General features: G+C 59.6%; 40 protein-coding genes and 1 tRNA gene. 33 read left to right on the forward strand and 8 right to left on the reverse strand.

Annotation, left to right across the window (positions count from 1 at the left end; all coding sequences use genetic code 11):
• Window positions 1–697: 697 nt before the first annotated feature.
• Entirely contained in the window at window positions 698–2059 is a 1362-nt protein-coding gene (locus ACX80D_RS15470) for an ammonium transporter (RefSeq protein ID WP_459323767.1), read from the forward strand.
• Window positions 2056–2394, forward strand: a complete 339-nt coding sequence (locus tag ACX80D_RS15475) for a P-II family nitrogen regulator (protein WP_459323768.1) — start codon at window positions 2056–2058, stop codon at window positions 2392–2394. Before ACX80D_RS15470 ends, ACX80D_RS15475 begins: the two co-directional genes overlap by 4 nt.
• Before the next feature lie 108 nt (window positions 2395–2502).
• Here ACX80D_RS15475 and ACX80D_RS15480 read toward each other — a convergent pair whose 3' ends face one another.
• Window positions 2503–3978, reverse strand: coding sequence for a glucose-6-phosphate dehydrogenase (locus ACX80D_RS15480; RefSeq protein WP_459323769.1), 1476 nt, complete (start codon window positions 3976–3978; stop codon window positions 2503–2505).
• 294 nt (window positions 3979–4272) lie between these two features.
• Here ACX80D_RS15480 and ffh point away from each other — a divergent pair, with 294 nt between their 5' ends.
• From ffh to ACX80D_RS15580, 20 genes are all read left to right on the forward strand, one after another.
• Window positions 4273–5847 (forward strand): signal recognition particle protein, encoded by a 1575-nt coding sequence (gene ffh, locus ACX80D_RS15485; RefSeq protein ID WP_459323770.1) that lies wholly within the window; start codon window positions 4273–4275, stop codon window positions 5845–5847.
• Between the two features lie 282 nt (window positions 5848–6129).
• A complete protein-coding gene (locus ACX80D_RS15490; RefSeq protein WP_459323771.1) occupies window positions 6130–6825 on the forward strand; it encodes an alpha/beta fold hydrolase in 696 nt (231 codons plus the stop codon).
• Between the two features lie 248 nt (window positions 6826–7073).
• Window positions 7074–7580, forward strand: coding sequence for a GNAT family N-acetyltransferase (locus ACX80D_RS15495; protein ID WP_459323772.1), 507 nt, complete (start codon window positions 7074–7076; stop codon window positions 7578–7580).
• 80 nt (window positions 7581–7660) lie between these two features.
• Window positions 7661–8542, forward strand: a complete 882-nt coding sequence (locus tag ACX80D_RS15500; RefSeq protein ID WP_459323773.1) for a VOC family protein — start codon at window positions 7661–7663, stop codon at window positions 8540–8542.
• 68 nt (window positions 8543–8610) lie between these two features.
• Entirely contained in the window at window positions 8611–9063 is a 453-nt protein-coding gene (locus tag ACX80D_RS15505; protein WP_459323774.1) for a hypothetical protein, read from the forward strand.
• 456 nt (window positions 9064–9519) lie between these two features.
• Window positions 9520–9927 carry a 30S ribosomal protein S16 gene (gene rpsP, locus ACX80D_RS15510; RefSeq protein WP_459323775.1) on the forward strand — a complete coding sequence of 136 codons (408 nt, stop codon included), beginning with the start codon at window positions 9520–9522 and terminating at the stop codon, window positions 9925–9927.
• A gap of 1 nt (window position 9928) precedes the next feature.
• Window positions 9929–10171 carry an RNA-binding protein gene (locus ACX80D_RS15515; RefSeq protein ID WP_363883396.1) on the forward strand — a complete coding sequence of 81 codons (243 nt, stop codon included), beginning with the start codon at window positions 9929–9931 and terminating at the stop codon, window positions 10169–10171.
• A gap of 132 nt (window positions 10172–10303) precedes the next feature.
• A complete protein-coding gene (gene rimM, locus ACX80D_RS15520) occupies window positions 10304–10891 on the forward strand; it encodes a ribosome maturation factor RimM (RefSeq protein ID WP_459323776.1) in 588 nt (195 codons plus the stop codon).
• Window positions 10891–11688, forward strand: a complete 798-nt coding sequence (gene trmD / locus ACX80D_RS15525) for a tRNA (guanosine(37)-N1)-methyltransferase TrmD (RefSeq protein ID WP_459323777.1) — start codon at window positions 10891–10893, stop codon at window positions 11686–11688. The genes rimM and trmD overlap by 1 nt, the downstream gene beginning before the upstream one ends.
• A 250-nt stretch (window positions 11689–11938) precedes the next feature.
• On the forward strand, window positions 11939–12298 hold the full coding sequence (gene rplS, locus ACX80D_RS15530; protein WP_459323778.1) for a 50S ribosomal protein L19: 360 nt from the start codon (window positions 11939–11941) through the stop codon (window positions 12296–12298).
• Between the two features lie 17 nt (window positions 12299–12315).
• A complete protein-coding gene (lepB, locus tag ACX80D_RS15535; protein ID WP_459323779.1) occupies window positions 12316–12993 on the forward strand; it encodes a signal peptidase I in 678 nt (225 codons plus the stop codon).
• A gap of 85 nt (window positions 12994–13078) precedes the next feature.
• Entirely contained in the window at window positions 13079–13969 is an 891-nt protein-coding gene (lepB, locus tag ACX80D_RS15540; RefSeq protein WP_459323780.1) for a signal peptidase I, read from the forward strand.
• Window positions 13969–14661, forward strand: a complete 693-nt coding sequence (locus ACX80D_RS15545) for a ribonuclease HII (protein WP_459323781.1) — start codon at window positions 13969–13971, stop codon at window positions 14659–14661. Before lepB (ACX80D_RS15540) ends, ACX80D_RS15545 begins: the two co-directional genes overlap by 1 nt.
• A gap of 60 nt (window positions 14662–14721) precedes the next feature.
• Entirely contained in the window at window positions 14722–15054 is a 333-nt protein-coding gene (locus ACX80D_RS15550) for a DUF2469 domain-containing protein (RefSeq protein WP_363839276.1), read from the forward strand.
• A 524-nt stretch (window positions 15055–15578) separates the two neighbouring features.
• Window positions 15579–15935: a YraN family protein gene (locus ACX80D_RS15555; RefSeq protein WP_459323782.1), complete on the forward strand. Its 357-nt coding sequence runs from the start codon at window positions 15579–15581 to the stop codon at window positions 15933–15935.
• Window positions 15935–17488, forward strand: a complete 1554-nt coding sequence (locus tag ACX80D_RS15560; protein WP_459323783.1) for a YifB family Mg chelatase-like AAA ATPase — start codon at window positions 15935–15937, stop codon at window positions 17486–17488. Before ACX80D_RS15555 ends, ACX80D_RS15560 begins: the two co-directional genes overlap by 1 nt.
• A complete protein-coding gene (locus tag ACX80D_RS15565) occupies window positions 17485–18786 on the forward strand; it encodes a DNA-processing protein DprA (protein ID WP_459323784.1) in 1302 nt (433 codons plus the stop codon). The genes ACX80D_RS15560 and ACX80D_RS15565 overlap by 4 nt, the downstream gene beginning before the upstream one ends.
• 184 nt (window positions 18787–18970) lie before the next feature.
• Complete coding sequence (locus tag ACX80D_RS15570; protein ID WP_459323785.1) at window positions 18971–20005, forward strand: LCP family protein; 1035 nt, start codon at window positions 18971–18973, stop codon at window positions 20003–20005.
• Window positions 20006–20077: 72 nt separating this feature from the next.
• Window positions 20078–21013, forward strand: coding sequence for a tyrosine recombinase XerC (locus ACX80D_RS15575; protein WP_459323786.1), 936 nt, complete (start codon window positions 20078–20080; stop codon window positions 21011–21013).
• 215 nt (window positions 21014–21228) lie between these two features.
• Complete coding sequence (locus ACX80D_RS15580) at window positions 21229–21732, forward strand: DUF3145 domain-containing protein (RefSeq protein WP_459323787.1); 504 nt, start codon at window positions 21229–21231, stop codon at window positions 21730–21732.
• 1112 nt (window positions 21733–22844) lie between these two features.
• On the opposite strand, the gene fabF is transcribed toward ACX80D_RS15580, so the two are convergent.
• From fabF to aceE, 6 genes are all read right to left on the reverse strand, one after another.
• Window positions 22845–24104, reverse strand: coding sequence for a beta-ketoacyl-ACP synthase II (fabF, locus tag ACX80D_RS15585; RefSeq protein WP_459323788.1), 1260 nt, complete (start codon window positions 24102–24104; stop codon window positions 22845–22847).
• Between the two features lie 128 nt (window positions 24105–24232).
• On the reverse strand, window positions 24233–24478 hold the full coding sequence (locus ACX80D_RS15590) for an acyl carrier protein (RefSeq protein WP_038462997.1): 246 nt from the start codon (window positions 24476–24478) through the stop codon (window positions 24233–24235).
• 84 nt (window positions 24479–24562) lie between these two features.
• Window positions 24563–25624: a beta-ketoacyl-ACP synthase III gene (locus ACX80D_RS15595; protein ID WP_459323789.1), complete on the reverse strand. Its 1062-nt coding sequence runs from the start codon at window positions 25622–25624 to the stop codon at window positions 24563–24565.
• Window positions 25621–26574 (reverse strand): ACP S-malonyltransferase, encoded by a 954-nt coding sequence (locus tag ACX80D_RS15600; RefSeq protein ID WP_459323790.1) that lies wholly within the window; start codon window positions 26572–26574, stop codon window positions 25621–25623. The genes ACX80D_RS15595 and ACX80D_RS15600 overlap by 4 nt, the downstream gene beginning before the upstream one ends.
• A 111-nt stretch (window positions 26575–26685) precedes the next feature.
• On the reverse strand, window positions 26686–28080 hold the full coding sequence (locus ACX80D_RS15605; RefSeq protein WP_459323791.1) for a PucR family transcriptional regulator: 1395 nt from the start codon (window positions 28078–28080) through the stop codon (window positions 26686–26688).
• A 220-nt stretch (window positions 28081–28300) separates the two neighbouring features.
• A complete protein-coding gene (gene aceE, locus ACX80D_RS15610; protein ID WP_459323792.1) occupies window positions 28301–31042 on the reverse strand; it encodes a pyruvate dehydrogenase (acetyl-transferring), homodimeric type in 2742 nt (913 codons plus the stop codon).
• A 334-nt stretch (window positions 31043–31376) separates the two neighbouring features.
• On the opposite strand from aceE, the gene ACX80D_RS15615 reads away from it, so the two are divergent.
• From ACX80D_RS15615 to ACX80D_RS15645, 7 genes are all read left to right on the forward strand, one after another.
• Window positions 31377–31796, forward strand: coding sequence for a DUF3052 domain-containing protein (locus tag ACX80D_RS15615; protein ID WP_459323793.1), 420 nt, complete (start codon window positions 31377–31379; stop codon window positions 31794–31796).
• Window positions 31797–31835: 39 nt separating this feature from the next.
• Window positions 31836–32312 (forward strand): peroxiredoxin, encoded by a 477-nt coding sequence (locus ACX80D_RS15620; RefSeq protein WP_459323802.1) that lies wholly within the window; start codon window positions 31836–31838, stop codon window positions 32310–32312.
• A gap of 2 nt (window positions 32313–32314) precedes the next feature.
• The gene (locus tag ACX80D_RS15625; RefSeq protein WP_459323794.1) at window positions 32315–33259 is read left to right on the forward strand and encodes an NAD-dependent protein deacetylase; all 945 of its coding nucleotides are present in this window, start codon (window positions 32315–32317) and stop codon (window positions 33257–33259) included.
• Between the two features lie 77 nt (window positions 33260–33336).
• A tRNA-Val gene (locus tag ACX80D_RS15630) sits at window positions 33337–33412 on the forward strand.
• A 149-nt stretch (window positions 33413–33561) separates the two neighbouring features.
• Complete coding sequence (locus ACX80D_RS15635) at window positions 33562–34464, forward strand: hypothetical protein (protein ID WP_459323795.1); 903 nt, start codon at window positions 33562–33564, stop codon at window positions 34462–34464.
• A gap of 409 nt (window positions 34465–34873) precedes the next feature.
• The gene (locus ACX80D_RS15640) at window positions 34874–35689 is read left to right on the forward strand and encodes an IclR family transcriptional regulator (protein ID WP_459323803.1); all 816 of its coding nucleotides are present in this window, start codon (window positions 34874–34876) and stop codon (window positions 35687–35689) included.
• A 129-nt stretch (window positions 35690–35818) separates the two neighbouring features.
• The gene (locus ACX80D_RS15645) at window positions 35819–37177 is read left to right on the forward strand and encodes an MFS transporter (protein ID WP_459323796.1); all 1359 of its coding nucleotides are present in this window, start codon (window positions 35819–35821) and stop codon (window positions 37175–37177) included.
• A gap of 438 nt (window positions 37178–37615) precedes the next feature.
• On the opposite strand, the gene ACX80D_RS15650 is transcribed toward ACX80D_RS15645, so the two are convergent.
• Complete coding sequence (locus tag ACX80D_RS15650; RefSeq protein WP_459323797.1) at window positions 37616–38680, reverse strand: D-2-hydroxyacid dehydrogenase; 1065 nt, start codon at window positions 38678–38680, stop codon at window positions 37616–37618.
• Window positions 38681–38765: 85 nt separating this feature from the next.
• Between ACX80D_RS15650 and ACX80D_RS15655 the strand changes: the two genes are divergently transcribed.
• The 4 genes from ACX80D_RS15655 to gndA all read left to right on the forward strand — a co-directional run bounded on the left by ACX80D_RS15655 (window position 38766) and on the right by gndA (window position 43167).
• Window positions 38766–39701 (forward strand): NAD(P)-dependent oxidoreductase, encoded by a 936-nt coding sequence (locus ACX80D_RS15655; RefSeq protein ID WP_459323798.1) that lies wholly within the window; start codon window positions 38766–38768, stop codon window positions 39699–39701.
• 36 nt (window positions 39702–39737) lie between these two features.
• A complete protein-coding gene (locus ACX80D_RS15660) occupies window positions 39738–40508 on the forward strand; it encodes an SDR family oxidoreductase (protein WP_459323799.1) in 771 nt (256 codons plus the stop codon).
• Window positions 40509–40512: 4 nt separating this feature from the next.
• Window positions 40513–41577: an L-idonate 5-dehydrogenase gene (locus tag ACX80D_RS15665; RefSeq protein WP_459323800.1), complete on the forward strand. Its 1065-nt coding sequence runs from the start codon at window positions 40513–40515 to the stop codon at window positions 41575–41577.
• Between the two features lie 138 nt (window positions 41578–41715).
• Entirely contained in the window at window positions 41716–43167 is a 1452-nt protein-coding gene (gene gndA, locus ACX80D_RS15670; RefSeq protein WP_459323801.1) for an NADP-dependent phosphogluconate dehydrogenase, read from the forward strand.
• The last annotated feature ends 122 nt before the right edge of the window (window positions 43168–43289 follow it).

Below are 43289 nucleotides of genomic sequence, written 5' to 3' on the forward strand. Positions count from 1 at the left end.
GCGATGCATGGGATCGCTTTCAACGACCTAGCGAACCGCCGTATGCGAGGCCCGCACGTACGGTGGTGTGAGAGGAGGGGCGGGAAACCCGCCCCTCCTACTCGATTGCCCTTAGCGCAGGCTGGAAGTCAGTCCATGGACACAAAACAACCGAAGTAGATGGTCCGCATGGCTAGCTTGCAACTTTCCTTGGATCGCCAGGCAAATTCCATGAGCCAGTAGCTGTCTGGTCACGAAAGACTAGCTCTCCAGATCGTCAATTTGTCCAGCCATTCAAGCCAGTCATTCAAGCCAAATCGGATCCCGTAAAAGGTCCCTTCTCAAAGGGTTCTAGTGCATTCATAGGTCTCAGGTCCGAGCTTTTGAGCAAGCTGTGGCGGGGTCACGGGCAGGATCATCTTGGTGGGTTGTGACTACATCACCTGCTGAGGGCTGCGCCAGCTGCTGCGAAACACAGAGTTCCCCGTTGTAGTGGGCGCTGACGATTCCTGCACTTAAGTTCACGGTATGACGGCTGCCGGAAACATGCCCGAAACCTATCCGACGCAACAAGTTAACCCACCAGTCTCAAATGTAATGCAGTGGAAACTTAGCCCGCGCCAGCACGAAACACGCAAGTACTTTCATTGTAAGAGTCCACCCTGCACAGCCTCGAAGAAGCGGCCGGCAACAACTCTTGCAATGAAAGGCCAGCCCAATGAACACTGGCGATACAGCATGGGTCCTCATCTCAGCAGCACTAGTTCTGCTGATGACACCGGGCCTGGCATTCTTCTACGGCGGCATGACCCGCGCCAAGGCCGTCCTGAACATGATGATGATGAGCTTCGGTGCCATTGGCATCGTTGCGGTTCTTTGGGTGATGTTCGGCTACTCTGCCGCCTTTGGCACCGACCTTGGCGGCGGACTGCTCGGAAACCCATTGCAGAAGCTAGGGCTGCAGGGCGTCCTTGACACAGGCGAAGGGGCGCCTATGGTGGGCACCATTCCTGAAATTGTCTTCGTAGGTTTCCAAGCAGTCTTTGCCATCATTACCGTGGCACTGATCACCGGCGCCATCGCTGATCGCGCCAAGTTCGGTGCATGGATGACCTTCGCGGCCATCTGGGTCACAGTGGTGTACTTCCCCGTGGCGCACTGGGTGTTCTCCTTTACCGAAGATGCCAATGGCAACCCCACCGGAGGCTGGATTGGCCAGGGCATGGGCGCCATTGACTTTGCTGGTGGAACGGCCGTGCATATCAATGCAGGTGCCGCGGCGCTTGCACTCGCGCTGATTCTGGGCCGCCGCAAGGGCTTTGGTAAAGATCCCAGCCACCGACCGCACAACCTTCCCTTCGTCATGCTTGGTGCCGGTCTGCTCTGGTTCGGGTGGTTTGGTTTCAATGCAGGCTCTGCTCTCGGTGCCAACGCTGTAGCCGGTTACGCCTGGATCAACACCCTCGCAGCACCTGCTGCAGCGATCCTTGGCTGGCTCGTTGTTGAAAAGCTCCGTGACGGACACGCAACCTCACTCGGTGCCGCCTCAGGTGCCGTTGCCGGCCTGGTGGCCATTACCCCGGCCTGCTCGGCGCTGACTCCCATGTGGTCTATCGTTCTAGGTCTGCTGGCCGGCGCCGTGTGCGCCTTGGCTGTCGGCCTGAAGTACCGTCTCGGCATCGATGACTCACTCGACGTGGTTGGCGTGCACTTGGTGGGTGGCCTTGTAGGTACCTTGTTCATTGGCTTCGCCGCCGATCCCAACTCACCTGCCGGCGGACAGGGCCTGTTCTACGGAGGCGGCATAGAGCTCCTCGGCAAGCAGGCAATCGCCGCCGTGGCCGTCATGATCTACTCGTTCGTCATTGCCTACGCCATCGGCTGGGTCATCAACAAGACCATGGGCTTCCGGATTTCAAGCGCCGCAGAAGCCGCGGGAGTCGACGTTGCTGTCCACGCTGAATCAGCCTACGACTTTGGCGGACGCACTACAGGTAGCTTCGTTCCCATGGCCGAGAAGCGCACAGCAGTAGCTGAGCCGGCAACGCCCGCCTCCACAGAAGCAAAGGTAGACGCATGAAACTCATCACCGCCATCATTCGGCCCGAACAACTCGAAGACGTCCGCAGCGCACTGGAAAGCTACGGAGTTCAAGGGCTGACCATCAGTAGCGCACACGGCTACGGGCGACAGCGCGGGCACACGGAAGTGTATCGGGGAGCCGAATACGCAGTGGACCTCCATGCGAAAATCCGGATTGAAGTCTTAGCATCTGACGAGGTTGCTTGGGATCTGATGGACATCATCGTCGGCAGCTCCAACACCGGAAACCCCGGTGATGGAAAAGTTTGGATGGTAGCCGTGCAAGAAGTTATGCGCGTGCGCACCGGGGAACGGGGCGTAGCCGCGATCTGATCCCGCCCTCCAGTTTCTCAAAAAAACTCAAAGAAAGAACGCAGCAGCTGCACCCAACCAACGGGTACAGCTGCTGCGTTCTTTTCGCCCGATATTTCCAGAAGTGGGTCAGTCTCTGCTGGTAGTCCAGGACTCTGGTCCCGTGGAACCGGCCGCGTATTCCGCCATCGGAACGGTCGCCGACTTCCAAGCGGTGAAAGCCGGTTCCACAATCCGCCAGCATTCTTCGGCTGTGTCTCCGCGAACGGACAACAGCGGGTCCGCGCTGAGTACGCCGTCGAGCACTTCACCATAAGGCAGCAGAGGATCGCTACCCAGCGCAGATTCCAGGTGCACCCTATCGAGCGTGAAGAGATCGCCGGGGCCAATGATATCCAGATCCAAGGTGAGAGTTTCTGGGCCGAAACCAATGTGCAAACGCGTGGGCGAGTCGGTGCCCTTGAAGCCGAGGGGCAAATGGGGGACCGGCTTGAAGGTGACCACAGCTTCCTTGCGGGTGCGGCCCAATGCCTTTCCGGAACGCAAGATGAACGGCACTCCGGCCCAGCGCCAGTTGTTTACATACACCTCAACTTCGGCCAGGGTCTCGGTACCGTTGACCGGGTCAACGCCGTCCTCGGATAGATAATCGGGGACCTGCCGCTCACCAATGCTGCCGGCCGTGTAGCGGGCCCGGCGGGTGTGGGTGGCGAAGTCGGTGCTGCCCTGCGGGCCGATGGTGCTGGCACGCATCACCGCGGCAATGTTGGAGCGGACATCGTTTTCTTCCAGGGTGGCGGGCGGTTCCATGGCCATGAGCGCCATAATTTGCAGCAGATGGCTCTGGATCATGTCACGGCCGGCGCCTGCGTGATCGTAGTAGCGGGCACGGTTCTCCAAGGTGAGTGACTCATCGAAAATGATCTCCACCTTTTCAATGTGCTCACTATTCCAGGAGTGCTCCAAGAGACGGTTGGCAAAGCGCAACCCCAGTATGTTCAGAACCGTGGACTTACCCAAGAAATGATCAACCCGGTGGATGTGGTCCTCGGGAACCAGTTTGGCCAAGGTGGCATTCAGTGCGCGGGCAGATTCGGCACTTGAACCGAACGGCTTTTCCATAACCAGCCGGGTGCCGGCCGGTAGCTCCTGGGCTGACAACGTTTCACAAGCCTTCTGGCTTACTGCCGGGGGCAAGGCAAAGTACAACGCAACAGGGCCCTCAACAGTTTTTAGGAATTCGCCCAAGGCACCCTTCGCTGTGACATCGAGCTGGTGATAGGTACTGCCCTCTTGGACCTGATGCAGTTCCATCCGGCCTTCGGAGCTGGAATCAGACTCGGAGGAGAAGGCATCAGCGAAACTACTGCTGAGCCGCTCTTGCCATTGTTGCGGCGCCCAAGCGTCATTTCCGGCGCCCACCAAGGCCAGCCCCGGGGCGCGGCCCGAGGCAATCAGCCGGGCCACGCCAGGCAACAACAGCCGGCCGGTGAGATCACCCGAGGCCCCCAAAATCACTAACGTCTTGATCCGCTCACCCGGGCTGGCCGGGGACCCGGCGTCGTGCGTGGAATTGGGATGGGCAGAGGCTTCAGCGTTTTTCATCACCCCATCAGCATGCCACCAAACGTGATGGATTTTCATGGTGTGGCGCAGGTGCGGGGTGGAAATTTTCCCCTTGGCGCAATTGCCAAAGTTGAAAACGAATGTGCAGCGAAGAACCCCGCAAGTTGGTACCCTTGATAGTTGAGTCCCTCAGGAAAGGGAGTGGGGCGGTGTTAGCGCCGTCCCGCCGTTCTCATCCTGACTAACGTAAATTGCCGCGTTCATGCGCGGGCTGGCCGCAGGGCTGTCCCGCGCGGGCGTTGGTTAATCCCTGACGAAAGAAGTACCCGGCGCGTGTTCAACTCCCTATCTGACCGGCTGACAGCAACTTTTAAGAACTTGCGTGGCAAGGGACGGCTGACCGAGGCCGACGTCGACGCCACCGTGCGCGAGATCCGCCGCGCCCTCCTTGACGCCGATGTCGCCGTACCCGTGGTCCGGGCCTTCACAGCCAAGGTCCGCGAACGTGCCCTGGGCTCGGAGGTCAACGAGGCACTGAACCCGGCGCAGCAGATCGTCAAGATCGTCAACGAGGAGCTCGTTGCCATTCTCGGCGGGGAAACCCGCCGCATCAACCTGGCCAAGAACCCTCCCACCGTGATCATGCTGGCCGGTCTGCAGGGTGCGGGTAAAACCACCCTCGCCGGAAAGCTGTCCAAGTGGCTCAAGGGCCAAGGCCACAGCCCGCTCTTGGTCGCCGCGGATTTGCAGCGCCCCAACGCCGTCAAGCAGCTCCAGGTCAACGGTGAGCGCGCAGGCGTTCCCGTGTTCGCACCGCACCCAGGGGTGTCTAGCGAATTCGAATCAGCAACCGGCGATCCCGTCGCCGTCGCCCAAGCCGGTATTGCCGAGGCCAAGTCCAAGCTGTATGACGTGGTCATTGTTGACACCGCCGGCCGTCTGGGTATCGACGCCGAGCTGATGAAGCAGGCTGCGGACATCCGCGCCGCCATCAACCCCGACGAGGTCCTATTCGTCATTGACGCCATGATCGGCCAGGACGCCGTCAACACGGCCCAGGCGTTCAACGAGGGTGTTAATTTTACTGGCGTTGTGCTGACCAAGCTCGACGGCGACGCCCGAGGTGGTGCTGCACTCTCGGTTGCCTCGGTGACCGGCAAGCCCGTCATGTTCGCCTCCACGGGTGAGGGCTTGGACGATTTCGAGCTGTTCCACCCGGACCGTATGGCCAGCCGCATCCTGGACATGGGCGACGTTCTTACGCTCATCGAGCAGGCTGAAAAGAATTGGGACAAGGGCGAAGCCGAGCGGATGGCGCGTAAGTTCGCCGACCAGGAAGACTTCACCCTGGATGACTTCCTGTCCCAGATGCAGCAGATCCGCAAAATGGGCTCCATGAAGAAGATGCTCATGATGATGCCCGGTGCCGCCGGCATGCGTCAGCAGCTGGAGAACTTCGACGAGCGCGAGATCGACCGCGTCGAAGCCATTGTCCGCTCGATGACCCAGCACGAACGTGTTGCGCCCAAGATCATCAACGGGTCACGCCGTGCACGTATCGCCAAGGGTTCCGGCGTTCACGTCTCCGAAGTCAACGGCCTGCTGGAGCGCTTCGGCCAGGCGCAGAAGATGATGAAGAAGATGGCTCAGGGCGGTGGCATTCCGGGTATGCCCGGCGTTGCTGGCCCGGGCGGTTTCAATAGCGCCCGCAAGGGTAAGCAGGGCGCCAAGAAGAAGGCCCGCTCCGGTAACCCGGCCAAGGCTGCTGCCGAATTGAAGGCCGCACAGGAGAAGGCGAACGCGCCCAAGGCTTTGCCCACGGGTGCCGCCTTTGGCGCCGGTGCCGAAGACTTCGATCCGAGCACTCTGAATCTGCCCAAGGGATTTGAGAAGTTCCTGGGCAAGTAGTTTTTTCTTGAGGCCCCGTTCGCGTTGTTAGTTCTTAACTTTTTAACTTTCGACGCCGGACGGGGCCTTTTGCTTGTCTCGGCACGTTTCCATCTCCTTGGCTTCTAGAACGAGGCGCCCTAGCAACTGGGACATTTTCGTGTACGCTCCCACTTCCCCCGGGTTCCCTCGATGGGGATCAGCACGGGTAGAGAGTTCCGACCGGGTGTGTCAGCGGGGCTGGCGCGGCCCGTGTCTGCGGGGCGGGCGCGCTTTGTCAGAGCCATCCGGTAACCTGCATCAATGAGTAAAACCCGGATTGTGTTTGTCCACGGCATGGATAGCTACGGAGCCGCCGCGTGGCCAGCCCAACACCTCCTGGCCGGGAACTACGATTGTCTCTTCCTTAAACGGACGGGATTCGACGCTCTCGCCGTTCCTGTCGCGAGTGACTTTGCTGCCGACGCCAACATCGTCATCGATGCTCTGGGCCAGGGTGGGCACGTAGTGGCTCACGCTCAAGGAGCGGTGGCCGCAGTGATGGCGGCTGTGCAACGACCCGATTTAGTGCGATCGCTCATCCTGATTGAGCCTTTGTTGCCATCGTTGACTGCCGAGCTACCCGCAACCGCTGCCTATTCACGGCGTGTGGCGGAATTGTTTGCCCGTTCTGTAGAACTGGGCGATGCGGAATTCCTCATGGAGTTCAATACCTTGCTGGCAATCACCGCGGCGGGGGCTGCAGAGCCTGTGGCGCGACGAGCTGCCCGTGCCCGGTTGCAACTGCCTTCTGCGCAGGCTCCGCTGCACATCATCCCGGGGGTGCCCACCTTGGTCCTCACCGGAGGTTGGGAACCGTTGTATGAAGAGGTAGCAAACTACCTTGAAAGTACCGGTGCCACACACGTTGTTTTGCGCAGTGGTCACCGGCCGCACGATACAGCCAAGGGCGCGGCGCGGATCGAAGAGTTCATCGAGGCAACACAGAGCGGCGCCTAGCGGCGCCGCTCAAGGAGTGCAGCGAATCACAGCACGTTTGTCGACTCCCGCCTGCCCAGGTGCCGCCAGCCCGGCTCCCGCCAGCCCGCCTGCCCGGCTCTCGCCAGCCCGCCTGCCCGGCTCTCGCCAGCCCGCCTGCCCGGCTCTCGCCAGCCCGCCTGCCCGGCTCTCGCCAGCCCGCCTGCCCGGCTCTCGTTAACTTGGAGCGAGCCATTCTGATTGTCACAGCCAGCGGATAGTCTTTTGAGATGTTGGAAATCCGCCCGGCCGCCCTGAGTGAATTTGCCCTGCTGCCTGCCATTGAGGCCGATGCCGATGCGGCCTTTGAGATGCTGGAGCCGCCCATGTCTATCGCGGACTTTCCCGCGCCGGACACTGCAGAGGATTATGCCGACGCCTTTCACATCATGGTTGCCGGGCGTCCGCCAGCAGGTTTTATCAGGCTGGAGATCGTCGACGGCCAAGCACATATGGCGCAATTATCGGTGAGTCCGCAGTATGCGCGGCAGGGAATAGGGCGCCAGCTGGTCAACGCGGCCCTTGCATGGGCCAGCGAAGCCGGTTTTCATTCCATGACCTTGACTACCTTTGCCTCTATTCCGTTCAATGGTCCCTTCTATGCAAGCTGTGGTTTTAGTGAACTTCCCCACGGAGAGTGGACGCCAGCGTTGGCACAACTGCGTAGCCACGAGGCGTTTTTGGATGCCAAGGGAGAGCGCATCGTCATGAAAATAAAATTGACCCCTCGGGAATAGGTTGAAGCTTCAAGTAGTTTGCTACTATATAAGTAATAGCAACCGAGTAAGCCAACAAACCAACAAGCCTTGGAGCCATCATGACCGTACAAAACGATCTGCTTTCCGCCGACCTCACTTTGGGCACCGTGATGCTCAAGGTTGGGGACATGACAAAGATGAGCAACTACTACCAGAAGGCCCTTGGTCTTGACGTGGTTGCTGAGGCTGACGGTGGTCAGTATTTGGGCCGCGGCGCTAACCCGCTGGTGCATTTGCAGCCCGCTGGTGGCCTGCAAATTCCTGGCCGCGGCGAAGCTGGGCTGTTCCACACTGCCTTGCTGTTCGATACCCAGGCGTCCCTCGCTGCCACGGTGGCAAGTGCGGCCCAGTACAGCCCGCAGGCCTTTGCTGGTAGTGCCGATCACCTGGTGTCCGAAGCCTTCTACTTCACTGATCCTGAAGGTAACGGCATCGAGCTTTACTGGGACCGTCCCCGCGATACCTGGAACTGGGTCAATGGTGAGCTTGAAATGGCCTCCTTGGCTCTTTCTCCCCAGCACTACCTGCAGCAGCACCTGAGCGAGGAAGCTGTTGTTGGACAGCGTAACGCCGCCGCCGACGTCGGCCACGTCCACCTTCAAGTAGGCGACATCACGACGGCAGAGCAGTTCTACGTTGACACCCTCGGTTTCGAAAAGACCACGGGCTTTCACGGTCAGGCACTGTTTGTCTCGGCAGGCGGCTACCACCACCACATGGCTATGAACGTCTGGAATAGCCGCGGCGCCGGCCCCCGCAAGGACACCTTGGGTCTCGGTGAGGTGCTGATTCAGCTCCCCGGCACGGACGACGTCGGCGCCCTAGGTGAGCGTTTGACTCACCATGGCATCGCCGTCGCCAATACCGGCGCCGAGCTCCGCTTCGAGGATCCGTGGAAGAACCAAATCCGCGTTAGTGTTGATTCAGCACAGTCCGCTTAGATAATTGGCGGACGCCCCGGCGCTCACATCCTTATGGGTGCCGGGCCAACTACCTGAAAGGCTTCTGCGTGGCCAATTACTCTGAGTTCTTCATCGCCGACCACCACCAGGCAGTCGCCCGGGCCAAGGCGCGGCAGTCCGGAAAATCGCCCAAGATCGATGTCCCGGTTCTGCCGACCCCCGGTCTGAGTGACTTTGAGATTGAAGTACTTGGTGAATTAGCTGTCAAGAAGGTCCACGCCACCGGTGTTGCCGCCGAACTGAGTCTGGTCGACATCGAGCTGGACACCCTTTTCGCGATTCCCGATGCACTGTTGGAGGTCTTCGCGGAGCTCAATGCGCCCGAAGATCCCGAGGATGTGACGGAACTGGCTGCCCAGTGGGCTGCCGCCGAAGAGATGGAATCCACTCCCGAGGTTACCGAGCCGCTACTGCGTGCGCTGACTGCTATGGCCGCAGCTGCGCTGGCAGCCTCTGAAGACAACGCCAAAATGAGCCTGTTCTTCTACTCCGCGGAGTAATCACCGGCCGAGCCTGCGCGCATGCGCACAACTGAGTGTTACTGGTGCGTATAGCTGCCGGAGCTGTGAACTTAGACGCGTGGCCCAATGTTACTGGCGCGTCTAGGTGTTCATACGCACCACTCACAACGAGTGGTGCGTATGCGTGCAGGGTTCCGAGCCGCGCACGTCAACGAGTAGATCAGCCAGCCATCCGCCGTCGCACTGAACGTCGCGCTACACGCCGCAGTCCAGCTCATATTGCACGCCGCAGTGGGCGTGTTGGACAACACGCGGCGGAGATTGCGTCAGGCGTCGCGCGCCCCACCTTTAATCTGGCATAATGAACAGGTACTCGATCCACGTGGCCCCTCTCTCCGCGTGCTGATCCTGTCCTTAGAAGTCCGCAGCACGGCCCGCCCCACGGGAGCGTAAAACGGATTTCGCCCCTTTTTCGAAACAGGAGTAACCACAAAAGTGGCTGTAAAGATTCGCCTTAAGCGCTTTGGTAAAATGCGCGCCCCGTACTACCGCATCGTCGTCATGGACTCACACTCAAAGCGTGACGGCCGTGCCATCGAGGAAATCGGTAAGTACCACCCGACCGAAAACCCGTCCTTCATCGAGGTCACCAGCGACCGCGCTCAGTACTGGCTTTCCGTCGGTGCTCAGCCGTCTGAGCCTGTTGCCAAGATCCTGAAGATCACCGGTGACTGGCAGAAGTTCAAGGGACTCAAGGGCGCCGAAGGCACCTTGAAGACCAAGGCTCCCAAGGCAGCATTCGTTGCTCCGGAAGCTAAGAACGTTGTTGTCAAGGAAGCCATCACCAAGAAGGCCAAGAAGGCTGACGAGGCAGAGGCTGCTGAGAGCACCGAGGCTGAGTAGCTTGTTGGCTGAAGCGCTGGAGCACCTTGTTCGCGGGATCGTTGATTCTCCCGAGGATGTTAAGGTGAGCGTCAAGAACAACCGTCGCGGGGAATCCCTCGAGGTGCGAGTTCATCAAGACGATCTAGGTCGGGTTATTGGCCGCCAAGGACGCACCGCTCGCGCATTGCGCACAGTGGTTTCCGCTCTGGCCCACGGCGAGCCGGTACGTGTTGACGTTGTTGACACGGATCGCCGCCACTAACCAGCCCAGAGCTTGCGCAGCCTAAGGCTGCAACAAGTTTTCAGCAGTAAAGCCAAACGTTTGGCCCCGGCACCATAATGGTGACGGGGCCAAATTTTTCCCCAAATTTCAGTAACTTTCTTAGGAGTTCCCATGCAGGTCCAGGTCGCCCGGATTGGCAAGCCCCACGGCATCAAGGGTGAGGTCACCGTATTGGTCCTCACCGACGCCCCCGATTCCCGCTTTGCCGTCGGCGCCGAGTTCGTGGTTGAACCTGCCAAGATCGGCAGCCTGACCGTTAAGAGCTCACGGTGGAATAAGGACATTCTTCTGCTGGGCTTTGAAGGTACTAACACCCGCAATGACGCCGAATTGCTCCGCGGGGCCAGCATGTTCTTCGAGTCCGACGATGACGAGGATGATGACGCGTGGTACGAGCACGAGCTGCTCGGTCTTGAAGTACGGGTTGGCGCCAACAAGGTGGGCAAGGTGACCGGGTTGCGGACCCAGGCCGTGCAGGATCTGCTCCTTGTTGAAGATAACGATGGCGATGAAGTTCTGGTGCCCTTCGTTGATGAGATCGTCCCCGAAGTCAACATCGAGGAGGGTTACGTGCTGCTTACACCGCCCGCCGGCCTGTTCACCGTCAACAAGGATGTGTCGGAGAATGATGAGAGCGGCGAAGCTGCCGATCTCAGTGACACGCACGGTGCTGATGGTTCGGAAGGAACGCCCGAATAATGCGGTTTGACGTTGTCAGCATCTTCCCTGAATACCTGGCCCCTCTTGACCTGAGCCTCATTGGCAAAGCTCGCACCGAGGGACTTTTGGAGCTGGTGGTCCATGACCTGCGCAGCTACACCGCAGATCGTCACCGCACCGTCGATGACACCCCTTACGGTGGCGGCGCTGGCATGGTCATGAAGCCGGAGCCGTGGGCGCAGGCGCTTACTGACATTGCTGCTGCGTCTCCCACGTCCGACGGCGCACGGCCAACCTTGATCGTGCCCTCACCGGCTGGTGAAGTTTTCACTCAAGCGCTGGCTTATGAGCTGGCCGAGACCGAACACCTCGTCTTTGCCTGCGGCCGCTATGAGGGAATCGACGAACGAGTTCTGGAATGGGCGGCCGATGATTACATTGTCCGTCCTGTCAGCTTGGGTGACTACGTGCTCAACGGTGGCGAAGTTGCCGTCTTGGCAATGGTTGAGGCCATTGGCCGGCTGATCCCCGGAGTGGTGGGAAATCCCGAATCCCTCATTGAAGAATCCCACTCCGACGGGCTGCTGGAATACCCTGTCTACACCAAGCCGTCATCATGGCGTGAGCGCGACGTTCCCGAAGAATTGCTTAGCGGTAACCACGGCAAGATCGCCAAGTTCCGCAAGGAACTCCAGCTACGCCGGACCGCCGAACGCCGCCCTGACCTGATCGACGTCCTCGACGTCTCGAAGTTCAGCAAAGCGGACCGGAACGTGCTCTGGGAACTGGGGTACGCCGTCGTCGATGGTAAAGCAGTGCGGCGCGAGGACGCATAATTTGTGACATATTAAGCACCCGGAGAAGCGCTCTGGATTAGCGTGATGGCCACGGGTGTGGCAAAATGACTACATGTGCCTACTGGGCGCGCTCCTGCCACAGGGGGAGCGTTCGTCAACAGGACGGCACGCTGGTATTCCATCCATGGAATCCGGTCCAATTCTTTCGTTTCTCATGACTGGCTTAGTGCCGTCCATGACAAGCGTGACGCAAAGTAAATGACCTGTGGCGTTTGCCTGGAGTGAAAAAATGCAGATTCTCGATTCTGTTGACGCAGCTAGCCTGCGTAGCGACATCCCCGCCTTCCGTGCCGGCGACACCGTCAATGTTCATGTGAACATTATTGAAGGTTCCCGCGCACGTGTTCAGGTATTCAAGGGCTTCGTCCTTGGCCGCCAGGGCGACGGCGTCCGCGAGACCTTCACGGTCCGCAAGGTCTCCTTCGGTGTCGGTGTAGAGCGTACCTTCCCGGTACACTCCCCGGTCCTGGATAAGATCGAAGTTGTCACCAAGGGTGACGTTCGCCGCGCCAAGCTGTACTACATGCGCAACCTGCGCGGCAAGGCTGCCAAGATCAAGGAAAAGCGCGACAACATTCCCGCCAAGTAAAAAAAGGGAATCGCACTTTGACTCAAGCGAAACGCCAGTCCAGGAAACTGGGCTGGCGTTTTGTTGTTCTGGCGGTAGTGGTAATTTTCTTCTTCCTGGCTTTGCTGCGCAATGTCTGGATGGATGTCTATTACATCCCGTCGGAATCAATGGAACCGCTACTACTCACCGGCGACCGCGTGCTGGTCTCCCGCCTGGCTTTCACCAACAAGCCCATTGAACGCGGCGACGTGGTGGTTATTGACGGCAGAGGATCTTTCCTGCCGTTGAAATCTGGTGCAGGCGATGTGGCGGACGGCATCGTGGCAACTGGCCAATGGCTGGGGATGGTTCCCAACGACAACATGTATGTTAAGCGGGTGCTCGGCGTGGCTGGTGACACCGTGAAGTGTTGCTCAGCGGACGGATCCTTGGAAATCAATGGAGTCCCCGTCACTGAGAATTACCTGTATCCCGGCGATGAGCCTAGCGCGTTGCGGTTCGAGGTGAGCGTTCCGCAGGGTAAGTTGTGGCTTATGGGTGATCACCGCAATGTGTCGCTGGATTCGCGATCACTTTTGGGTGCTCCTGGTGGTGGACTAATTTCTAGTGATCGGGTGATTGGCACGCCCATCGCCACTGTATGGCCGCTGGGTAGATTGCACATGATTGACAACGATTCCAGTGGTGGATATATCAGTGGCAACTTGCCGTAGTTCGTTTCTGGCCACTTTGAATTTTCAATACCTCCCCAGGGTGTCTCTGCACATTTTTGACCTGACTTTGTTAAGGAAATAAACGTTGACGCAACACAGTGTGCCGGAAGAAACCGGTGAGCCGGATCCCAGCGTGGGAACCGAGCCGGACTCTGCCGATGCGCGAGTGCGGCAGAATCTACGGGCACGTCATGTGAACACGGGCCAGCCGGCCATGGACGAGGATCACCTAGGCGCAGAGCCAGCGACTTCCGGTCAGCGTGTAGTGCGTCAGGCGTTGGCGTGGGGCAAAGAGATTCTCACCATCGTTGTCATTGCCTTGGTCCTGTCTTTTCTGATCAAGACCTTCTTGTTTAGGGCATTTTTCATTCCGTCAGGATCAATGGAAAACACCCTGCAAATCAACGACAGAATTTTTGTCAATCTACTGGTGCCCGAGCCCATGGGCCTCAAACGCGGCGACATTGTGGTCTTCAAAGACACCCAGGGCTGGCTGAAAGAAGAACCTGCTGCTAACAAACCTTCGGGTTGGCTCAATGATGTGGCTACCTTCATCGGGCTGGCGCCCGACAGCTCAGAACAGCATCTGGTCAAGCGGGTCATCGGTATGCCGGGGGATAAGGTGAGCTGCTGCAACAGTGACGGCAAGTTGACCATCAATGGTGAAGCCATCACTGAGCCGTACCTCTTCCCGGGCGCTGCGCCGTCGGATTTCACCTTTGACGTCACCGTTCCTGAAGGACATTTGTGGGTTCTGGGTGACCATCGCAATAATTCGCAGGATTCGCGCTATCACCAGAGCTACAACAGCACTGGTTTCGTACCCATCGCCGATGTTGAGGGCAGGGCAATTGTGATTGCCTGGCCTCTGAACAGGGTGGGAATCTTGGGCAATCAACCGGACGTTTATGCCGACGTTCCGGATCCCAAGACTGAAATTCCACAGCCTCAGCCAACCGTCTCGGAAGGTCCATAATGGCGGCCGCAGCTCCCACCCTTGAGTGGGAAAAAGAGCTTGCAGCCCAAGGGTTTCAAACCGTGGCTGGCTGCGATGAAGTAGGCCGAGGCTCCCTCGCCGGGCCCGTCAGCGTTGGTGTGGTCATCATCCGTCCAGAAACTGCGGTTGAGCTGCCCGGTGTCAAAGACAGCAAGCTACTGCGGATTCCCGTCCGTGAAGCCCTGGTGCCCTCAATCATTGACTGGGCCGCAGCCAGTGCCGTTGGCCATGCATCGGCACTGGAAATAGATGCCTTGGGTCTGGTTGCTGCCCTGCGCCTCGCGGGCACACGTGCCATGGCTCAGGCGGCGGCGTCGGTGATCCCTGACTTTGTCATTCTGGATGGCAATCAGGATTGGCTCTCTGTCCCGCAGCAGGGCGATCTGGACTTGTTTTCACCTCCCGCGCCGGAGCCCGCCCTCGCCCCCGAGCCCATCGCAGCTCCGTGGCGGATTCAAACGCGCATAAAGGCGGATATGACGTGCATGTCCGTTGCCGCTGCCAGTGTCCTGGCGAAGGTGGAGCGTGACGCCATCATGGCTGGGCTCGCGAAGGAGTTTCCGGTGTTCGCCTGGGACTCCAACATGGGTTACGGGACACCGGTACACAAGGCCGCTATTGCAAAATTTGGCCCCACCGACCACCACCGCAAGACCTGGCGACTCGTCTAGTTTGCGCCCCCGACTCTACCCCGTTGGGAAAGTGGGGCCCGGGTGATGGATGATGGAAGCATGAGTGCTGAGGATCTGGAAAACTACGAAACCGAGATGGAACTGCAGCTTTACCGCGAATACCGCGACGTGGTGAATCTTTTTAGCTATGTGGTGGAGACTGAACGCCGCTTCTACCTGGCCAATCATGTGGACCTGCAAGCCCGCTCGGCCGACGGCGAAGTGTATTTTGATCTGACCCTGCAGGACGCCTGGGTGTGGGACGTCTACCGCACGGCCCGCTTCGTGAAGAACGTCCGAGTCATCACCTTCAAAGATGTCAACGTTGAAGAACTGATGAAGTCCGATGACCTGCAGATCCCCAAGGATGGCCAGCTCGGCTCCTTTGGATAGGGTTCCGCCGGCCACACGAACAAGGCCCAGCCCCACCTAAAAGACAAGGACGACGCCGGAACTTAGCTTCCGTCGTCGTTGTCTTTTGTTGTGGGCTGGCTTGGGCAATTATTTGTGGGTCCTGTTCGGTCTCGTAGCGCCCAGGGCCCCGATGATGGACAGCCTGTTTTCCTCGACCGCGCTTCCAAGGTTCACAGGGGTTTACACGGGTTTTGACCGGTTCTGCCAGCCCGCCACACCGAACACTGACTACGCGCAATGGGAGCTCGCCAATTGCGTCATCCACTCCCTGCAAATCACGCCAGAGCTGGGGGCAGTTCGCTAGCCGATGAAGAAGTCGCGTCAAAAGGCTCCTTCGGATACCAATTCCGCGCTCATTTCACGGTGGAGCTTAGACTGAAAACTAAGCCTCGATTCAGACGTTAAGTCCCTCACAGGCAGTGCCGCAAGGTACCTATCCACAATTGCAGCCTCCGGTCTTTCCCCGCGCTGCCCAGCCCGCCAAGCTGGCAGTGGAGGCGGTCATGAGAACAAAGGACATACTCGGCCAGACCGGTGAACGGATGGCTGCAGATTATTTGGAAGAACACGGAATCCGGGTTATCGACAGCAACTGGCGGTGTGCCAGCGGTGAGATAGATCTGGTGGCGTTAGATGGTGCCGAGCTCGTGATCGTCGAGGTCAAGACGCGCCGCACTCGCCGCTACGGCGACCCTTTGGAAGCGCTGACTCGGGCCAAACTATTGCGACTGCGGACCCTTGCGGTGTTGTGGGCGAGGGATCATCACTACGTCGTTGGATCTCTGCGGATCGACGCTGTAGGGATCGTGATGGATCCCTCTGGCCCACCCTCCATAGATCACCTCAAGGGGGTGGCCTGATGGGTATGGGGAGAACCCTAGCCGTGGCTCTGGTGGGGCTCAACGGACACGTTATTGAGGTCGAGGCGGACATTGGGCAGACGCTGCCGAATTTCATACTTTTGGGGCTTCCCGACGCATCGCTCAACGAAGCCCGCGAACGAATCCGATCGGCTGCACAAAACTCCGGAATCCCCTTGAGTAGACGCAAGATCACCGTCAATCTGGTTCCGGCGTCCCTGCCAAAAAAGGGCTCGGCTTTTGACTTGGCCATCGTGATGGCCGCCCTGGATGCGGCCGGGGACGTGCGCGCTACCGGGGGCACGGTGTTCATTGCCGAACTTGGCTTGGATGGCCGGCTTCGCCCCGTGCGCGGAGTTCTGCCGGCTGTCCTAGCGGCGCTGTCGGCAGGCTGTAAAGAGTTCGTTGTTGCTTCGGCAAACCTTGCTGAGGCGCAACTGGTCAAGGGGGCCAAGGTTCGCGGTTATGACCATCTGGCTCAGGTTGCCTTTGCCTTCGGCGCCGATCCCAAAGATCTCCTCGGTGTTGGAGGTGGCCGCTCCGGCAGCAGTATTAAGGATCAGGCTAGAGGTACGGCTGTTACGCCGCAACAGCCGGTTGACATGTCCGAGGTTGCGGGCCAGCCCGTGGCCCGTCTCGCACTAGAGATCGCTGCAGCTGGTGGTCATCACCTCATGATGGTAGGACCGCCAGGTTCCGGCAAGACGATGCTCGCCGAACGCCTGCCCGGGCTCCTTCCTGATCTCAGTGATGCCGAGGCTATGGAAGTCACTGCCATTCATTCGCTGGACTATCGCGGGGAAACGCTCAGGGAATTGGTGCGGCGTCCGCCCTATGAACGACCACACCATTCTGCTAGCATTGCGGCCATCATTGGCGGCGGTAGCGGGATTCCACGTCCGGGTGCGGCCACACGAGCGCATCGTGGTGTGCTCTTTTTGGATGAGGCTCCCGAATTTGATAAGAGGGTGCTGGACGCCCTGCGCCAACCGTTGGAGAGCGGGGAGCTGGTCCTGCATCGCTCAGCTGGAACAGCATCTTATCCTGCCCGGTTCCAACTTGTCATGGCGGCCAACCCCTGTCCGTGCGGTAAGGCGACAGGGAAGGGCATCAATTGCCAATGCACGCCTATGGCCCGGCGCCGCTATTTTGGCCGACTCTCAGGACCGTTGCTGGACCGGGTGGACATCCAACTCCAAGTCACCAAAGTGCAGTTGTCGCAACTAGCTGATATCGAGCCGCGTGAGTCCAGCCAGCAGGTTGCTCATCGTGTGCGGTTGGCCCGTGACATTGCCGGGGAGCGATTGAAACCATGGGGCTTGGTGCACAACGCTGACGTTACCGGGCGAGTGCTGCGTGGGCCATTGCGGTTGGGTGGCCACGATACCGCGCTCTTGGACAAAGCCATGGGAACCGGGGTCCTGAGTGCGCGCGGGTACGACCGTGTGCTGCGCCTTGCGTGGACGGTAGCAGATCTTCAAGGACGAGAACGGCCAGGCAGCGATGACGTTGGCTTGGCGCTGACATTGCGGCAACGAGGAGAAATACCATGACTGACATCGAGGCAATGGACGAGCCAGCTGGACAGGACAGTTCATCTCGGGCACTGCGGATTGCCCGGGCGGCATTGACCCGGCTGATGGAGCCATCGGATTTGCCGGGCCTGGCACTGGTTCAGGTGCTCGGCCCCGAAGAGGCGGTGTCCTTGATTCGCAGTCATGACTCCTCACATGCCCGGGTTGAACAACTCGTCACAGAGGTTCTCAGCGCGGCGGGGACCGAACGCTGGTCCGGTCTGGCCGACGTGCTGGCACGGTGGCGTCCACGGATAAAGGACGTGGCGCCCGAACGCGATCTGGCCAGTCTGGCCAGAATGAACGGCCGGCTACTCATCCCAGAAGACCCGTCCTGGCCGGTCGCCCTTCAAGACCTGGAATTGTCCGCGCCCCTCGCTCTGTGGTGCAGGGGAAATTTTTCGGTGATACCTCCTCAGGAGAAATGTATCGCCGTGGTTGGTTCACGAGACAACACCAGCTACGGCGCAAATATCAGTGTAGAAATTGCCAGTTCCTTAGTACAGCGAGAGTTCACCGTGATCAGCGGCGGAGCCTACGGCATTGACGCCCATGCCCACCGGGGTGCGCTGAGTTCATCGCTAGGAATCACAGGACAGCTGAACCCACCACGGCACCGTTTGAGCGACGGTGTGGGAGGCGGCCCCGACGTCGTCGATCGAATACCTCCAACTATTGCGGTCATGGCAGGGGGACTGGATAGGTTCTATCCCTCGGGGAATGAGGATCTACTAAGGACCATTGCCGATCAGGGGCTGGTTATCGCTGAAGTCCCGCCAGGAACTAACCCCACGCGGTATAGATTTTTGCAACGGAACCGCCTCATTGCGGCCCTCTGTTCGGTAACGGTAGTGGTGGAGGCCCGTTGGAGATCCGGTGCTTTGAATACCGCACATCATGCAGAGTCTCTGAGCCGGCTGGTGGGGGCAGTGCCTGGATCGGTCTACTCGGCCAACTCTGCAGGTTGCCACCGGTTACTCAAGGAAGGCTCCGCCGTGTGTGTCACTGATGCTGGGGATATCGCAGAATTGGCCGGTGGCATGGGGGAGCACCTCAAAACTGAACCTCACGTTGAACCTGCACTACACGACGGGCTGGGAACCTCAGATCTGCTGCTCATGGATGCCTTGCCGCTGCGGACAACCACCACTGTTGAAAAATTATGCGTGGTAGCTGGGCTAAGCGCAGCAACGGTTCTGGCGGGTTTGGGACGGTTGGAAGCCCTCGGTGTGGCAGAGCGGCTTGCTAGCGGCTGGAAGCGCAGCAGCCGGAAATAGCAGAACCATAAGATACAGGGCCACAAGCTACAGAACCGGAAGAAACGCCACGGGAACTGCTCGCCGATGAAGACCCTCAAGCGCCGTTTGGGGCTCACTGTAGGGTGGTTGCACTCCGCACAGCCGAAGTAGCCATGCCAACATGGCACAGACAAAACCACCCTCGCGGTGGCATTATGAGCCTATGAGGATCACAGCGGCGCAACCTGTCCCCTCCCACCGCCGGCGTCGTACTCGGAGGACCATTCTGCTTGCTATTGTGGCGCTCTTTCTAGTTGCAGCTTTGGGCGGTGCGGCGTTCGTGGCCAACCTCGCTCGCACCTACGATCAGCAAACTCGAACGATCCCCGACGCTTTTCCAGACGAGTCGGTGCGCCCGGTCAAAGCCACTCAAGGGCCGGCAGCTCAGACCATGAATATCTTGCTGTTGGGCAGTGACAGCCGTGGCGATTCCGTGGATGTGGCAGAAGGCGGCGATCCTTCCAATCAGCGCTCGGACACCATGATGTGGTTGCACGTCCCGGCTGATCGCAAGCATCTTTACTTAATGTCGATCATGCGGGACACCTGGGTGGATATCCCGGGTGTGGGGCAGGCAAAAATCAATGCCGCCATGGCTTACGGCGGTGTCCCGCTAGTGGTGCAAACAGTTGAGGGCCTCTTCAACAATAGAATTGACCACGTTGTGATTGTTGATTTCGAGGGCCTTAAAGCAATCACTGATTCACTCGGTGGCGTGCAAATCAACGTACCGCTGGACTTCACCACGCTGCATGAAAATTACACCTTCATAGCTGGCCACCAAAAACTCAACGGCGACCAGGCCTTGGCGTTTATCCGCGAACGCTATGCCTTCAGTGATGGAGACTACCAACGGGTCAAGAATCAGCAGATATTCCTCAGCGCCATGTTGGACAGTGTCCTATCGGCTTCAACGTTGACAAATCCACTGAAGGTGACGAATCTGGTGAGCGAAATTACACCCCACGTCAGCGTGGATGCCGGTCTGGATTCTGCCACGATAGGGGCCTTGGTGCTAAGTTTGAATGGTATTCTCGGCTCTGACGTTTACAACTTCACCTTGCCTACCTTGGGCACAGGGACCAGTGCGGACGGCCAATCCATCGTCAACAGGGATGACTCCGCGATAGCCGCCATTGGCCAAGCCTTGGGAAACGACACGCTCGGCGCCTACCTCAAATCTGCGGGACTAGGCTGATAATATACCGGACCTAGCTGAGCTGCGGCGGGGCAACTTGCCACGGGCGCGCAGCTGGCTCACAGTGAGTATGTGGATACAGAAGAACGCGCAGCGCTACCGTCAGGCCTTGCCGACGCGGCTGCCGCCTTTGAACGATACTTACGGCTGGAACGTGGGCGTTCAGAACACACCATCCGGGCGTACTTAGGCGATCTAGACGCCTTGTTGATACATGCTGTCGCCGAAGGCAGTGCCTCGGTGGCAGACCTGGAGCTGGGATCGCTACGGCGTTGGCTCGGGGACCAAAGTAGCGCAGGGTTGGCCCGCTCAACCTTGGCACGGCGTGCGGCCACAGCCCGCAGCTTCACTGCCTGGGCCTTGCGCGAAGAAATCATCACAGTGGATCCGGCCCTGCGCCTGAAGGCTCCCCAACGTGAGAAGAAGTTGCCCGCCGTACTGCAACAACAACAAGTCCAAAGGCTGCTCGATGAGCTCATAGCCGCGGCACAATCCCGCGATCCCGTAGCCATCAGGGATCTGGCCATGGTTGAGCTGCTCTACGCCACAGGTATTCGTGTCGGAGAGCTTGCCGGCCTGGATGTGGACGATATCAACCGTGAACGCCGCACCTTGAAAGTACTCGGCAAGGGCAATAAGGAGCGGATGGTTCCCTTTGGGGTTCCGGCTGATCGCGCCTTGGACGACTGGCTGGACTTCGGGCGAGCAACCCTGCTCAAGCCCGGGGCCGGAGCAGCACTTTTCCTGGGCAAACGAGGAGCCCGAATCGATCAACGTGCAGTGCGAACGGTCATCGATAAACTCCTGCAGGCTATGGGAGACACCTCCGCGACAGGACCCCACACGCTGCGCCATTCAGCGGCCACTCATCTCCTCGACGGCGGTGCCGATTTGCGCGCGGTGCAGGAAATTCTGGGTCACACTTCCTTGGCCACCACGCAGTTGTACACCCACGTTTCGGTAGAACGGCTGCGTGATAGCTACCGCACAGCACACCCACGGGCCTAAGCGCCGAGACGCCCAATTCATTACGGTGGCGTAATCCGCCCCGCTACGGCACAATGAGAAGAAGCAAAAACCATACAATTGACATAGAAGCATGAACCGGATCAAAAATCCGGACACCATGGGCCAGCTCAAACAGGTTCCGCGCACGATAAGTTCCACGTTCATAAGGCAAGAAGGTCGTTGGGGAAGACGTACCTACTGCTATGGAGGATGGAATGAAGGTCGTATCTACGCGCGGTGTTTTGTTCGTGCACTCAGCCCCGGCTGTCATGTGCCCGCATATTGAATCATCCATCGCATCAGTGATGGAACAGCGCTCGGACTTGCAGTGGACTGCACAGCCCGCAGCGCCAAATGTGTTGCGCACAGAAATTAGCTGGCAGGGCCCTGCCGGTACCGGTGCACGGCTGGCTTCAGCTTTGCGCGGATGGGCTAACGTTCGCTACGAAGTCACCGAGGATCCCAGCCCCGGTGTTGACGGATCACGCTGGTCCCACACCCCTGAACTGGGCATCTTTCATGCCGTCACGGACGTCCACGGCAACATCATGGTCTCCGAAGATCGTATCCGCTACGCCTACGAGGCAGGCAAGGGTGATCCCTCGATCGTCTACCAAGAGCTCTCATTGGCCCTTGGTGAGGCTTGGGACGAGGAACTGGAACCGTTCCGTCACGCCGCCGCAGGAGCCCCTGTCCGCTGGCTCCACCACGTAGGCTAAACCGCCACTGCGCCGCTGAGTAGGCTTGCCAGGACATCCTCCCCATGGCAGAACATTCATTTACGCCGCCCGTAGCAACGTCTTCAAAGCACATTAATAACGACGCCGTCGCTCACCTGGAAAGGTGAGCGTCGGCGTCGTTTTTGGCAGTCCAATTAGCGGCGCCGACCTGGTACTGACACAGACACAGACAGGGGCTGAGCGAGCGTTGTTGCCCTGCCCTTGCCGCAGTACTTAGCACTTTATGCGCTGAACTAGACCGCGGTCTGGCGTGGGGGATACTATGCGCCCAATAGTCAACGGGTTTGGCGCAGAAGGGAATGAGAGTTTCAGTATGCACTGAGCTTGGGGCGGGTTGTGCGCACAAACGTTTGTCGGCTGCGCGCCACGCTTGCCCACGCTTGCCCATGCTTGCCCGCGCATGGCCCTTGCAAGAACGACGCCGGCGTCGTTTTTGGCAGTCCAATTAGCGGCGCCGACCTGACACAGGCACAGACACGGACAGGGAATGAGCGAGCGTTGTGGCCCTTCCCTTGCCGCAGTACTTAGCTCTTTATGCGCTGAACTGAACCGCGGTCTGGCGTGGGGGATCCTATGCGCCCAATAGTCAACGAGTTTGGCGCAGAAGGGAATGCGAGTTTCAGTATGCATTGAGCTTGGGGCGGGTTGTGCGCATAATCGTTTGTTGGCTGCGCGCCACGCTTGCCCACGCTTGCCCATGCTTGCCCGCGCATGGCCCTTGCAAGAACGACGCCGGCGTCGTTTTTGGCAGTCCAATTAGCGGCGCCGACCTGGCACTGATACTGACACAGACACAGGCAGGGGCTGAGCGAGCGTTGTGGCCCTTCCCTTGCCGCAGTACTTAGCTCTTTATGCGCTGAACTGGACCGCGGTCTGGCGTGGGGGATCCTATGCGCCCAATAGTCAACGAGTTTGGCGCAGAAGGGAATGCGATTTTCAGTATGCACTGAACTTGGGGCGGGTTGTGCGCATAAACGTTTATTGGCTGCTCGCTTCGCTTGCCAGCGCATGGCCCTTGCAAGAACGACGCCGGCGTTCGCCTGGAAAGGTGGGCCCCGGCGTCGTACGTGAGTAGTTTGGGACAGAACGGCTTAGGCCATCTCTACCTTGGGGCCGGTGCTGCGGATGGCCACAACGGCGTTGTGCCCACCGAAGCCAAAGGAGTTGTTCAGTGCCATGATCTCGCCCTCGGGCAAGGCGCGTGGGGTGCCAGTGACCACGTCCAAGGGAATTTCCGGATCCTGGTTTTCCAGGTTGATGGTCACCGGGGCAACGCGGTGGTAGACGGCCAATACAGTCAGTACCGATTCGACAGCACCGGAGGCGCCCAGAAGGTGACCCATCTGCGACTTCGTGGCAGAAACGCAGACGTTGTTCACGTGATCCCCCAGGGCGGCCTTCAGCGCGGTGTACTCCGGCTTATCGCCCACCGGGGTGGAGGTTGCGTGGGCATTGACGTGCACAACGTCCTCGGGCAGGGCCCGAGCGTCATGCAAGGCGGCCTTCAACGCACGCGTTGCACCAAGACCTTGAGGGTCCGGAGCAGTGATGTGGTAAGCGTCGGCGGTCACCGCGGTGCCAGCCAACTCACCGTAGATGCGGGCACCGCGGGCGATGGCGTGCTCTTCAGCTTCTAGAACCAAAGCGCCAGCGCCCTCACCCATGACAAAGCCGTCCCGGCTGATGTCGTAGGGTCGTGAGGCCGTCTCGGGGGAGTCATTGCGCTTGGAGAGCGCCTGCATGGCCGCGAAGGAAGCCAACGGCATGGGGTGGATGGCGGCTTCGGCGCCACCAGCCATAACAACGTCTGCCTTGCCCGAGCGGATCAGCTCAAGGGCAATGTGCAGTGCCTCGGTGCCTGATGCGCAGGCGGAGACGGGAGTGTGTGCGCCTGCGCGGGCGCCGAGGTCCAAGCTGACAGCGGCGGCGGGGCCGTTGGGCATGAGCATGGGAACGGTCATGGGCAGAACCCGGCGGGGTCCCTTTTCACGCAAGGTGTCCCAAGCGTCCAGAAGGGTCCATACGCCGCCGATGCCGGTGGCGAAGGCGACGGCGAGACGGTCGTGATCGACTTCCTCAATGCCGGAGTCCTTCCAGGCTTCACGGGCAGCCACAACAGCGAACTGTGTTGAGGGGTCCATGCGCTTGGCCTCGACGCGGCTGAGTACCTCGGTGGCAGGAGTTGAGGCCTTGGCGGCGAAGTGGACGGGGAGATCGTACTTCTCCACCCAATCATCGGTCAGGGTGTGGGCGCCGGAGACACCCGCAAGGGCGTTCTTCCACATGGTCGGGACGTCGCCGCCAATGGGTGTGGTGGCACCCAAGCCGGTGATGACTACTTTGCGGGCCATGGTTCAACTCTCTACAAAAGATTCAGGGGAGTGCGGTGATGGGTGGTGTGGTTGGCCGGGCCGTCTAAAAGGATCCGGCCAACCACAAGGACCTGGCCGCTTGCGCGGACTGGTCTGCAGGGGCGCTATTAAGCCTGTGCGCCTGCGATGAAGCTGACAGCGTCGCCAACGGTCTTGAGGTTCTTGACTTCCTCATCCGGGATCTTCACATCGAACTTCTCTTCAGCGTTGACAACAATGGTCATCATGGAGATGGAGTCGATGTCCAAGTCATCCGTGAAGGACTTGTCCAGCTCGACAGCCTCGGGGGCCAGGCCAGTCTCTTCGTTGACGATTTCGGCCAATCCGGCCAGGATTTCTTCGTTGCTAGCCATTGATGGCTCCTTTTCTAGTTTTGCTGTGATCAAGGACTTGACCTTCAGGCATGTTGATCACCCCTCAAATGAGGGGGACGTGTTTTAGGGTAAGCGCACCACTTGGGCGCCAAACACCAGTCCGGCACCAAAACCGATCTGCAGCGAAAGTTTACCGGAGAGCTCCGGGTTCTCTGCCAGCAGACGGTGTGTTGCCAAAGGAATCGACGCGGCGGAGGTGTTACCGGCGTCGGCAATGTCGCGGCCAATGATGACATGCTCGGGCAGTTTCAGCTGCTTGGCCAGTTCATCAATGATGCGCATATTCGCCTGGTGGGGGACAAAGGCACCCAGATCATCGGCGGTGATACCGGCTTCAACGAGGGCCTTCTTGGCCATCTTAGCCATTTCCCAGACGGCCCAGCGGAACACTGTCTGGCCGTCTTGACGCAGGGTGGGCCACAGCGTGGAGTGGGCCTCGTCCGCAGCGGCGAGGGCAACGCCGTCGCCCTTCATGGCTTGTTCGCTGAAGTCACGAATACCCAGCTGCGAGTGGGTCATCCCGATGGTGTCCCACTTGCTGCCGTCCGAGCCCCAGACTGAGGGGCTGATACCGGGCTCATCCGAGGGGCCAATCACGACGGCGCCGGCGCCGTCGCCGAGCAGGAAGGAGATGGTGCGCTCGTGGTTGTCGATCACATCGGAGAGCTTTTCAACACCTATGACCAAGACATAGTCAGCGGCACCGGAGCGAACCAACGCATCTGCCTGCGCAACGGCATAGCAGTAGCCGGCGCAGGCGGCGGAGATGTCATAGGCCGGCGCGGGGGATGCTCCGAGCTTGTCTGCGATCAACGCAGCGGCCGACGGCGTGGCGTACGGGTGCGTCACCGTCGAGACCAGCACGGCGCCAATCTGGGACGGCTCAATCCCGGCCTTTTCGATGGCTTCGGTTCCGGCAGAAACAGCCATATCCACCACGGAGACATCCTTGGGGGCGCGGTGGCGGGTGATGATGCCCGTGCGCTGCTGGATCCACTCATCCGAGGAATCGATCCACTGGCACACGTCCTCATTCGTCACGATCACGGAAGGGCGGTACGCACCAATGCCCAGAATCTGAGCTCCGGGATGTGTGGGGTTCTGCTTCAGAGTCGGGGTACTCACAGTGTTCCTGCTTCCGGTGAAAGGTGTGCTGCCAGCAGTTCCCGGGCAGCTTGGAGATCATCTGGCGTTTTGACGGCCACGGCGGTGATGCCGGGGATGCCGCGCTTGGCCAGCCCGGTCAGGGTGCCGGCCGGGGCCAATTCGATCAGCCCGGTCACGCCCATGGCGGCCATGGTTTCCATGCATAGGTCCCAGCGAACTGGGCGCGATACTTGGGCGATCAACGAGGCTAGTGCAGCTTCACCGGTTGGTACCGCGGCGCCGTCGTAGTTGGAGAGCAGTGTGACCTGCGGTGTGTGCGGAGCCAGCGATGGAGCAAGAGCTTCAAGTGCGGAGACCGCCGGGGCCATGTGGTGAGTGTGGAACGCACCGGCAACCTGGAGGGGGATCACCCGGGCCTTGGCGGGAGGGGCTGCCACCAAGGCGGCGATCTGCTCCAGCGTTCCTGCGGCTACGGTCTGGCCCTTGGAATTCATGTTGGCCGGCGTCAGCCCAGCGGCCTCGATCGCGGCAATAACTTCATCAGCGTCTCCGCCAACAACGGCTGCCATGCCGGTGGGGGTGGCAGCTGCGGCGTCGGCCATGCGGTTGGCACGTTCGCGCACAAAGGCCATGGCATCCGCGTTGGACAATGTCCCCGTCAGCGCAGCCGCGGTAATCTCGCCCACGGAGTGGCCAGCGACCAGCATCTTTCCGGGTACCAAAGCCGCGGTGGCGTTATCGCCCAAAAGAGCCTGCGCGGTGATGAGGCCAGCAGCCACAATCAGGGGCTGCGCGACGGCGGTGTCCTTGATGGTTTCCGCATCTGAGGTGGTGCCATGAGCCAGCAAATCAATGCCGGCAGCCGCACTTAAAGAGGCGAGTTGCTCATGGACGCCGGGCAGTTCAAGCCACGGCGAAAGGAATCCTGGGGATTGGGAGCCCTGACCCGGGCAGACTATTGCAAGCACATTAACCAGCTTTCCAAACTTCTACGTATTTACAGGGTGTTTTCCTACACCAAGCTCCTCGGCACAATTTGTAGGAAGTCTACAACGCTCGCCGCTGACAAGGGGTATTCGTTACGCCTCTTGGTGGGGTGTGGACAGGACGCTGGTGGCCTGCGAGGCGCCGTTTTTAGTAGCTGACAGCTTCTGCGTTTCCTTCGTGGCGGGCTTCGCGGAGGCGTGTTTGGGGGGTAGCTGTTTGGCTGTGACGTGTTTGGCAGCAACGTGTTGAGGGGCTTTGCTAGGCGTGGCCAGCCTGCCCACAATCAGTGCCGTTTGCAGAACAAAGGCCTCGCGGGGAATCAGCGGGTCCCAGCCTGTCACATCACAGACGCGGCGGAGCCGGTACCGGACGGTGTTGGAATGGACAAAAAGCTCACGAGCAGCCGCTTCCAGTGAATGGCCGCCTTGTAGGTAGCTGCTGAGTGTTTCTACGAGCCCGTTGGAGGCTGCCACCAGGGGGCGGTAAATGTTGCTCATGAGAGCCCGGCGGGCCGATTCGTCCCCGCCGATCACACGTTCTGGTAAGAGGTCATCTGCTGAAACCGGGCGTGGAGCAGAGGACCAGCCCTTAGCCACGGAGATGCCGGCAAAGGCCGCCTTGGCGCAGGCTGTTGCCTCGGCCAGCGTTGTCGCCAGCGGACCGTACACCACCGGACCCGGAGCAAAAAGCTCACTCAGACGCACATAGGCTGATTCTGGGTCCGCCACATTGCCCAGTACCAAGATCAATTTATCGCCCTGGATGCCCACCATGACGTCTTGGGCAAAACGCCCTGCAGCCCGCCGCAGGGTGGAGAGGAACATTGCATCGGTCTCTGAGGGGGCTGGCCCAACCATGATGGTGAAACGGCCGTGGGAGGTCCAGCCCAGCGCGGAGATGCGTGACTGCAGAGCGTCGGTGTTTTCCCCTCGGAGAATCCCGTCAACGGCTAGGGCTTCCAAGCGGGTATCCCAGGCGCCCCGATTTTCCGCTGCTCGTGCGTAGACATCGGCGGCAGCAAAAGCCACCTCCCGGGAGTACCGCAGCACAGCTTCGCGCAGGGCAACCTGCTCTTCGGGTGCAGCCAGTTCAGGAACTTTGTCCTCCACTACCTGGACCACTGTGCGGATCAACTGCAGAGCGCGCTGGAGACTGATGGAGCGGGTTAGCTCGGTGGGGGCCGTGCCGAAAACATCTGACAGCACCCAACTGGGGGAAGAGGGGTGTTCGTACCAGGAGACAAAAGCGGTGATGCCATTTTGGGCCACGAGTCCTAGCGAAGAGCGTTCATCAGCACTGAGGCGCCGGTACCAGGGCAGCGTATTTTCAAGCTCTCGACGCATCATGTTGGACAAGGTGCCAATGTTGGCCCGCAGCCGTTCTAGCGTCCCAGAGGAGTTCGCGGTATTGGCCTGAACGGGAGGAGTGGGTTCACTACCCGGATCCTGCTCGGAAGGGTGTGTGCCCGCGGAATCGTTAGCTGCCATATCTCGAGGATATGTCTTTCTGGCGGTGAGGGGAATTTGTGTGAACCCAACAAGAGGGCAACACAAAGCAAAAACTAACAAAGCGGTGGAGTCGCGGGATAAACGTCAATGGGCGGCTGCTGGTGCTGTAGAACTTCTACAGCACCAGCAGCCGCCCATGACGACCTAGCGCAAAGTAGCGTGGCTGTTAGGCCCCGCCTAGCCTTCGCTTAGCGTTTGACTAGCCTTCGCCGCCAGCGTTGCCGGTGGTGCCAGCGTTGACGTTGAGCAGATCGTACTTGGCGATCGCCTGAGCTGGTGCGCCGGCGTCGACCAAGCCGTCCTTGGCCAGCATCTGCAAGGTGCGGACAACCACCGAGTGGGAGTCGATCTTGAAGAAGCGGCGGGCCGCGGAGCGGGTATCGGAGAAGCCGAAGCCGTCCGCGCCCAGGGTGGCGAAGTCGTTGGGCAGGAACTGACGAACCTGATCCGGCACGGCCTTCATGTAATCGGTCACGGCAATGATGGGACCATGTGCATCTGCCATCTTGGCCGTGATGTACGGAACGCGAGGCTCATTTTCCGGGTGCAAGAACGCGTCCTCCTCGGCGGCAAGTGCGTCGCGGCGCAACTCGTTCCATGAGGTGACGGACCAAACATCGGCGGCAACGCCCCATTCGTCAGCGAGAATCTGTGCAGCTTCCAAAGCCCACGGCACAGAGACACCAGAAGCCAGCAACTGTGTGCGCGGTCCCTCGTGCTCGCTCTTCTTGAGCAGGTAAATGCCCTTGACGATGCCTTCGACGTCCATGTTTTCCGGGGCCTTGGGCTGAATAATCGGCTCGTTGTAGACCGTGAGGTAGTACATGACGTTGGGATCCGTAGAATCCGGCCCGTACATGCGCTCCAGACCGGACTTGATGATCGCGCCAATTTCGTAACCGTACGCGGGGTCATAGGAGACCACGGCAGGGTTAGTGGCAGCCAAGATCGGTGAGTGGCCGTCAGCGTGCTGCAGGCCCTCACCGGTCAGGGTTGTACGTCCGGCGGTGGCGCCAATGATGAATCCACGGGTCATCTGGTCACCGGCAGCCCAGAAGCTGTCGCCGGTGCGCTGGAAGCCGAACATGGAGTAGAACACGTAGATCGGGATTAACGGTTCGCCATGGGTTGCGTAGGCAGTTCCGGCTGCGGTGAACGCAGCTACAGAGCCGGCCTCGTTGATGCCTGCGTGCACAATTTGTCCTGAGATGGACTCCTTGTAGGCCAGCACCAGATCGCGGTCCACGGACAAGTAGTTCTGACCGTTGGGGTTGTAGATCTTCGCGGTCGGGAAGAAAGCGTCAATACCGAAGGTACGTGCCTCATCCGGGATGATCGGGACAATACGCTGCCCGATTCCCTTGTCACGCATCAAATCCTTGAGCAAACGCACAAACGCCATGGTGGTGGCTGCTTGCTGCTTGCCCGAACCGCGGTTAGCGACCTCGTAGGTCTTCTCGCCCGGCAGTTCCAGCTCGGTGTGCTTGGTGCGACGCTGCGGAACGGAACCGCCCAATTCCCGGCGGCGATCCATCATGTACTGGATCTCCGGTGTGTCCATCCCGGGGTGGTAGTACGGGGGACGGTACGGATCTGCTTCGAGAACCTCATCGGTGATGGGCAGACGCAGGTGCGTACGGAAGTCCTTCAGGTCCTGCAAGGTGAGCTTCTTCATCTGGTGCGTTGAGTTACGCGCCTCGAAGTGTGTGCCCAGACCGTAGCCCTTCACCGTGTGGGCCAAGATCACTGTGGGCTTGCCCTTGAAGTCCATGGCTGCCTTGTAGGCTGCGTAAACCTTGTGGTAATCGTGGCCACCGCGCTTGAGGTTCCAGACCTCGTCGTCGCTCAGGTGGGCTGCGAGTTCCTTGGTCTGAGGTGTCTGACCAAAGAAGTGCTCGCGCACAAATCCGCCTGACTCAGCCTTGTACGTCTGGTAATCGCCGTCGCGTGTGGTGTTCATGACATCAACCAGCGAACCGTCTGTGTCACGCTCGAGCAGGTCATCCCACTCGCGGCCCCAAAGGACCTTGATGACGTTCCAGCCGGCACCGCGGAAGAACGCTTCAAGTTCCTGAACGATCTTGCCGTTACCGCGCACCGGACCGTCGAGGCGCTGCAGGTTGCAGTTGACCACAAAGGTTAGGTTGTCCAACTTGTCATTAGCCGCAAGCTGGAGCAGGCCGCGTGATTCGGGCTCGTCCATTTCGCCGTCGCCCAGGAAGGCCCAGACGTGCTGGTCGCTGGTGTCCTTGATACCGCGGTTGTGCAGGTACCGGTTGGATTGCGCCTGGTAAATGGCGTTCATGGGGCCAATGCCCATGGAAACCGTGGGGAACTCCCAGAACTCCGGCATGAGGCGCGGGTGAGGGTAGGAGGACAGCGCGTGCCCTTCCTTGGACTTTTCCTGACGGAATCCATCCAAGTCCTCTTCGCTGAGGCGGCCTTCAAGGAAAGCTCGGGCATACATGCCGGGGGAGGCGTGGCCCTGGAAGAAGATCTGGTCACCTCCGCCAGCATGGTCCTTGCCGCGGAAGAAGTGGTTAAAGCCCACCTCGTACAGGGTTGCCGCACCGGCATAGGTGGAGATATGTCCACCCACACCAATATCGGGGTGCTGCGCGCGGTGTACCAAGACGGCGGCATTCCAGCGCAGCCATGCGCGGTATTTACGCTCGATCTCTTCGTTGCCGGGGAACTCGGGTTCCTGATCGACAGGGATGGTGTTCACGTAGTCGGTGGTCGTGACCATAGGCACGCCGACGCTCTGCGCGCCGGCCCGCTGCAGCAGGCTACGCATGATGAACTGGGCACGTTCAGTGCCCCGTTCCTGAATCAACGTGTCCAGGGACTCAAGCCATTCGGCTGTCTCTTCCGGATCGCGATCAGGCAGCTGGTTTGTCAACCCGCTGAGGATATGGGAGCTTTCGTCTCCTGCAGCCACGTCCAACCTCTCTTAAAAGCAGTGTGGGGCGCCCAAGGCTGTGGCCATGAGCGTGTCCTAACACTGTAGACCGCAGGAAGCGCTTGTGCGTAGCTGTGCCCATTGCATGAAGTCCCTCCATTGCCCTGCTACGTGCCGCTTTGGGTTCTCTTGTGCGTTCATTCTGGGGAAGCGCGAACAAAGTGGGTAATGTAAATCACAGCAATCCTCAGGAGTTGTGAGTCCGGTAGCCGCCAGCAACACGTTAAGTGGAGGCGAAGTGGACTCACCCCCTAGACTGGGGTTCATTGACCAACAACCCAGCGCGCAAGCGTTGATCGCAGGAGGAAATACCGTGAGTGAGGCCGACGCCGGCACTATTGCCCAGGTGGCAGGCAGTTTAGGGTTCAAGGATGGCGATCTCATCCAGGAGCTCGGATACGATGACGACGTTGATTTTGACTTACGTGACAGCATTGAAACCCTCATTGGGTCAGAAATGTTTGATGAGCAGGATCATGACGTAGTGGATTCGGTCATCTTCTGGTGGCGAGATGGTGATGGCGACCTTGTGGACGCCCTTGTCGATTCGCTGACCACCTTGGATGAGGGCGGGGTGGTATGGATTCTGACACCTAAGCAAGGCCGCGATAGTTACGTCCCGCCGTCGGACATCCAGGAAGCTGCCCCCACTGCTGGCCTCCATGTCACCACCACCGCTGGCGTGTCCACGGACTGGGCTGCTACGCGGCTTGCTCCGCGCAAACGCCAGTAGGCCCGTGTCACTAGGGAAGTTCAGACAGGACAGCCCGTGATGGACGACGGCGTCACGCACCCAGGCGTGAAACTAGGGGACATTGCCCCTGAGTTTTGCTTACCCAACCAGTTTGGGGAGCCAGTTTCGCTGGCTGGGTTGCGCGGCGCCGCTGTCATGCTGGTGTTCTATCCCTTCGCTTTCTCCGGTATTTGCACGGGGGAGCTGGCCGAGTTGCAGCGCAACCTCGGCGAGTTTGACGCTGCCGGGGTGCATTTGCTGGCTGTCTCAATCGACACGAAATACACGCTGCGGGCCTACGCGGGCGCCGAGGGCTACACCTTTGACTTGCTGGCCGATTTTTGGCCGCATGGCAAGGTGGCCCAAGAGTATGGCGTTTTTGATGGCGCTCGTGGCATGGCAGGTAGAAGCAGTTTTCTCATCACTGCCGAGGGCGTCATCGCCGACATGTTCAGCACACCCAGGGGACAAGCTCGCCCTTTGGCTCGGTATAAAGCGTCACTGGAACGGCTATAACGATGGACACTATTCGCCCAGGCATTGGTCAGACTGGTTTTGTGCAAAAGCCGGCGGACACGCCGGAGCGTCTGCGTGAAGCCACGCCTTTGAGTAGCGCTGATAGGGGCGCCCTTGACAGTGTTGCAGCCCTGCTGGGTGATAAATCCTTTGCTCTGCTTACCGGCGCCGGCATCAGCACTGATTCCGGTATTCCGGACTATCGCGGGCCGGGCGCGCCGCCCCGTAATCCACTGACATACCAAGAATTTATGGGCGACCCGAAGCTTCGGCGCCGTTATTGGGCTAGAAACCACGTGGGCTGGGCAAAAATGCACTCGGCCGCCCCGAATACTGGACACCTTGCTGCGGCAGCGTTGGAGCGTGCCGGGCTGCTAAGCGGCATTGTGACCCAAAATGTGGACCGGCTGCATGAAGCCGCCGGTGCCCAGAACGTGGTGGATCTTCATGGTCGCTTCGATCAAGTAGTGTGCACCAATTGCGGCACCAGCTATTCACGAGCTTTTTTGGCCATCATTCTCAACGAGCTCAATCCCGGTTTTTTGGAAGCTGTCGAAGCTGCGGGCGGGGTTTCTGCTGCTCCCGATGCAGATGCCGATGTGGCTAGTGAGCATCTGATTGCGGAGTTCAACATCGCCAAGTGCCCACTCTGTGGCGGGCTGCTTAAGCCGGACTTTGTCTTCTTTGGTGAAAATGTTCCCAAAGACAGAGTGCTCCAGGCCTTTGAGATGGTGGATACCGCAGAAGCGCTGGTGGTTGCCGGTTCCTCCCTGATGGTTCTCTCGGGACGGCGCTTCGCCAAGAAGGCTGCCAAGGACGGCAAACCCGTCATCATCATTAACCGAGGGAAAACTCGCGGGGATTCGCTGGCAACAGTGAAGATGGAGATGGGCGTCGGCGAGGCTATGAGCCATCTCACAGAGCTACTGGGAGCTCGATTGGCGTAAACAGTAAAACATCGTGTACAGTAGTTTCTCGTTGGTCAGGCCAACAAGCGCACAGCTTGTAGGACTGATTGGTGAATGGGTCTTTAGCTCAGCTGGTAGAGCGCCACGTTTACACCGTGGATGTCATCGGTTCGATCCCGGTAGGACCCACCACAGAGGAACCCCTCGCATTCAAGGCTTAGGCCAAGAACGCGAGGGGTTCTTTGCTTTGTCCGGGGAGTTTGTCCGGCGAGTTTGTCCGGCGAAGTGCCCGGACTGGAAACGAACGTCGTAACTGCCGCAGTTTGGCAATAGGGGAGAGCATGCAAGGAATATCGTTCACCGCGATCGACTTTGAAACCGCCAACAGCTTTCGCGCCTCCGTCTGTGCTGTTGGTCTGACGAAGGTCAGAGCTGGTCAGGTCGTTGCACAGCGTATCTGGCTCATGAAGCCACTGCCCGGATACACGCAATTCGAATCCGCCCATTCGCGTAATCACGGCATTACGGCGGCCCATGTGCACCACATGCCTGACTGGCGGAGCATACACGGCCCCATAATGACCTTTATTGGCGGGGACGCACTGGTTGGCCATCATGTCAGCTTTGAGCAAACGGTCATCGCCAAAGTCAACGAGGCCAGCGGCTTGCCGATCCCAGCGCTGGAATTCCACTGCACCTTGGAATTGGCCAGAAGGCATCTGCAGCTGCCGCACTACTCGCCCTCGGATGTTGTGGCCGCACTGGATATACCCGCTTATAATCACTGTGAATTCGGCGACGATGCGCGGGCCAGTGCCCTTATAGCGATTGAGCTTGCCCGACGCAGTGGGTCATCTACCATGGCTGAGCTATGGCCCTCCAGCGAGAAGCCGGCCGCTAAGATGCCCGGCTATTACTCTGCAGGATATACGCGAAAATTGGCGGATCTGCCCCACGCCAACGCCCTGGCTAATCCTGAGGGGCCGCTCTTTGGCCAAACCGTCGTTTTCAGTGGGGACCTGGCCGCCATGGCGCGTGTGGAAGCTCAGGATGCTGCGGCTGCCAAGGGGGCGAGGATTCTCAACAGTGTCACGAAGAAGGTCACCTTGGTCGTGGGGGCCGAGATTGACCAAGGAACTCGCGTCAGTGCGAAGGTCAAGCGTGCTCACGAGTTGGCTGCCGCGGGACAAGATATCCGTGTCATCGGTGAACTAGACTTCGTGCGCCTGCTCGCCTGCCAATAGTCCACAGCCGGCTACCCCCCCTATCCTCGGCGCAGGCATGAACGTTAAAAGTGAAAGGTTCCCCGCCACAGCTATTGGGGGACGCTGTGGTGGGGAACCAGTAATAAAAATATAGCGCCTGATTCGGCAAGATGCAAACTGACACGCCAGATTTCCAGATTGCTTTTCGAGGCGGCTTTTTAAAGTGGAGGACCTCCCACTGTGGCTATTGGGGGACGCCACAGTGGAAGGTCTGGAAACGAATATACAGCCCCGAAAGTCAAAACACAATACCGGACGTTCTACCTCTAATGGTGATCAGTATGATGGAAGTGGTCCACTGTAATGAACTAGGATTGCAGCGGAATAATCGGCCTGCGAGACCCCTGGGCCACCCCCTTCAGCGTCGAGGAAATCCATGAGTGAAGCAATGAGTGAAGTTACGACCGCACCGCCCCAGAAGGCCGTCAAGGGTCACGAGCCCAAGGCCAATGCCACTCCGGCTCCAGCTGTGACGCGAGCAGCGGCTGTTCTAGACGCTTTGGCGGAATCCGCTACGGGGCGCCTGACCCTCAGTGACCTGGCGCGTGAACTGGCAATTCCGAAGTCCTCTACCTCCAATCTGCTTCAAGCTCTAGAGGATGCCGAACTCATCATTAGGGTGGGAAGCGACTATGCGCTGGGCGTGAAGCTTGTGGAGCTCGGTGCTGCTTACCTGAGTCGTCGCGATGAGGTGAAAGAGTTTTATCGCTTCTGTGAACAGGCGCCGCTGTTGAAGCTGGCTACAGTTCGCATCGCCATGCTCGATGGCGACAATGTCATCTACCTTGCCCGCTATGAGGGGCACCCAGCCGTTCGCCTGACATCTAATATCGGCGACAAGATGCCCGTCTCCCTCTGTTCTGTCGGCAAGGCTCTCGTGGCCAAGCTGCATGACCATGATCTTGAAGAGCAGTTTCCTGATGATCTGGCGCTGCCCATTATGACGGCCCACTCCTTGAAAACCGGCAAGGAGCTCAAGGCACAGCTGGGGACGATTCGCGAGCAGGGCTATGCCTTTGAGGATGAGGAATCCACCTTGGGCGTGGTGAGCCTTGGCGTGGCCGTTCCCACACGCGGCTCGCACGGGCCAAGTCTGGGCGTATCCGTGACCGCCTTGAAGGCGACCTTCTCCGAGGCTGAGCGCGAGGCCATGGTTGCCGAGCTGCGGGATCTCACCAAAATGCTGGGCAATCCCATGGGTTAGTGACGTAAGCGACATTTTTCCTTGGTGAAGTGTTCATTGTGTTGTACGCTGTTCAACATAGTGATCGACCTTCTGGTCGTTGTCGCCTGCTGAACCAATGGTGGTTCGGTACGTTTCAAGGGAGATTCAGTGACTACACAACCGCTTCGCACAGACTCAGCAGCCACTTCGCAAGTAGAAGACAAGGTCGACCCTGAGCAGCTTCGCCGGGCCACATTGGCCAGTTCCGTCGGCTCAGCACTTGAGTACTACGACTTCTACATCTACGGGTTGGCGTCAGCCCTTATCTTTGGCCCGTTGTTTTTCGCCCCGCTCGGTACCTCCGGCGCCTTGATTGCCTCCTTTGCTACCTACGGCGTTGGCTTCGCGGCTCGTCCCTTCGGTGGGCTGATCTTTGGTTACATCGGTGACCGCTTTGGTCGCAAGCACGTGCTGTTGATTACCATTGCACTCATGGGAACGGCATCGTTCGCGATTGGTCTCCTACCCACGTATTCACAGGCCGGCATGGTTGGTGCAGTACTCCTAGTGATCCTGCGAATTCTCCAGGGCCTCGGCGCCGGAGCCGAGCAAGCGGGCGCAACGACCTTGATTTCCGAAGTTGCACCCCGTAAGCGCCGTGGCTTCTTCGCCGCGTTGCCCTTCGTTGGTATTCAAATCGGTACACTCCTAGGCGCCGGAACCTTCGCCCTGCTGGGAATGGCTAATCCCGAGGTCCTCGAGGGCGGGCTGTGGCGTGTGCCCTTCCTGGCAAGCATCCTGCTGATCGGTGTTGCGGTCTACATTCGCCTCAGGCTCAAGGAAACCCCCGTTTTCCAGGAGCTCGCCAAACACGAAAATGTCACAAAGAACCCTTTGGGCATCCTCTGGCGCAACTCCAAGAAGAACGTGTTTATCGGCATCGGTCTACGCATGGGTGAAAATGGCAACTCCAGCATTTACTCATCCCTGCTCGTGAGCTTCATGGCCATGAAGGGGGGCGTCTTTGAGGGTGATAAGTTCATCGGCCCGGCAGGTCTACTGATCGCCGCCGGCTTCTCTGCAGTTCTAGTTCTCTTCTTCGGCGCCCTGTCCGACCGGGTAGGCCGCGTCCAGGTCTACCGCTACGGGGCCTTGTTCCAGCTGCTCTTTGCCTTCCCTGCGTTCTACATGATCACGCTCGGTCACGTCTGGCTCGTATGGGCCGTCATGGTTGTGGGTATCTCCATCGGTGTGCAGTCGATGCTTGGCCCGCAGTGCGCCATGCTTCCTGAACTCTTCGGTTCGACCCACCGCTTCACGGGAGTTGCGATGAGCCGCGAAATCTCCGCTGTCTTTGCCGGTGGCTTCGCCCCCATGATCGGCGCAGGGCTCCTGGCTGTCACGAATCAGTCCTGGATGGTCCTGGCGATCTATTCGCTGGTGCTGTCCTCGATTTCCTTTGCCACGACCTTCGTCACCCCCGAAACGGTAGGCCGCGACCTCAACCTCGTCGAAGACGCTTCCTAAGCTCGCACTACTCCACATGGCGTCTGCCCCTGGCAGGTGCCATGTGGTGTTTAAGGGTGAGCGGCGTGGCTCCAAGGATCGTTTTCGCCGTGGCATGTACCTGACTCAGCAGTCAGTCGTCACATAATGCCCGAAAGTGTTGGGCAAAGCGGCACTATCTGACGGGTCGATGGGCGGAAGCGGAGTGACTCCGTGGGTTCCGCCCCCGGCAATTGAGCCACTGAGTCTGGGTGTGGATGGAAGTTCCCTGGTCTTGATGAGAGCCGGGAAACCCGTCCCGCCTCCTGGAACTAGCTGGATCAAGGCAAGTCTTAGCCAAGATGTTCGACGCCGGATGCCGCCCCTGCGGCGCGAGGTGAGGCGTGCGCCGTCGTACTTGGGGAGACAAACACAAAAGGAGAGCCTGCCGCGTGGCAGACTCCCCTCGAGGGTGGTGGCTTAGTAGAAGTGGACGGGGTCGACCGTGTGGAGGAGCGGCTCGCCGGCCTGGAAGCTGGCGAGGTTCTCGATGAAGCGTTCGGCGATGAGGCGGTTCTCGGCCAGACTCAGTGCAGAGGTGTGTGGGGAGACCATGACACGCGGGTGCTCCCAAAGCGGGCTCGCGGCTGGCAACGGCTCAACGGCGAAGACGTCCAGGCAGGCGTAGGAGATCTGGCCATTGTTCAATGCCGTCAGGAGCGCATCTTCGTCGATGACCGTGCCGCGGCCAACGTTGACCAGCACGGTGCCGGGCTTCATGGCGTTGAAGATGTTGGCGTTGATCATCTTCTCCGTATACGGGGTGCCGGGCAGGGTGTTGATCACGATGTCGGCCGTGGCGACCAGGCCGGGGAGGCCGTTAGTGTCGGTGACCGTCTCGATGCCCTCGATGGGGGCCACGTTGCGCTTGGTGCCGCTGACCTTCATCCCGAGGGCACGAGCCAGGCGAGCAGTCTCGAGGCCGATCTCGCCTAGACCCGTGATGACGACGTTGGATCCGCTGGCCAAACGTGTGGGGGTGCGCAGTTCGGGCCAGTGCTTGGCGGTCTGATCGGCGGCGAGCTCGGCCGTGCGCTTGAGGCCGTTGAGGGCGCCCATTATGGCGAACTCGGCGAGCGGAAGGGCGTGCACGCCCGCGGAGCTCGTGACGGTGATGCGTTCCAGATCGGCGGGGGCGAGGTTGGCCGCCTTGACGGCTCCGCCGGCTCCTGCAGCCATGGCCTGAATCCACTTCAACTTCTGACTCGAGGCGATGGTGGCCAGGCCAGCCGGGTTTTCATTGGGGAAGCCGTACAGCACATCGGCGCTGTTGAGGATTTCCCAGTAGCGGGCTTCTTGTGCCGGCGTGCGGACAAAGGCGGGATCGCCGGCGTGATCGGCGGGGAATCTTTCCTGGGGGAGTAGTTCGGGCTCATAGAGGACGGTGACGGCCGGGTGAGCGGCCACAATGGCCTCTACTAGCTCGGCTTCCAGGGGGACAGCAATCGCAACGATGAGATTATTTGTGGTCATGATGTTCATCATACTGAATTGTGGATAGAATACTGAACAAATGTGACGACGAGTCGCTAAGAAAAACCACCAACAAGGTTGTGAGGACAGGTAAGCAATGACGCACACCCCTTCATTAGGTTCATCAGGATACGACACCCCCGGCGCGCTCGGATTTGTTGGCCTGGGGCATATGGGTGCGCCCATGGCCGCCAATTTGTTGAAAGCGGGCTGGCCCGTGACGCTCTGGAACCGTTCCGCGGGAGCCGTGAGCGAATTGCACGGGCAGGGCGCCCACGTGGCCGAGACGGTCGCCGAGCTGCGAGATCACGCAATTTTGATCTTCATGTTGCCTGACCTGAGTCACATTCTCGAGGCCGCGGAGCAGCTCCTGGACGCCTGGCGAGCAGTGCCCCCGAAGCCAGGAACCGTCGTCGTGGTCATGAGCAGTGTTTCGCCTCAGGCCGTCAAGGCATTCGGCGCCGACGTGGCACTGGCGAGTTCTGGCAACGCATCTGTCATCGACGCCCCCGTGAGTGGTGGAACTATTGGCGCCCAGCAGGGGACGCTGGCGATCATGGCAGGGGGAGATGCGGCCAGCTTCGCCTCCGTCCTACCCGTTCTGGAAAGCCTGGGATCCACGGTGCGCCTCCTAGGTGAACTGGGGTCGGGTTCGTTGGCGAAGGCCTGCAACCAGCTCTTGGTGGGAAGCACGACGGCGGCCCTCGCCGAAGTAGCCGAACTCGCCGAGCGCTCGGGCATGGATGTTGCGGCGCTCTTCGAAGTCCTCAGTGGTGGCCTAGCCAGCAGCGCGGTGCTGAATATTGTGGGCCCGCGCATTGCCGCAAAGGACTATGCGCCTACGGGGCCGGCCAAATTTATGCACAAAGATCTTGGCTTTGTGCTCGAGAGTGCCCAGGCCGCCGGTTCGGCCGTACCCCTGGCCACGGCCTCCCATGCACTGTATGGAACTTTGAAAGAGCAGGGCTTAGGCGATATGGATCTGGCCGTGGTGCGTGAAAATATCGCCCGGCTGGCCACGCCTTCTTCTTGAACAAAACCTCTTCGGTAGTAAAGGACTAATAAGCAAATGAGTGAAATGTTTGACCTGACTGGACGTGTAGCCCTGGTGACTGGTTCTAGCCGCGGCATTGGCAACGCTTTGGCGCGTGGCCTGGCTCAGGCCGGGGCAACCGTGGTGCTTCATGGCATTGACCCGACGCGCCTGGCAGCAGCCACGGCCGCCATGGCTGCAGATTTTGCCGAGGGGCAGATTCGCTCCGTGGCTTTCGATGTGACCAATGGCGTGGCGGCCGCAGAGGGCATCGTTTGGATTGAAAATAACGTGGGGCCGCTGGAAATTCTGGTCAACAACGCCGGAATTCAGCACCGCGTTCCGCTGCTTGAGCTCGATGTTAAGGACTGGGATCGGGTCATCAGCACGGATCTGACGAGCGCTTTCCTGGTCGGTCGCGAGGCGGCCCGCAAAATGCTGGAGCGTGGACACGGAAAGATCATTAACATCTGCTCCGTGCAGACAGATCTGGCCCGACCTACGATCGCGGCCTACACGGCAGCCAAGGGCGGACTGCGCAATCTGACTCGCGCCATGACGGCAGAATGGGCCAGCGGCGGGCTGCAGATCAATGGCATCGCGCCCGGCTACATTCACACCGAGATGACGCAGAACCTGGTCGATGACGAGAAGTTCAACTCCTGGATTCTCGGCCGCACGCCCGCTAACCGCTGGGGGACCGTGGAAGACCTAGCTGGTCCGGCGGTCTGGCTGGCCTCGGACGCCTCAAACTTTGTCAACGGCCAGACCATCTTCATCGATGGCGGCATGACGGTGGTGGTCTAGGAACATGAATGACATCAATAGCAACTCGCCACTGCCAGTGAGTTCACCCGCCGTGGTTGCCCACGGTAAGGGAGATCTTCGCATCGAGAGCATTGCGCTGACTCCTCCCGGGGCTGATGAGGCTGTCATCGAAATCGCCTATGGCGGCATCTGTGGATCCGATCTCCACTACTGGCTACATGGAGCTGCCGGGGAATCCATCCTAAAAGATCCCATGGTTTTGGGTCACGAGGTAGTCGGTACCGTGCTGCGTGCCGCCGCCGATGGTACGGGACCCTCTGAGGGAACGCCGGTAGCAGTGCACCCGGCAACACCTGCCACTGGAGCTGCCAAATACCCAGAAAACCGACCCAACCTCTCTCCTGGCTGCACTTACCTCGGCAGTGCGGCACGGCATCCCCACACCGATGGAGCCTTCCGGCGGTATGCCAACCTGCCCAGTCGCATGCTCCGCCCTTTGCCACCCGAGCTGCCGCTGCGTCGTGCGGCCCTAGTGGAGCCGGCCAGTGTTGCATGGCACGCTGTCGCTCGGGCAGGAGAGGTACGTGGGAAGTCGGCGCTTGTGGTGGGTTGCGGGCCCATTGGAGCCTTGGCGGTGGCGGTCCTCAAACGAGCCGGTGCCGCTCACATCACAGCAGTAGACCTGCACGCCACGCCGTTAGAAATAGCACGGGCAGTCGGCGCCGATGCGCTGTTGGACGCCGACGACGCGGAGGCCATTGCTGCTGTGGAAGCCGATGTAGTGATCGAATCCTCTGGAAATCACTTTGGCTTGGCATCGGCTATCATCGGAGCCGTGCGCGGTGGCCGAGTGGTGATGGTGGGCCTGCTCCCAGCAGGAAGCCAACCGGTTGCCATATCTCTTGCCATTTCTCGCGAATTAGAGCTTGTAGGCTCATTTCGGTTCAATGATGAGATTGATGAGGTTATTGCGGCACTGAGTGACGGCACGCTATTCGTGGACCCCGTTATTACTCATGAATACGCTTTCGATGCGGGATTGGCTGCGTTCGAGACCGCTAGTAATTCCACGGTCTCGGGCAAGGTTCTACTGAACTTTCTGGCCTAGATCGACAAATTGGCATCCGGTTGTCACGAGTTGTTTCTAATGTGACGAAATGCCACTATCCAAATCGTGGAATGAACTGGGGAACTTCAGCCATGACCGATAAGATGGGGGAAACTATTCAATTCCCCTGGAGGTAGTATGTCTGAACTAACTGGCACTGCACAGATCGGTGTTACAGGTCTGGCCGTTATGGGCGCCAACCTGGCACGCAACCTAGCCCGCAATGGATACACCGTAGCCTTGCACAACCGCTCTGTTGCCAAGACAGATGCACTGCTTGAGGCCCACGGCAGCGAAGGCGAATTTGTTCGCACCGAGACCTTGGCTGAATTGGTTGACTCCTTGGAGAAGCCGCGCCGCGTACTCATCATGGTCAAGGCTGGTGGCCCGGTTGACTCCGTGATCGATCAGCTGGTGCCGATGCTAGAAGCCGGTGACATCGTCATTGACGGTGGCAACTCGCACTACTTGGATACCCGCCGTCGTGAAGCCGCCCTGGCCGAAAAGGACCTGCACTTTGTAGGCGTTGGTGTTTCCGGTGGTGAGGAAGGCGCCCTTCTGGGCCCGTCCATCATGCCCGGTGGTTCCAAGGAATCCTACGATGCTCTGGGCCCGCTGTTGGAAAAGATTTCCGCAAAGGTTGACGGCGAGCCCTGCTGCGCATGGATCGGCACTGACGGCGCCGGCCACTTCGTGAAGATGGTTCACAACGGCATCGAATATGCCGACATGCAGGTCATCGGCGAAGCTTTCGACCTGCTGCGTAGCGCCGCTGGCATCGAGCCGGCCGAGCAGACTGAAATCTTCGGCAAGTGGAACGAAGGCCAGCTGGCTTCCTTCTTGATTGAAATCACCGCCGAAGTTCTGGGTCACGTGGACGCCAAGACTGGCAAGCCGCTAGTTGACGTCATTGTTGACTCCGCAGGCCAGAAGGGCACGGGCCGCTGGACGGTTCAGTCCGGTCTGGATTTGGGTTCGCCCATCTCCGCCATCGCCGAGTCTGTTTTTGCTCGCGGACTCTCGTCACAGCGTGACCAGCGTGCCATCGGCCAGGAAGTTCTGGCCGGCCACGAGGTTGCCGTTGAACTGGGCGCCGACTTCGTTGAAGACGTTCGTCAGGCTCTTTACGCTTCCAAGCTCATCAGCTACGCACAGGGCATCGATATGCTCAACAGTGCTGCTGCAGAGTACAACTGGGACCTGAAGCTCGATGAGATTGCCTCGCTGTGGCGTGGCGGTTGCATCATCCGTGCCGAACTCCTCAAGGACATCACCAAGGCATACGCCGCAGAAGACAAGCCGGCTAACCTGCTGTTCGCTCCGGCCTTCGCTGCGGAAATCGCCGAGGTCCTCCCGGCCTGGCGCCGCGTGGTTTCCACCGCTGTTCAGCTGGGTATCCCGGTACCCGTCTTCTCGTCCTCACTGGCATACTACGACGGTCTGCGCCGGCCGCGCCTTCCCGCTGCACTGACCCAGGGTCTGCGCGATCTCTTCGGCGCCCACACGTACAGCCGTGTTGACGTTGAAGGCACCTTCCACACCCAGTGGAGTGGCGACAAGACTGAGATCGAAGCAGTCGACACGCACTAGTCTCCACCAGGGCTTAAGTACGACGGCGGGGGGGGGGGGGGGGCGTGAGGGGGGGAGGCGCCCCCCTCTCCCCCCCCCCCCCCCTCCCCTCTTCCCCTTCCCCCCACGCCCCCCCCCCACCT

The organism is Arthrobacter sp. Sr24, assembly GCF_054511175.1.

Bases quoted from the DNA above. Each gene is read 5' to 3' on its own strand.
- ACX80D_RS15470 (WP_459323767.1), top strand. From the start codon at position 698: ATGAACACTGGCGATACAGCATGGGTCCTCATCTCAGCAGCACTAGTT.
- ACX80D_RS15475 (WP_459323768.1), top strand. From the start codon at position 2,056: ATGAAACTCATCACCGCCATCATTCGGCCCGAACAACTCGAAGACGTC.
- ACX80D_RS15480 (WP_459323769.1), bottom strand. From the start codon at position 3,978: ATGAAAAACGCTGAAGCCTCTGCCCATCCCAATTCCACGCACGACGCC.
- ACX80D_RS15490 (WP_459323771.1), top strand. From the start codon at position 6,130: ATGAGTAAAACCCGGATTGTGTTTGTCCACGGCATGGATAGCTACGGA.
- ACX80D_RS15495 (WP_459323772.1), top strand. From the start codon at position 7,074: ATGTTGGAAATCCGCCCGGCCGCCCTGAGTGAATTTGCCCTGCTGCCT.
- ACX80D_RS15500 (WP_459323773.1), top strand. From the start codon at position 7,661: ATGACCGTACAAAACGATCTGCTTTCCGCCGACCTCACTTTGGGCACC.
- rimM (WP_459323776.1), top strand. From the start codon at position 10,304: ATGCAGGTCCAGGTCGCCCGGATTGGCAAGCCCCACGGCATCAAGGGT.
- trmD (WP_459323777.1), top strand. From the start codon at position 10,891: ATGCGGTTTGACGTTGTCAGCATCTTCCCTGAATACCTGGCCCCTCTT.
- rplS (WP_459323778.1), top strand. From the start codon at position 11,939: ATGCAGATTCTCGATTCTGTTGACGCAGCTAGCCTGCGTAGCGACATC.
- ACX80D_RS15545 (WP_459323781.1), top strand. From the start codon at position 13,969: ATGGCGGCCGCAGCTCCCACCCTTGAGTGGGAAAAAGAGCTTGCAGCC.
- ACX80D_RS15550 (WP_363839276.1), top strand. From the start codon at position 14,722: ATGAGTGCTGAGGATCTGGAAAACTACGAAACCGAGATGGAACTGCAG.
- ACX80D_RS15555 (WP_459323782.1), top strand. From the start codon at position 15,579: ATGAGAACAAAGGACATACTCGGCCAGACCGGTGAACGGATGGCTGCA.
- ACX80D_RS15560 (WP_459323783.1), top strand. From the start codon at position 15,935: ATGGGTATGGGGAGAACCCTAGCCGTGGCTCTGGTGGGGCTCAACGGA.
- ACX80D_RS15565 (WP_459323784.1), top strand. From the start codon at position 17,485: ATGACTGACATCGAGGCAATGGACGAGCCAGCTGGACAGGACAGTTCA.
- ACX80D_RS15570 (WP_459323785.1), top strand. From the start codon at position 18,971: ATGAGGATCACAGCGGCGCAACCTGTCCCCTCCCACCGCCGGCGTCGT.
- ACX80D_RS15580 (WP_459323787.1), top strand. From the start codon at position 21,229: ATGAAGGTCGTATCTACGCGCGGTGTTTTGTTCGTGCACTCAGCCCCG.
- fabF (WP_459323788.1), bottom strand. From the start codon at position 24,104: ATGGCCCGCAAAGTAGTCATCACCGGCTTGGGTGCCACCACACCCATT.
- ACX80D_RS15590 (WP_038462997.1), bottom strand. From the start codon at position 24,478: ATGGCTAGCAACGAAGAAATCCTGGCCGGATTGGCCGAAATCGTCAAC.
- ACX80D_RS15605 (WP_459323791.1), bottom strand. From the start codon at position 28,080: ATGGCAGCTAACGATTCCGCGGGCACACACCCTTCCGAGCAGGATCCG.
- ACX80D_RS15620 (WP_459323802.1), top strand. From the start codon at position 31,836: ATGGACGACGGCGTCACGCACCCAGGCGTGAAACTAGGGGACATTGCC.
- ACX80D_RS15625 (WP_459323794.1), top strand. From the start codon at position 32,315: ATGGACACTATTCGCCCAGGCATTGGTCAGACTGGTTTTGTGCAAAAG.
- ACX80D_RS15635 (WP_459323795.1), top strand. From the start codon at position 33,562: ATGCAAGGAATATCGTTCACCGCGATCGACTTTGAAACCGCCAACAGC.
- ACX80D_RS15640 (WP_459323803.1), top strand. From the start codon at position 34,874: ATGAGTGAAGTTACGACCGCACCGCCCCAGAAGGCCGTCAAGGGTCAC.
- ACX80D_RS15650 (WP_459323797.1), bottom strand. From the start codon at position 38,680: ATGATGAACATCATGACCACAAATAATCTCATCGTTGCGATTGCTGTC.
- ACX80D_RS15655 (WP_459323798.1), top strand. From the start codon at position 38,766: ATGACGCACACCCCTTCATTAGGTTCATCAGGATACGACACCCCCGGC.
- ACX80D_RS15660 (WP_459323799.1), top strand. From the start codon at position 39,738: ATGAGTGAAATGTTTGACCTGACTGGACGTGTAGCCCTGGTGACTGGT.
- ACX80D_RS15665 (WP_459323800.1), top strand. From the start codon at position 40,513: ATGAATGACATCAATAGCAACTCGCCACTGCCAGTGAGTTCACCCGCC.
- gndA (WP_459323801.1), top strand. From the start codon at position 41,716: ATGTCTGAACTAACTGGCACTGCACAGATCGGTGTTACAGGTCTGGCC.